55 protein-coding genes (1 of these 55 running past the window's edge) are annotated in these 57,671 nt (G+C 38.6%); 31 read left to right on the forward strand and 24 right to left on the reverse strand.

Annotated elements, in window-relative coordinates; translation table 11 throughout:
- The 3 genes from BLV99_RS13160 to rimI form a co-directional block, all read left to right on the forward strand.
- On the forward strand, positions 1-95 hold a 95-nt coding region (locus tag BLV99_RS13160), incomplete at its 5' end, for an EF-Tu C-terminal domain-related protein (RefSeq protein ID WP_005240168.1).
- Between the two features lie 201 nt (positions 96-296).
- On the forward strand, positions 297-1,172 hold the full coding sequence (locus tag BLV99_RS13165; protein WP_092691473.1) for a metal-dependent hydrolase: 876 nt from the start codon (positions 297-299) through the stop codon (positions 1,170-1,172).
- Positions 1,173-1,281: 109 nt separating this feature from the next.
- Complete coding sequence (gene rimI / locus BLV99_RS13170; protein WP_092691477.1) at positions 1,282-1,740, forward strand: ribosomal protein S18-alanine N-acetyltransferase; 459 nt, start codon at positions 1,282-1,284, stop codon at positions 1,738-1,740.
- Between the two features lie 11 nt (positions 1,741-1,751).
- Here rimI and BLV99_RS13175 read toward each other — a convergent pair whose 3' ends face one another.
- From BLV99_RS13175 to trxB, 3 genes are all read right to left on the reverse strand, one after another.
- Entirely contained in the window at positions 1,752-2,567 is an 816-nt protein-coding gene (locus BLV99_RS13175) for an arginyltransferase (RefSeq protein WP_092691481.1), read from the reverse strand.
- A gap of 21 nt (positions 2,568-2,588) precedes the next feature.
- Positions 2,589-3,320, reverse strand: a complete 732-nt coding sequence (gene aat / locus BLV99_RS13180) for a leucyl/phenylalanyl-tRNA--protein transferase (protein WP_092691484.1) — start codon at positions 3,318-3,320, stop codon at positions 2,589-2,591.
- Positions 3,321-3,434: 114 nt separating this feature from the next.
- Positions 3,435-4,388 carry a thioredoxin-disulfide reductase gene (gene trxB / locus BLV99_RS13185; protein ID WP_092691487.1) on the reverse strand — a complete coding sequence of 318 codons (954 nt, stop codon included), beginning with the start codon at positions 4,386-4,388 and terminating at the stop codon, positions 3,435-3,437.
- A 287-nt stretch (positions 4,389-4,675) separates the two neighbouring features.
- Between trxB and BLV99_RS13190 the strand changes: the two genes are divergently transcribed.
- Positions 4,676-7,747: a DNA translocase FtsK gene (locus BLV99_RS13190; RefSeq protein WP_092691574.1), complete on the forward strand. Its 3,072-nt coding sequence runs from the start codon at positions 4,676-4,678 to the stop codon at positions 7,745-7,747.
- Positions 7,748-7,787: 40 nt separating this feature from the next.
- Here BLV99_RS13190 and BLV99_RS13195 read toward each other — a convergent pair whose 3' ends face one another.
- Together BLV99_RS13195 and BLV99_RS13200 are read right to left on the reverse strand one after the other, a co-directional pair.
- Positions 7,788-8,330 (reverse strand): hypothetical protein, encoded by a 543-nt coding sequence (locus BLV99_RS13195; protein WP_171259183.1) that lies wholly within the window; start codon positions 8,328-8,330, stop codon positions 7,788-7,790.
- A gap of 117 nt (positions 8,331-8,447) precedes the next feature.
- A complete protein-coding gene (locus BLV99_RS13200) occupies positions 8,448-9,335 on the reverse strand; it encodes a LysR family transcriptional regulator (RefSeq protein ID WP_092691493.1) in 888 nt (295 codons plus the stop codon).
- Between the two features lie 90 nt (positions 9,336-9,425).
- Between BLV99_RS13200 and BLV99_RS13205 the strand changes: the two genes are divergently transcribed.
- Entirely contained in the window at positions 9,426-10,340 is a 915-nt protein-coding gene (locus tag BLV99_RS13205; protein WP_092691577.1) for an AEC family transporter, read from the forward strand.
- 97 nt (positions 10,341-10,437) lie between these two features.
- Here the strand turns inward: BLV99_RS13205 and BLV99_RS13210 are convergent, their stop codons facing one another.
- From BLV99_RS13210 to BLV99_RS13240, 7 genes are all read right to left on the reverse strand, one after another.
- Positions 10,438-11,118: a hypothetical protein gene (locus tag BLV99_RS13210; RefSeq protein ID WP_092691496.1), complete on the reverse strand. Its 681-nt coding sequence runs from the start codon at positions 11,116-11,118 to the stop codon at positions 10,438-10,440.
- Between the two features lie 76 nt (positions 11,119-11,194).
- Positions 11,195-11,482: a PA4642 family protein gene (locus BLV99_RS13215; RefSeq protein ID WP_086184866.1), complete on the reverse strand. Its 288-nt coding sequence runs from the start codon at positions 11,480-11,482 to the stop codon at positions 11,195-11,197.
- 182 nt (positions 11,483-11,664) lie between these two features.
- Positions 11,665-11,937, reverse strand: a complete 273-nt coding sequence (minE, locus tag BLV99_RS13220) for a cell division topological specificity factor MinE (protein WP_004648029.1) — start codon at positions 11,935-11,937, stop codon at positions 11,665-11,667.
- Between the two features lie 3 nt (positions 11,938-11,940).
- The gene (gene minD, locus BLV99_RS13225) at positions 11,941-12,753 is read right to left on the reverse strand and encodes a septum site-determining protein MinD (RefSeq protein ID WP_004648030.1); all 813 of its coding nucleotides are present in this window, start codon (positions 12,751-12,753) and stop codon (positions 11,941-11,943) included.
- Positions 12,754-12,819: 66 nt separating this feature from the next.
- Positions 12,820-13,551: a septum site-determining protein MinC gene (gene minC, locus BLV99_RS13230; protein ID WP_092691499.1), complete on the reverse strand. Its 732-nt coding sequence runs from the start codon at positions 13,549-13,551 to the stop codon at positions 12,820-12,822.
- Positions 13,552-13,672: 121 nt separating this feature from the next.
- Complete coding sequence (locus BLV99_RS13235; RefSeq protein WP_413772567.1) at positions 13,673-14,743, reverse strand: preprotein translocase subunit SecA; 1,071 nt, start codon at positions 14,741-14,743, stop codon at positions 13,673-13,675.
- A gap of 19 nt (positions 14,744-14,762) precedes the next feature.
- Complete coding sequence (locus BLV99_RS13240; RefSeq protein WP_086184864.1) at positions 14,763-15,689, reverse strand: acyltransferase; 927 nt, start codon at positions 15,687-15,689, stop codon at positions 14,763-14,765.
- Positions 15,690-15,933: 244 nt separating this feature from the next.
- Here BLV99_RS13240 and BLV99_RS13245 point away from each other — a divergent pair, with 244 nt between their 5' ends.
- The 9 genes from BLV99_RS13245 to BLV99_RS13285 all read left to right on the forward strand — a co-directional run bounded on the left by BLV99_RS13245 (position 15,934) and on the right by BLV99_RS13285 (position 25,658).
- Positions 15,934-16,566: a YiaD family glycine zipper/OmpA-like lipoprotein gene (locus tag BLV99_RS13245; protein ID WP_086184863.1), complete on the forward strand. Its 633-nt coding sequence runs from the start codon at positions 15,934-15,936 to the stop codon at positions 16,564-16,566.
- 124 nt (positions 16,567-16,690) lie between these two features.
- Positions 16,691-18,730 carry a UvrD-helicase domain-containing protein gene (locus BLV99_RS13250; RefSeq protein WP_092691502.1) on the forward strand — a complete coding sequence of 680 codons (2,040 nt, stop codon included), beginning with the start codon at positions 16,691-16,693 and terminating at the stop codon, positions 18,728-18,730.
- A gap of 35 nt (positions 18,731-18,765) precedes the next feature.
- The gene (dut, locus tag BLV99_RS13255; protein ID WP_092691505.1) at positions 18,766-19,218 is read left to right on the forward strand and encodes a dUTP diphosphatase; all 453 of its coding nucleotides are present in this window, start codon (positions 18,766-18,768) and stop codon (positions 19,216-19,218) included.
- A gap of 428 nt (positions 19,219-19,646) precedes the next feature.
- Entirely contained in the window at positions 19,647-21,071 is a 1,425-nt protein-coding gene (locus BLV99_RS13260) for a phosphomannomutase/phosphoglucomutase (protein ID WP_092691507.1), read from the forward strand.
- 10 nt (positions 21,072-21,081) lie between these two features.
- Positions 21,082-21,981, forward strand: coding sequence for an acetylglutamate kinase (gene argB / locus BLV99_RS13265; protein ID WP_092691509.1), 900 nt, complete (start codon positions 21,082-21,084; stop codon positions 21,979-21,981).
- Positions 21,982-22,172: 191 nt separating this feature from the next.
- A complete protein-coding gene (locus tag BLV99_RS13270; RefSeq protein ID WP_086184858.1) occupies positions 22,173-23,021 on the forward strand; it encodes a class II glutamine amidotransferase in 849 nt (282 codons plus the stop codon).
- A gap of 636 nt (positions 23,022-23,657) precedes the next feature.
- On the forward strand, positions 23,658-24,113 hold the full coding sequence (locus tag BLV99_RS13275; protein WP_004648042.1) for a bacteriohemerythrin: 456 nt from the start codon (positions 23,658-23,660) through the stop codon (positions 24,111-24,113).
- 139 nt (positions 24,114-24,252) lie between these two features.
- A complete protein-coding gene (locus tag BLV99_RS13280) occupies positions 24,253-25,335 on the forward strand; it encodes a hypothetical protein (RefSeq protein ID WP_092691512.1) in 1,083 nt (360 codons plus the stop codon).
- Complete coding sequence (locus tag BLV99_RS13285; RefSeq protein WP_092691515.1) at positions 25,335-25,658, forward strand: RnfH family protein; 324 nt, start codon at positions 25,335-25,337, stop codon at positions 25,656-25,658. The genes BLV99_RS13280 and BLV99_RS13285 overlap by 1 nt, the downstream gene beginning before the upstream one ends.
- Before the next feature lie 45 nt (positions 25,659-25,703).
- Here the strand turns inward: BLV99_RS13285 and BLV99_RS13290 are convergent, their stop codons facing one another.
- Positions 25,704-26,102 (reverse strand): outer membrane protein assembly factor BamE, encoded by a 399-nt coding sequence (locus BLV99_RS13290; protein WP_004648045.1) that lies wholly within the window; start codon positions 26,100-26,102, stop codon positions 25,704-25,706.
- A 112-nt stretch (positions 26,103-26,214) separates the two neighbouring features.
- Here BLV99_RS13290 and fur point away from each other — a divergent pair, with 112 nt between their 5' ends.
- Positions 26,215-26,652, forward strand: a complete 438-nt coding sequence (gene fur, locus BLV99_RS13295) for a ferric iron uptake transcriptional regulator (protein WP_004648046.1) — start codon at positions 26,215-26,217, stop codon at positions 26,650-26,652.
- A 57-nt stretch (positions 26,653-26,709) separates the two neighbouring features.
- On the opposite strand, the gene BLV99_RS13300 is transcribed toward fur, so the two are convergent.
- Both BLV99_RS13300 and BLV99_RS13305 read right to left on the reverse strand, forming a co-directional pair.
- Positions 26,710-27,831, reverse strand: a complete 1,122-nt coding sequence (locus BLV99_RS13300) for a PilT/PilU family type 4a pilus ATPase (RefSeq protein ID WP_086184855.1) — start codon at positions 27,829-27,831, stop codon at positions 26,710-26,712.
- Between the two features lie 25 nt (positions 27,832-27,856).
- Positions 27,857-28,894: a type IV pilus twitching motility protein PilT gene (locus tag BLV99_RS13305; protein WP_004648049.1), complete on the reverse strand. Its 1,038-nt coding sequence runs from the start codon at positions 28,892-28,894 to the stop codon at positions 27,857-27,859.
- A gap of 124 nt (positions 28,895-29,018) precedes the next feature.
- Between BLV99_RS13305 and BLV99_RS13310 the strand changes: the two genes are divergently transcribed.
- On the forward strand, positions 29,019-29,711 hold the full coding sequence (locus BLV99_RS13310; protein ID WP_092691518.1) for a YggS family pyridoxal phosphate-dependent enzyme: 693 nt from the start codon (positions 29,019-29,021) through the stop codon (positions 29,709-29,711).
- Positions 29,712-29,759: 48 nt separating this feature from the next.
- On the opposite strand, the gene BLV99_RS13315 is transcribed toward BLV99_RS13310, so the two are convergent.
- Complete coding sequence (locus BLV99_RS13315) at positions 29,760-33,356, reverse strand: AAA family ATPase (protein WP_092691521.1); 3,597 nt, start codon at positions 33,354-33,356, stop codon at positions 29,760-29,762.
- A 9-nt stretch (positions 33,357-33,365) separates the two neighbouring features.
- Positions 33,366-34,616 (reverse strand): exonuclease SbcCD subunit D C-terminal domain-containing protein, encoded by a 1,251-nt coding sequence (locus tag BLV99_RS13320; protein ID WP_092691524.1) that lies wholly within the window; start codon positions 34,614-34,616, stop codon positions 33,366-33,368.
- A 335-nt stretch (positions 34,617-34,951) separates the two neighbouring features.
- Between BLV99_RS13320 and BLV99_RS13325 the strand changes: the two genes are divergently transcribed.
- Both BLV99_RS13325 and BLV99_RS13330 read left to right on the forward strand, forming a co-directional pair.
- Positions 34,952-35,908: a GGDEF domain-containing protein gene (locus tag BLV99_RS13325; RefSeq protein ID WP_092691580.1), complete on the forward strand. Its 957-nt coding sequence runs from the start codon at positions 34,952-34,954 to the stop codon at positions 35,906-35,908.
- Between the two features lie 301 nt (positions 35,909-36,209).
- Positions 36,210-37,802, forward strand: a complete 1,593-nt coding sequence (locus BLV99_RS13330; protein WP_092691527.1) for a DUF6119 family protein — start codon at positions 36,210-36,212, stop codon at positions 37,800-37,802.
- Between the two features lie 52 nt (positions 37,803-37,854).
- On the opposite strand, the gene metG is transcribed toward BLV99_RS13330, so the two are convergent.
- A complete protein-coding gene (gene metG, locus BLV99_RS13335; RefSeq protein ID WP_092691529.1) occupies positions 37,855-39,915 on the reverse strand; it encodes a methionine--tRNA ligase in 2,061 nt (686 codons plus the stop codon).
- A gap of 200 nt (positions 39,916-40,115) precedes the next feature.
- Here metG and BLV99_RS13340 point away from each other — a divergent pair, with 200 nt between their 5' ends.
- The 3 genes from BLV99_RS13340 (at position 40,116) to BLV99_RS13350 (ending at position 42,128) form a co-directional block, all read left to right on the forward strand.
- Positions 40,116-40,748 (forward strand): hypothetical protein, encoded by a 633-nt coding sequence (locus tag BLV99_RS13340; RefSeq protein WP_244516321.1) that lies wholly within the window; start codon positions 40,116-40,118, stop codon positions 40,746-40,748.
- Positions 40,749-40,892: 144 nt separating this feature from the next.
- Positions 40,893-41,690, forward strand: coding sequence for a hypothetical protein (locus BLV99_RS13345; RefSeq protein WP_092691536.1), 798 nt, complete (start codon positions 40,893-40,895; stop codon positions 41,688-41,690).
- Positions 41,691-41,822: 132 nt separating this feature from the next.
- A complete protein-coding gene (locus BLV99_RS13350) occupies positions 41,823-42,128 on the forward strand; it encodes a putative quinol monooxygenase (RefSeq protein WP_092691538.1) in 306 nt (101 codons plus the stop codon).
- Between the two features lie 2 nt (positions 42,129-42,130).
- Here the strand turns inward: BLV99_RS13350 and BLV99_RS13355 are convergent, their stop codons facing one another.
- Together BLV99_RS13355 and BLV99_RS13360 are read right to left on the reverse strand one after the other, a co-directional pair.
- Positions 42,131-42,349, reverse strand: a complete 219-nt coding sequence (locus BLV99_RS13355) for a DUF6500 family protein (protein ID WP_092691541.1) — start codon at positions 42,347-42,349, stop codon at positions 42,131-42,133.
- A 304-nt stretch (positions 42,350-42,653) separates the two neighbouring features.
- A complete protein-coding gene (locus BLV99_RS13360; protein WP_086165614.1) occupies positions 42,654-42,848 on the reverse strand; it encodes a hypothetical protein in 195 nt (64 codons plus the stop codon).
- 661 nt (positions 42,849-43,509) lie between these two features.
- Here BLV99_RS13360 and sbmA point away from each other — a divergent pair.
- The 3 genes from sbmA to BLV99_RS13375 all read left to right on the forward strand — a co-directional run bounded on the left by sbmA (position 43,510) and on the right by BLV99_RS13375 (position 47,272).
- On the forward strand, positions 43,510-44,706 hold the full coding sequence (gene sbmA, locus BLV99_RS13365; RefSeq protein ID WP_092691543.1) for a peptide antibiotic transporter SbmA: 1,197 nt from the start codon (positions 43,510-43,512) through the stop codon (positions 44,704-44,706).
- Positions 44,707-44,903: 197 nt separating this feature from the next.
- Positions 44,904-45,977, forward strand: coding sequence for a DUF1176 domain-containing protein (locus BLV99_RS13370; protein WP_092691546.1), 1,074 nt, complete (start codon positions 44,904-44,906; stop codon positions 45,975-45,977).
- A 326-nt stretch (positions 45,978-46,303) separates the two neighbouring features.
- Complete coding sequence (locus tag BLV99_RS13375) at positions 46,304-47,272, forward strand: hypothetical protein (RefSeq protein ID WP_244516322.1); 969 nt, start codon at positions 46,304-46,306, stop codon at positions 47,270-47,272.
- A 150-nt stretch (positions 47,273-47,422) separates the two neighbouring features.
- Here BLV99_RS13375 and BLV99_RS13380 read toward each other — a convergent pair whose 3' ends face one another.
- Positions 47,423-48,001, reverse strand: a complete 579-nt coding sequence (locus tag BLV99_RS13380; protein WP_092691551.1) for a DJ-1/PfpI family protein — start codon at positions 47,999-48,001, stop codon at positions 47,423-47,425.
- 706 nt (positions 48,002-48,707) lie between these two features.
- Here BLV99_RS13380 and BLV99_RS13385 point away from each other — a divergent pair.
- The 4 genes from BLV99_RS13385 (at position 48,708) to BLV99_RS13400 (ending at position 52,105) form a co-directional block, all read left to right on the forward strand.
- Positions 48,708-49,460 carry a hypothetical protein gene (locus tag BLV99_RS13385; RefSeq protein WP_092691582.1) on the forward strand — a complete coding sequence of 251 codons (753 nt, stop codon included), beginning with the start codon at positions 48,708-48,710 and terminating at the stop codon, positions 49,458-49,460.
- Between the two features lie 140 nt (positions 49,461-49,600).
- Positions 49,601-50,116 carry a hypothetical protein gene (locus BLV99_RS13390; protein ID WP_092691554.1) on the forward strand — a complete coding sequence of 172 codons (516 nt, stop codon included), beginning with the start codon at positions 49,601-49,603 and terminating at the stop codon, positions 50,114-50,116.
- Positions 50,117-50,321: 205 nt separating this feature from the next.
- A complete protein-coding gene (locus tag BLV99_RS13395; RefSeq protein WP_342028102.1) occupies positions 50,322-50,846 on the forward strand; it encodes a hypothetical protein in 525 nt (174 codons plus the stop codon).
- 335 nt (positions 50,847-51,181) lie between these two features.
- Positions 51,182-52,105, forward strand: a complete 924-nt coding sequence (locus BLV99_RS13400) for a hypothetical protein (protein WP_092691559.1) — start codon at positions 51,182-51,184, stop codon at positions 52,103-52,105.
- 46 nt (positions 52,106-52,151) lie between these two features.
- On the opposite strand, the gene gatB is transcribed toward BLV99_RS13400, so the two are convergent.
- The 3 genes from gatB to gatC are packed head-to-tail and all read right to left on the reverse strand — an operon-like array spanning position 52,152 to position 55,486.
- Positions 52,152-53,639: an Asp-tRNA(Asn)/Glu-tRNA(Gln) amidotransferase subunit GatB gene (gene gatB / locus BLV99_RS13405; RefSeq protein WP_092691561.1), complete on the reverse strand. Its 1,488-nt coding sequence runs from the start codon at positions 53,637-53,639 to the stop codon at positions 52,152-52,154.
- Positions 53,640-55,118, reverse strand: coding sequence for an Asp-tRNA(Asn)/Glu-tRNA(Gln) amidotransferase subunit GatA (gene gatA / locus BLV99_RS13410; RefSeq protein WP_092691563.1), 1,479 nt, complete (start codon positions 55,116-55,118; stop codon positions 53,640-53,642).
- Positions 55,119-55,171: 53 nt separating this feature from the next.
- Entirely contained in the window at positions 55,172-55,486 is a 315-nt protein-coding gene (gene gatC / locus BLV99_RS13415) for an Asp-tRNA(Asn)/Glu-tRNA(Gln) amidotransferase subunit GatC (protein WP_092691565.1), read from the reverse strand.
- A 133-nt stretch (positions 55,487-55,619) separates the two neighbouring features.
- Here gatC and BLV99_RS13420 point away from each other — a divergent pair, with 133 nt between their 5' ends.
- The 3 genes in view from BLV99_RS13420 to mreD are tightly spaced (at most 16 nt apart) and all read left to right on the forward strand, a layout consistent with a single transcriptional unit that may run on beyond the window.
- Positions 55,620-56,666, forward strand: a complete 1,047-nt coding sequence (locus BLV99_RS13420; protein ID WP_086184833.1) for a rod shape-determining protein — start codon at positions 55,620-55,622, stop codon at positions 56,664-56,666.
- A 16-nt stretch (positions 56,667-56,682) separates the two neighbouring features.
- Positions 56,683-57,540, forward strand: coding sequence for a rod shape-determining protein MreC (gene mreC, locus BLV99_RS13425; protein ID WP_086184832.1), 858 nt, complete (start codon positions 56,683-56,685; stop codon positions 57,538-57,540).
- A protein-coding gene (gene mreD, locus BLV99_RS13430; protein WP_092691568.1) for a rod shape-determining protein MreD crosses the window boundary here: on the forward strand, positions 57,527-57,671 show its 5' end (the start). Its footprint extends 347 nt past the window's final position; the window shows 145 of its 492 coding nt (coding positions 1-145); its start codon is at positions 57,527-57,529; its stop codon lies beyond the right edge, outside the window. The genes mreC and mreD overlap by 14 nt, the downstream gene beginning before the upstream one ends.

Consider the following 57,671-nt stretch of genomic DNA (forward strand, 5'->3'; position numbering starts at 1 on the left):
TTCACCCAATCGCAATGGACCCAGGTCTACGTTTTGCGATTCGTGAAGGTGGTCGTACAGTTGGTGCTGGTGTTGTTGCGAAAGTAACTGCATAAGTATTGATTGTGTGAAAAAAGCGCTCCTTTGGGGCGCTTTTTTTATTGCCTTAAAATTATAAACGTAATCATTGTCTAACAATTTATTCTAAAGCTGTCCTTAGGTGATATTTCTCTGACCTGATCTGCCCTTATTCTCTTAATTTAAACTCGTATGATGAATCAAGAGTGGTAATAAAAAGAAGATTAGGAGTAATAGGCATGAATGCTAAAGTAAATATTTCAAATCGTGCGGGTGCAAGTTTTCCTGTTCGTCGCATGGATTTTGAGTTTGGTGAAGTGGCACGTTATTGGGCAGGGGATGATGCGGGACTGACCCATTTTATGACTGCATTATCTGCTTTGTTTCCTGAAGGTGAACAGTTTTTTGTTGATAGTACACGTGCAGTACGTAAAAATCCAAAACTCAGTGATCCTGATTTACAAAGGGAAATTAGTGCCTTTATTGGTCAAGAGGCTATGCATTCTAAAGAGCATTTGGCTTTTAACTCTTCTGCCCAAGCATATGGTTATGATGTGAGAACCATGGAAAATCAGACCGCAAAAGTCATTAAAACAGGCACAAAAGTCGTTGCTCAATTACTAAAACCATTTGGCTTTAGCAAGGAAATGATTGATTTAACAGGGACTTGTGCTTTAGAACATTTTACCGCAGTCATTGCCTCCGAATTGTTACAAAATAAACATGTTCAAGCCATCTTTAATAATAAAACGATGTATCAGTTGTGGATGTGGCATGCAATTGAAGAAAATGAACATAAAGCGGTTGTGTTTGATGTTTATACAGCAATGTATGGGCGTGGTCTGAAAGCATATGGAATGCGTGCAACAGCAATGATTCTTGCTATGACGCTCATTTTTATAACGCAATCTTATTTTACCGCTCAATTAATGAAAACTGACCGAAAATTGACATTGAAAGACAGTAAATATATGTTGAAATTTATGTATGGTCGTAAAGGTTTTATTACTCGCCAAATTCCTGAGCTGTTAGATTTCTTCCGCCCTAATTTCCATCCAAATGATAGCAATACAGATCAGTTATTGGCAGACTGGAAGCTAAAATTGGGATTCTGATTCGCGTTCTTATATTTAAAAGGGCAAACAAAATTGCCCTTTTTTGTATTTGTGTTGTGAGCTGATGCTTTATAATATAAATGACTGAATTAAAAAGTTGTTTCTACACATGATACGTTCAATGCACATCTCTGATCTCGCGGCAGTCACCGCAATTGAACAACTGGTTCAAACCCATCCTTGGAAGGAACAACAATTTAAAGAATCGATAGATTCTTATCACAGTACTGTGGTTGAACAGCAAGGGAACGTGGTTGGTTTTTGTATCTTGCAACCCGTGCTAGATGAAGCAAACCTTTTGTTGATGGCTATTCATCCGAGTCAACAAGGCAAAGGATTGGGTTATCAATTACTTGAAGCTTCGATTGCGCAATTGAAAAATGATCCGCTGCAAATTTTTTTAGAAGTGCGAGAAAGTAATCAAGCGGCGATCGCGCTGTATGAGAAATCCGGTTTTCATCAAATCGATTTACGTAAAAATTATTATCCCGCCCCTAATGGTACGCGTGAGCATGCCATTATTATGGTCAAATCATGTAGTGATGATTTTTCACAACTGTTTAAATAATAAAGAAACGGTTATTTAATAATTGGGTTATTCCACCCAGAGGGCAGTGTTGTCATGAGTGAGTTTCCCAATTGTTGAATTTCTTCTGGATTTAGCATGCGATTTAAACGTCGCCATTGCCCATCAATCAATAATTCTAAAGGCACATATTGCGATTTATAATTCATTTTATCGGAATGAGGCACCCAATAGCCTAAATAGACATAAGGTAAGTTTAAAGCTTTGGCATATTCAATTTGTTTAAGTACGGCAAAGACACCTAAAGATCGACGATTTTCATTTGGGTCAAAAAAAGTATAAACCGCAGAAATACCATCATCTAGAGTGTCGCAGCTAGATACACTAATTAATTGATCATCTTTCCAAAATTCTAGAAAAAAACTCTCTGTGCAGCTATGCACTAAAAATTTTTCAAATTGATCTAGACTGGGTGGAAACATATCGCCATCTGCATGGCGTTCATTAATATAGCGTTCATATAAATGGTAATGAATTTCGGAGGCATCGGCAGCACGTGTGATTTTAACCGTGAGGTCTTGGTTACGCTTCCATGCCTTTTTTTGCGAACTATTCATTTGAAATTCAGTTACAGGTACACGACAAGATAAGCATTGTCGGCATAAGTGGCATTCAGGACGATATACAAAATCACCACTGCGACGAAAGCCAGTACGTGATAATTCAGACAGCGTGACCACGTCAATCCGATGTGCAGGATCTAAAAAAACCATCCGTGCAGACTTGTTTTCTAAGTAGCTACAGCTGTGGGGTGGGGTAATATAATACTGTAAATCATTTAATCGGGACTTTGGGTGATACGAATTCATAGCAAGATCCCTCTATTATTGTCATTCAATTAATCGTGCTTGCTGCACTATTGTTTTACTTGAAAATACACCTTCTTGATATCTTTTCCAATCGATAGGGGGTTGTTTAACAACATCTTGTAACGAATTAAGGTACGCTTGGCGAGAAAGTGTACAAGCACCCAAGCTTAAAAGATGGTCATTAACCAATTGGCAGTCAATCCAAGGCAGGTGATTTTCCTGACCAATGCGCATTAACGTATAAAAAGCCATTTTTGAAACATCGGTTTGGGTGCTAAACATCGATTCGCCAAAACAGCCATGTCCAATGGTGACTCCATATAAACCGCCAACGATTCTATTTTCATCCCATACCTCAATACTATAGCCATAACCAGCATCAAAGAGTTGGCAATAACCTTCAATAATATCTTCAGAAATCCAAGTATCTTCAGAATAGCTGCGTGGCAGTGAACAGGAGCGAACCACGTGTTCAAAAGCATGGTTGATCGTAATTTTGTAATCAAACTTTTTCATATTACGTATTAAAGACTTACTTGGGCGATAAGCAGCAGGACGAATAATGCAACGTGGTTCAGGACTCCACCAGCAAATAGGTTCATCTTCAGAAAACCACGGGAACAAACCATGCGTATAGGCTTCAAATAAGGTCGCAGGGGAGAGGTCGGCACCTATGCAAATCAGTCCCTGTCCATCCGGATCAGACTCAATCGGGTCTGGAAAAATAAATTCTGATGGTGCTAAGGTATGCATAAAATTTAGCCTGAGTGAAAAATGAATGTGCGGTAAAAGGTGCTGTGATTTTTATCATATAAAAAAACCGCCCAGAGAGGACGGTTTTTGTTGCATTGAATCAATTTATTTCAATCAGTCAGCCAGAGCATCCAGATATTTTTCTGCATCCAGTGCAGCCATACAACCTGAACCTGCTGAAGTAATGGCTTGACGATAAACGCTGTCCGCGATGTCACCCGCTGCAAATACCCCAGCAACAGACGCTGCGGTTGCATTACCGGATGTACCACTTTGCACTTGAATATAACCATCACGCAAGTTCAATTGACCTTCAAACATGCTGCTATTTGGTTTATGACCAATCGCCACAAATAAGCCTTGAACGTCTACATCTTGAGTTGTGTCATCTGTGGTTGATTTTAAACGTACCGCAGTTACGCCGGTTTTATCACCCAAAACTTCATCGACTTGATTATTCCAAAGAATGCTGATTTTGCCTTCTTTTTCTTTTTCAAATAAATGATCTTGCAAGATTTTTTCTGAACGTAAAGAGTCACGACGGTGAACGAGAGTCACGTGAGCCGCAATATTGGACAAGTAAAGTGCTTCTTCAACCGCAGTATTACCACCACCGACAACCATCACTTTTTGGTTTTTATAGAAGAAACCATCACAGGTTGCACATGCGCTTACACCTTGACCCATGAATTTAGCTTCAGATTCTAGACCCAAGTATTGCGCTGTTGCACCTGTTGCAATAATCAGGGCATCACAGGTGAACTCCTCCATATCGCCCTTTAGAACGAATGGACGAACGCTTAAATCAACTTCGTTGATGTGGTCGTATACAATCTCTGTGCCAAAGCGTTCGGCATGTGCTTGCATACGTTCCATGAGTGCTGGACCTGTTAAACCTTCTGGGTCGCCTGGCCAGTTGTCAACTTCAGTTGTAGTGGTTAATTGTCCACCCAGCTGTATGCCTGCAATCAGCGTTGGCTTTAAGTTGGCACGTGCAGCATAAACTGCTGCGCTATAACCCGCAGGGCCTGAACCTAGAATAATCAAACGTGAGTGACGAGCGCTCATTCGTGGCATCCTTTTTTTATTTAGAAATTTGTGGAATTATACGTGAAACTCGATAGCAGTTGTGGACGTTCAATGTCGATATTATTGATCATTGAAATCGATTTGAGCTATATACAAGAAGAGCGCGGTACTAGATACTTAATTCATAAGATTTGTTAACAACAGCCTCTACATAATATTGCATCTTTTTTCTTGGAACAGGTGCATAATATCGAGTTTAATTGTGAAACTATTTTGTCTTAGTTTCTTACAAAAACATGAATGAAAAATTGGTTACAGGACAGTATATGACTGCGGTGTCGAGTGTTTATGCACAGCGCTTAATAATGACATTATTTTTAGTCTCATTTGGAATTTATTTATTCCTAGCAACAGTGACTTACACGCCTTTTGATCCGGGCTGGATGCATATTTCCAGTGATACTCAACAGGTGTCAAATGCCAGTGGTGTCGCAGGCGCATGGATAGCAGATTTATTGTTTGGTTTCTTGGGCTGGGCAAGCTTACTGATTCCCATCTTTTTATTCGTTGAAGCCATTCAAGTCTGGTGGCCTTACAGTTTTTTAAATAAACCGTTTCGCTATGCCGCGCAATTTTTTATTTTATTGGCAACCTCGAGTTTATTGTATTTGTATTGGCAAGTTCCTGCAGATACTTTGGATAATTCATCGGGCGGGATTATTGGTTATGAACTGGGTGAAAGTCTTTCACAGATTTTAACCATTTATGGTGCAACCATTTTTCTGGTGGTCTTTTGGTTTGTGCTTTTTACTCTCGCATTTGGGGTGAAGTGGAATAAAACATGGGCGACACTTAAGGCAACGCCTGCGTATTTACAAGATTTATTTTATAAAAATGTGCCTGAAACGGAATCTGCATTTGATCGTACAACCCCTGAAGTGAAAAAATCAGTGGCAAGTACTCCAGCAAAAGTTACCGAAAACATCACAGCTGTACCAGAACATGGTGACGTGAAAATCGTATCCGCTATGGTGCGAGATCAGGCTGCGGAGCGCTTGTTTGATGATATGGTTGAAAAAGAACAGCATGCTCAGCAACAGCTTATTATTGATGATGAAGAAGATGAAGAAGAATTCAACCAAGTTTTAGAAAAAGCTCATCGTTTAGAACAAAAGACTCAACGTGTTGTACCGACGGGTGAAGTTTGGCGTGCATTAAATTCAGATGAAAACCAAACACATAAACAAGATATTGATGCGTTGTTAAAAGCAGCAGCAGAAGAATCTGAACTGCATACACCGAATGAACATTTTAAAGCGGTTGTACATGATGAGCCTGCATCAACTGTCGCATCTGATACTAAGCAAAATTTAGATTGGGATGATGATGAAATCTTTGATGAATTGCTTGCAGCAGTGCCAAGTGGAAAAACGGCAACGGATGTTCACACACCTTTTAATTCTGTAGAGGTTGAATCTGCACCATCAATTACCACAGAAAAGATTGTATTGGCATCATCGACAATCGCAGCTTCGCCTTTAGTGCATACAACACCTAAAAATACTGCATTAGACGATGAATTTGACGAACTAGATGATTTGTTGGTTGATGATTTATTAATTGAGGATAAAGAACCAGCAGCTCCAGTACGTACAAGCAGTAGTTACGCCCAGTCATCCGCATTTGTACGTGCAGAAATTAATACTCAACCACCACAACCGATTATTTCAGAAGATGAAAAAGCACTAATTTCCTCCAATAAAGATGTGTTTCGTGAAGTTTGGCAGGAGACAGCGGGTAAACCTGTAGATATTGTAGCGTCGGATGAAGATGATTTTGACTTAGATGCACCTTTGACTGATTCAATGGGACGACCAATGTCGCTTTCCATGCAAGTGGCACAAAGACGTCGTGATTTACCGACCTTGCCAGGTTTAGAATTACTTGATTCGGTTGATCCGAATAAAAAAGTCAATTTTACTGCCGAACAATTGGCTCGTTTATCTGAGCTTTTAGAGATTAAACTGCAAGAGTTTAATGTCAAAGCCAAAGTTATAGAAGCACAACCAGGGCCAGTGGTGACTCGGTTTGAGCTGGATTTAGCGCCAGGTGTTAAAGCATCCAAAGTCACCAATATTTCTCGTGACCTTGCACGTTCAATGTCGATGGCATCTGTACGTGTGGTTGAAGTCATTCCGGGCAAACCGTATATCGGGATTGAAGTGCCGAATAGCACACGTGAAATGGTGCGTCTAATCGAGTTATTGACCATTCCTGCTTTTACCGATCCCAATAGCATTCTTTCGATGGCAATGGGGAAAGATATTTCGGGTAATCCAGTCATTGCTGACTTAGGTAAAGCGCCGCATATGCTGGTCGCAGGTACAACAGGTTCAGGTAAATCAGTGGCAGTGAACTCGATGATTTTATCGATGTTGTTGAAATATACGCCGAATGAGTTGCGTTTAATTTTGATTGACCCGAAACAGTTAGAGCTTGCCAACTATAACGATATTCCACATTTGCTCACCCCTGTGGTTACGGACATGAAAGATGCCGTCAATGCCTTAAATTGGTGTGTCAATGAAATGGAACGTCGCTATAAGCTGATGTCTTATTTGAAAATTCGTAAACTTGCAGATTACAATCGTAAGGTTGAAGAAGCAATTGCCAATGGTGAAGATCTTATTGATCCAACGTGGAAAGCCAGTGACTCGGTTGTAGGAGAGCGTGCGCCACGTTTAACACCTTTACCTTCAATCGTGATTGTGGCCGATGAGTTTGCCGACATGATTATGCAGGTAGGTAAAAAGGCTGAAGAGATGATTACTCGTTTGGCGCAAAAATCTCGTGCTGCGGGGATTCACTTATTGCTTGCCACACAGCGTCCATCGGTGGATGTGATTACCGGTTTGATTAAAGCCAATATTCCAACCCGTGTGGCGTTACGGGTAAATAGTAAAATTGACTCGCGTACCATTTTGGATGCGGGTGGTGCAGAAGACCTGCTCGGTCATGGTGATATGCTGTTTCTTGGGCCGGGTAAAATTGAGCCTGAGCGTGTGCATGGGGCATTTATTTCAGATGATGAAGTGAACAATATCTGTGATGCATGGCGTGAACGTGCTGCTCCAAACTATGTTGATGAAATTTTGACCCCTTACGATGAAGAACCCACTTCACGTGGTTTTGAAGATGGTGATGGCGGTTCGGAACGTGATGCTTTATATGATCAATGCGTATCCTTTGTTTTAGAAACGCGTAAAGCTTCAACTTCATCGTTACAACGTAAGTTTAGTCTCGGCTATAACCGCGCCGCACGTATCATTGACCAAATGGAAGAAAATGGCATCGTCAGCGGCATGGGTGCAAATGGTAAACGTGAAATTTTAGTTTAATAGCACGCCCTATGATTAAGGCGCCACAATAGGCAAAGGTCTATTGTGGCGTTTCTAAAATAAATAAAGCCATTAAAATCAAAATCCAAAAAATAATCCCAAATGCAATCAAGAATTTTTGCGGCAGACTGAATTTTTTCATTTGGACTGTATGAAGCCCTTGCGAGTTCAATTTTGCATAATTCAGCGCCTGAAATGCTGGAATGAGAAAAACAAAATTGAATACTGAAATGAGCCAGTAAGGATCAGGCAGACTTGATAGCAAGGATGACAGGATAAATCCTATGCACATCATGAGCGATGAATTTTTTTGTGAATAGCCTTGCCTTTCAGCATACGTTTGAATTTTATTAAAGAGCGAATAGATAAAGAAATAAGCGAGTATTGTCCGCATGGCAGGCATGATATCTAATTCATCTTTCTGCATAAAAAATCGCCAAGCTTCAAAGATCCACCAAATGGGGTAGAGGCCAAAAGAAATAATAGATAAGAAAATGAACCGTTTTAGGCTCATGATTTTTTGTTCTTCGATGCCAATATTCAGTATTTGGACTTCAGTTTCTGTATTTTTTATATTTTGCATGATCATTATTTTTTTGGTTTATTTTGAAATATAGTAGCCATTTGCTTTTAAATCAATAACTTTTGGTAAATGACGTTACCCTAAAATACAAATTAGTGATCAATGCCCTTATGATATTTATTGCTTAAAATAGAACATCTCTTGCGCTAATTGAATAAATGCTTTCGTTGCGGGGCTGATGGATTTCTCATCTTTAACTGCAAGCCCAATTTGGCGCTGAGTGTTTGGAATAAGGGGACGTTTCACTACATTCGGATGTAACCGTAGTAGTTCGGAGCTCATCGACATATCTGCAACAATGGCAATGCCTTCCTGCAAATTGACCATATTTAAAATGGTCAATAATTGGGACAATTGATATTGAATTTTTGGCTGAACATGATATTGGCGTAACAACTGCTCTACATGGGTTTGACTGCCTGCCTTGGTCATAATAAAAGGATAGTCTTGCAAATCTTGAATATTTAAAGCGATTTTTTCTGAGACAGGATAGCTTTTGGGGATGAGCGCGATAAAAATATCTTGCAGTAAGGGGTAAGTTATTAAATGGGGGCGAGGCAATACTGCAAATCCAACATCAATTTGTCGTTCTTGAATCCACTGGGATACTTCAAGGTCGGTGCCTTCCTCAATAAATATTTCAATATGAGGATAGCGTATTCGATAAGCTTTGAGTAATTCAGGCAGTAAATGAATGGATGCCGATGCACCAAAGGAGCCAATTCGCAAGGTTCCTTGCTGAATACCATGCGAGGCTTTTATTTGTTGTTGCATCATTTGTGCAGTATTTAACACCTCTTTGGCATGTAGCAGTAATTGCTGACCAATTTGAGTGAGTTCTATTTGATTTTGCTCACGAATCATTAAACGAACGGCCCAGTGCTTTTCTAAAGATTTTAAAGCATGTGAAACAGCCGATTGGGTAATGTTCAGATGTTGAGCGGCTAAAGTAAAACTTTGATATTGAGCCACTAAAACAAAAATTTCTAGTTGTGTGAAAGTCATTTTGATATGAGTTTTTACTCATTTTGTTATGAATATAAATGAGTATTATATTGTGCACTTAGACAAAGTGAAAGTGCATATTATGTGCAAATGGATGTATTCGTGAATATTATCATCGCTCTATTTCCCTTGGTGGCCTTAATTGCAATGGGGTATATTTTTAAACGAACTCAGTTTTTAAGCGATGAATTTTGGCGCGGTGCTGAAAAACTCAATTATTTGATTCTGTTTCCCGTATTACTTTTTAATAATCTTGCTTATGTGAAGTTTGAATGGCTAACGCTGACTCAAGTGTTATTGGCACTCGTGATCATTATTCTCAGTAGCAGTTTGATTTTATGGATGGCGAGGGCATTTTTTCATATTCCAGTAGCGCGTTTTGGCGTGTATGTACAAAGCCAGATCCGCTTTAATACTTATATTGGCTTATCCATTATGTCGTTGTTGTTTGGCGCTCAAGGCATGCAAATGTTTGCCATGATGATTGCTTTGGCGATTCCGTTGGTGAATGTAATTTCGGTGTTGGCTTTTTCACAAGGACAGGGGTTAAAACCGAGGCAAATTTTATTTTCTGTGATCAAAAATCCATTAATTTTAGGCTGTGTGGTGGGTATTATTTTTAACTTACTACAACTGTCTTTATTTTCTGGCTTGGAGCAATTGCTTAAATTTTTAGCCAGTATGAGTTTACCTTTGGGTTTGATTTCTGTTGGTGCGGCTTTACAGTTTGCTCAGCTTAAACATGATTATATACGACTATTATTGAATACCTTGGGGCGTTTAATCGTGGTGCCATGTTTGGCTTATTTTATATGTTCTATGCTGAATTTAAATGATTTTGAAACCATTATTTTGGTGGTGTTCTGTTCTTTGCCCACGGCATCTGCGGCTTATATTTTAACGCGCTATTTTAATGGAGATAGTCAACTGATGGCGGGGGTGATTAGTTTGCAAACCTTATGCTTTGCATTTACTTTTCCTGTGTTGATGATCTTGCTGACCTAAAATAAAATCACATTGAATAAAAATGCCTGATGAAATTCATCAGGCATTTGTTTGAAATAAGTGTCAACCTATTTCAGGACTAGACAGAGAAATAAAATTATAGTTCAATTTTACTCAATTGTATCCGCGCATCATTTGCAAATTTTCTAAATATCTTATCGTCAGTATCTGAATTTAGTTTTACTGATTGGATTGCTTTCTCTAATTTTTGACTTTCTAAAATATGTTCTTCAATAAATTTATTATAGTCTTGAATGTATATTTCAAACTTTTTGGCTAGCAGTTCATTAAATATTTTTTTAAATTCGGTACTTGAGTCACCTTGAGATTCATGTCCTGTAAAGGGATCTAAATACTTAGGTATATAAGCAATATTCCAAGGAGAAGTGAATAATAGAGGATTCTTTGTACGACCAAATAAATGTGAAACTTGGTAATTCATAATTCTAAGTTTTGGCCCATTTAAAAGAGTGGTTTTTTTACAATACGGTGTTAAGTCCTTAAGCAATTTTGTTGGGGTTTGATTATTCGTTTTGTCAATATGAATAGAATGATGATTAAAGAGAACCCTATAAAGTTCTTGAAAAAGTTCGGAATTACGTCCGTTACGACCATAGCTACGAATTGTCATCGGATCATTATTTAGTAAATTTTTTTTCAGCATTTCCCATTGAGATTCAATTTTTGAATCTTCAATATAAATAATATTTTCTAGACTTTCTTTAAAGAATGTTTCTTTATCGATAAGCTCAAATAGTTTTTGATAAGCATCTAACATGTTGTGATTCATAAATTTGGATTGAAGTGAGGAAATAAAAAGCCTGACTGATGTCAGGCTTTTTATAGAGATTTGATTAGGCAAACTTAGCCAAAACTTCTAAAAATTCATCCCGTTGACGAGGATATTCCGCAATCACATCATGAATGCGTTGGCCTTCAGGATTGGTAGCATTGACATCACGGCCATCAGCCACGAATTGAGTCAATAAGCGCTCATAGTCATTTGGACGCATATGTTTGAATGCATGGTAGAGCACGTGAAAATCACCATTCACGCTTGCAGGAGGAAGCTGAGTTAAATAGGCAAATACACGCTCGTCTGACCATTCTTCGTTGAACGTTGCTGGCTGAGATAATGCCATCGCAATCTCCTTGGTATGAATAAAATAAAAAGGCAAAATATGCGGCAGATTGAGGAAAGTAGCACTTTCTTCTGCCAACTCGAAGCCTAGCTTCTCATCTTGCGACTGGGCAAAGTAATACTTTGCTAATCCAGCCTCATATTTTGCCTTGATTCAATTTGCTTGACTAATCAGAATTCAGATTATCGCTCTTCAGGCAAATTGATATTCATTTCTAACATTTCGATATTGGCTTCAGAACGAACAGACATTTGAATATGTTGTTCATCTACACCGCGAACATAACGATTGACCACCTGCATGATTTCTTTCTTCATTTGGTCAATTTTATCTTGGCTTAAGCGTTTACCTAAACCTTGTTCAGAGGCAACAATTACTTTTAAGCGATCTTTAGCAGTTTGTGCGCTTGAAGGTTTATCATCGTTGCTGAATAATTTACTCCAGAATCCTGCCATTTTTTACGCTCCAAATAATCGTGCTAACCAACCTTTAGGTTTTACCGTAATATGACGGTAAGGACGTTCTTCTCCCAAAAAGCGCGCCACAAGATCATCATAAGACTGACCCGCTGTTTCTTCAGTGAAAAGAATCACGGGTTTACCTTCATTTGACGCTTGTAATACGCTTTTGCACTCAGGAATGACACCCAAAGTTGGTACGCGTAAAATATCTTTAGAAATATCGTCAATGGTTAACATTTCTTGTTTATCAGCACGTTCTGGATTGAATCGTGTAATACACAAATGCTTACGGATACGCCCTTCGTTTTGTTCCACTTTTTTGGTTTTGCTATCTAGCATACCAATAATTCGGTCAGAGTCACGGACTGAAGAAATTTCAGGGTTCGTCACAATGATGGCTTCATCAGCATGATACATCGCCAGAATTGCACCGCGTTCAATGCCCGCTGGTGAATCACAAATGATGTAGTCAAACTCTTGTGAAAGTTCATCCATCACACGTGCAACACCTTCATCAGTCAAGGCATCTTTATCACGGGTTTGTGATGCAGGCAAGATGTATAAATTTTCAATATCTTTATCGCGAATAAGGGCTTGTTGAAGTCGGGCTTCATTATTTAATACATTCACAAAATCATAAACAACGCGACGTTCACAACCCATAATTAAGTCAAGGTTACGTAAACCCACGTCAAAATCGATCACAACAGTTTTGTGACCACGAAGGGCTAAACCTGTTGCAAAAGATGCACTAGTCGTAGTTTTACCTACACCACCTTTGCCTGATGTTACGACAACAATTTTCGCCACCGAATCCACTCCTGTTATGGTTCAAATCCCCTTTTTGATATGGGGCTTCTGGTGTTTATTTATACATTAAAATTCTAGAACTTCAAATACAAGCTCTTGCTGGTCATTCAGGTAAATATGTACAGATTTTTTTAAGACATGCTGTGGAATGTCGTCTGCTACACAATATGTGCCTGCAATAGAGACCAATTCTGCTTCTAGGGAGTGGCAGAAAATGCGTGCTGCATGGTTCCCGCCTGCGCCGGCAATGACTCTACCACGGACGCTACCATAAATATGTATATTTCCTGAAGCAATTACTTCAGAACCACTATTAATACCTGCATTAAGAATGATATCGCCATGATCTTGTACCAGACATTGACCTGTGCGTAAAATTTCATCGTGATAAGAAGTCACATGGTTAACGACACGAGATGGTTTTGGCTCTTCTTTTGCAGGCGTGGCTGCTTGCTCATCAGAATGTTCAGGTTTGACCTCAGCTACTTGCTCTTTCGTGGCTTTAATACGCTGCAAGGATTTATTGTCTGCGGGTAGAACAGGGAATTGAATCGCATGTGCTTCATTGGTCAGTAGGCCATCAATCACGCCCATAGGTTGTAAATCGAGGCTGATCAACAACTGAATAAGCGCAATCAGTTCTTGTTCTACTGTACTGTCAATAATGACCAGAGTGCCGTGAGAGGCAGTCTCTTGAAGCATTTGAGTCAATTGCTGGCGGATTGCATGGTGATCATTGGTGTCAAAAGTTAATCGGGTAAAATTAACCATTCTGCCTGTAATCCGTATATCAGCCATAATTATTCCTTAAGACTTCTGACTCATTCATTTTATGTCGAAGTAATGTTGTAAATAGAGCAAATCCTAGAACAAATTGAATGTTTTCTCTAGCTGTGTTTTTAATATTTTTATCTCATGATCATTCTTTAACTTGATCTTGTTGTTGCATCTGGATCAGCCACTGTTTGACTTTGACTTGTTTACGGATTGCCGCCAGACTTTCAAAAACTGCGGACTCGACCAGTTTTTCCAAATGTGGATTATCTTCAATTTCCAGTGTGCTAATTTTGTCCGCAATATATTGATAAATATTGGGCTCACTTTTCTGGTCATTTTCTTTTTGAGCAACATTGGGCGTGAAAGGATCAATCAAGCCCTGCGTGATATTTTCCCCCAAACGTTGTCCAATGCTTTGAATTTGCTGTTCAATGCGACTACCGACCAAAGGAATGAGGCGAAGCAGTTGAGTGAGTTCAGGTGTGTCTTCAATCGCTTGGTTGACAATATGACCGACATTTTTAGCAATCACATGACGTTGAGCCTGTAATTCCGTGCTCAGGGCATCCTGCAAAATATCGGCAAGGGCAGTGGCAAATAGCACACGATGATGTTCGACCAAATCATGAATGATGACTTTATGACTTGAGCTGGTTTGTAGTTCGTGTTTAATGCCATCGAGTACATTAATGACAATTCGATCGGAAAGCTCTTCCATAATTACACTGTAATAAAATTGCCCTTTGATTTGCAGTGACTTGGGTATGATTTTATAACCCATTTCATGTAAACGGTAAGCAATAATGCCAGCACGGAATAAACGTAAAAAGCGCAGATACGGAATAATGGCGAGAACTTCATACCAATGAATGAAAGGAAAGAAAAACCAGCGCTGATGATGGCGTTGCACAATGGCAAGGCCCCAACGAATCAGTAATTCGGCAATCAAAAATACGATAAACCAAGCTTCTGTGCTGATCACCCAAGGGTGTAAATGCGTACGATAAAAGTTCAGTACATCAATTAAATGAATGCTTTGGAAAAACCAGATGCCAATATTGCTCATCAAGAACAGATTGGCACATAAGCAGAACAGATTGAAAATAATAATAAACACCATAAAGATGTCGTAAATCAGAAATAGTTTGAAGGACAGACTATTTGGATCTAGATGGTGATATTTAGACTTGGTTTTCATATTGTTCTGCATCATAGATTAAGGCTTTGCCAATTTAGGCTTGAGTGGTTTGATATTGTTGTTTCATACGTTCAATCAGTTGATCTTTTTCAGCCCATAATTCATCGACCCAGTGTTGAAAGCGTTCACGGTATGCAGCATCATCTTCATAATTACCCGCTAATACCCAAGTTGGAATGTTAATTTTACGCAGATTGACTGCAATACGATTGACATCGCCTAACCAAAAATCACCATAACCGGGTGCGCCATCAGGATAAACAATTGTCATATCAACCAAAGCATCAATTTTGTCACCCAAAATATTTAAAGCTAAAGCTAAGCCGCCTGCTTTGGCTTTAAGTAGATGTTTATACGGGGATTGCTGCTTGGCATGTTTTTCTGGGGTAAAGCGCGTACCTTCTAAATAATTCAGTAGGGTAAAAGGTTGACTGAGTAATTGTTCACAGGCTTTGCGTGATTCTTCCAGATCGCGCGTTTTAAGTTCAGGATTGGCTGCAATCTGTTCTTTGGAGTGACGTTTCATCATTGGAAAGCCTAAAATTTTAAAGGCGGGTCCAATGAAAGGGATAAAGATCAGTTCCCACTTCGTAAAGAAACGTGTCAGAGGCATACGCGTTAAGCCAAAATATTGATTGACTGTCGTATCGACCCAACTTTGATGATTACAGGTCATCAGATAACGCCCTTGCATACTCAGCTCTAAATCATCATCAATGCTAATGTCCCATTTCAAATGGGGTAACACATGATCAATTAGCCAATTGTTGACACTTAACCAACTGTTGGTAATTTGAATATTGGTTTCATCAACTTTACGCGATTTTTTGACGAATTTTGTTAAGCCGAGTGCAAGAACAGGTGGGCCATGAAAAAAGGTACTTCCTGTAATGACCGACCCAACAGTTAGTCCTCGAGATATTTTTTTTAATAGAGGTTGTTTCTTAATTTGCGATGACATATAAAACAGTCCTAAAATAAAGTCGCTTAATCTTTTTTCATCTTTTAATATAATTGTAGAATTTGAAATAAAAAAGTCTATTCATGCAACTATGAAGAAATTGTGATTAAGTAACCTGCTACACTCACATAAAATATTACAAAATGTAACTAATGATTGTGTTATTTACAAAAAATCAATGGTATGCCTATTTTTTTTAATTCATGATTCCACCATACAACAAAACACAAGAAGGAGGCATGCGATGCGTGCACTAGTTATTTCAGCTGTAGTTGGGGCCTTGGCACTTTCGGGTTGTCAAAATATGGAATATGACAAAGCTGCCATTGGTACTGGTATTGGTGCCTTATTGGGTGCAGGGCTTGCATATTCTAATGCCGACAAAGATAAAATGGGTCAAGCAGCAGCGATTGGTGCAGTTGTGGGCGGTGGTGCGGGTTTACTTCTTGATAAGAAAGAAAAACGTCTTCGTCAAGAGTTGGCTGGTACTGGTGTTGATGTAGGCCGTAATCCAGATGGTTCAATTAATCTTGTTATGCCAAGCGTAACATTTGCGACCAATTCGTCTACGATTCAAGCACAGTTCCAATCTGCTTTAAATGACGTTGCTAAAGTTCTTCGTGAAGATGGTACTTCAAGCAAACTGGCTTTGGTTATTCATGGTCATACAGACAATACGGGTAGTGATGCAATCAATAATCCATTGTCTCAAAACCGTGCTAACTCTGTGAAAAACTACTTAGCTTCACAAGGTATTTCAAGTTCACGTATGACTGCACGTGGTTATGGTTCATCTTCTCCAATTGCTGATAATTCAACAGCTGCTGGTCGTGAACAAAACCGTCGCGTAGAAATTTCTGTTTACGAAACTAAATAAGTTTCGTTTACTCATAAAAACCACCTTCGGGTGGTTTTTTCATGAATGTCAAATTTGTATTTCAGGTTATGCAAGTGTGATTCAGATGACTATAATCTAGCTCGAATCAAAACGAGGAAATACTATGTCGTCGGCAAGTCAACTCAATGACAAGCAACTTGAAGCCATGAAATATACTCAAGGACCCTTGTTAGTACTTGCGGGGGCAGGTTCAGGTAAAACATCCGTGATTACACGAAAGGTCGCGCATTTGGTTCAGAACTGCGGTATTCCTGCGCACCGTATTACGGCCATGACCTTTACCAATAAAGCGGCACGTGAAATGAAAGAACGTGTCGGGAAGTTATTATCTCGTGAGGAAGCCAAAGGTCTTTCGGTTTCGACTTTCCATACTTTTGGTTTGAATTTACTGCGTTTAGAACTTAAACATACACCATTAAAAAATAATTTCTCCATTTTAGATGCTGATGATTGTAAGCGCATTTTGATGGACTTAATGCACCGCGATAATTTATCTGGGGCAGAAAGCAAAGAGTTGATTGCTAAGGCAATGAAAATGATTTCGGATTGGAAAAATGATTTGATTCCACCCGAACAAGCACATACTACGTGTGAAACAGCAGACGATGTACAATTTGCACATTTGTATCAACTGTATGAGCGTAATTTACGTGCCTATAATGCGGTAGATTTCGATGATTTGATCGTCATGCCAACCCGTTTATTACAAGACAATGCCGAAGTCCGCGACAAATGGCAAAACCGTGTGCGTTATCTACTGGTCGATGAATATCAAGATACCAATACGGCCCAGTATATTTTGGTGAAATTGCTGGTCGGTGTGATGGGACAATTCACTGCCGTAGGCGATGATGACCAATCGATTTATGCGTGGCGTGGTGCTAAGCCTGAAAATATGGCGCTGTTAAAAGACGATTTTCCGAATTTAAAAGTGGTTAAGCTTGAGCAAAATTATCGTTCAACCAGTCGTATTCTTAAAGCGGCCAATACGGTGATTGGTAATAATCCGCATCTTTTTGATAAAAAATTATGGTCAGATAAGGGGCATGGTGATGTGATTCGCGTGATTACCTGTCGTAATGATGATGATGAAGCGGAACGTGTGGTCAAAGATCTGATTACCCATAAACTGATGAATGGTAAAAATTGGAAAGATTATGCGATTTTATATCGGGGTAATTTCCAAGCACGGGTTTTAGAAACCCAGCTACGTCAAATGCAAATTCCGTATAAATTGTCAGGTGGTCAGTCGTTCTTTGGTCGTGCCGAAATTAAAGATATCATGAGTTATTTGCGCATTATCATTAATCCAGAAGATGACAGTGCGTTCTTACGGATTATCAATACACCAAAACGTGCGATTGGCCCTGTGACTTTAGAAAAGTTAGGATTATTTGCACAAGAAAATCATTTGTCATTGTTAACGGCAGCGGGTGATCAGCGTTTGACGATGGTGATGCCTAAAAAGGCGACCACTCAACTTGCTGAATTTGCAGATTTTATTGGTAACTTTACCCGTAACTTAACTGAAGATGATGAACCTGTTCCGATCATCCGTCAGATGATGCATGAAGCAGGCTATATCGATTACATCAAAGAGCAAGCCGCAACACCTGCGCAAGAGAAAACCAAACTGGATAACATTGAAGTGCTCTATAGCAGTATCCAAAGTTTGATTAATCGTGCTGAAGATGTCGATGAAAAAAACATTGAAAGTGTGATTCGTAAGATGGTGTTGCTGGATATGCTGGAGCAACAACAAGAAGAAGAAGATACCGATAAGGTCAATCTATTGACGCTACATGCAGCGAAAGGGCTTGAGTTTCCTTATGTGTATATGATTGGTTTGGAAGAAGAACTGTTACCGCATAAGAATTCGATTGCCGCAGAAACGGTTGAAGAAGAACGCCGTTTAATGTACGTGGGGATTACGCGTGCACGACAAGGCTTGACCATGACGCTGGCAGAGCAGCGTAAAAATGGTGGGCAAATGAAGCAAATGACACCCAGTCGTTTCCTTGATGAGTTACCCCAAGATGATTTGGACTGGCTAGGTCGTAAGAAAAAATTGGCAGGCAATATTGATCCCAAATTGCAAGCACAGCATTATCTCGAAAATTTACGTGCGCTGATCAAGCGTTAATTTACTCTTTAAACCATGCAATTAGGAAAGAACAGATGAAAGTTCAAGTGAAAGTACTCGATACACGTTTAGGTAATGAATGGCCTATGCCAACCTATGCAACTTCGGGTTCGGCAGGTTTAGACTTGCGTGCTTGTGTAGATGAAGCGACTGTCATTGAACCTGGTCAAACAGTATTGGTTAAAACAGGTTTAGCGATTTATATTGAAGATACTGGCTTTGCAGGCTTGATTTTACCGCGCTCAGGTTTAGGTCATAAACATGGGATTGTTTTAGGTAATTTGGTGGGCTTAATTGACTCAGATTACCAAGGTGAGTTGATGGTATCGGTTTGGAATCGCAGTCAAACAGCATTTACTTTAGAACCAGGTGAGCGTTTGGCTCAATATGTTCTTGTTCCTGTGGTCCATGCTGAATTTGAACAAGTACAAGAGTTTGCTGCAACGGAACGTGGTGCAGGTGGTTTTGGTCACACGGGTCAAGGCTAAAAATTAGATTTACTTTAAAAATGAATGACCTGATAAATAAATAACCCGATTATTTTTTTATCAGGTTCGAGGCTTGATGTACTTTGATTTAAAATAAATTTAATAATAAAAATCACTGTAAACAGGGATTTAAAATATTGTCATTCATGGTATTAATTGTGTAGTTTTTTATCTGATTGTAAATCATTATTTTGATTTAAAAGGATATTTATTTTTTGATTTGAAAATAAAAACAAATGATTTATTTTTCAAGTAAATATAATTTTTTAAAGTTTTATAAATATTTTTACCATTGATAAAAAGCATGGAATGCTTTTAAAATGTTGCTCTTCTCATTTTAAATGATTTACTGCTTGTGAACTTTGACCTAAATAAAGCATTCCATATTTTATTTATTTTATGGGCTACGGTAAGTAGAAGAAATAATTATGAATTTTAAAAATAAAAAATTTCCATCACAAATTTTTCGTGCCTATGATATTCGTGGAAATATCTCTCTTTTGACCCCAGAACTTGTGAAAGCGATTGCTTATGGGTTGGTTGCTCAATATCAGCAAGCAGGACAAACTCAACTTGCAATTGGTTATGATGCACGTTTAACCAGTCCTGAGTATGCAGAAATAATCAGACAGGTGTGTGAAGAAAATCAAATTCAGGCAACCATTTTAGGCTGTTGTTCGACACCATTATTATATTTTATTGCCCGTCAATTTGATGGTAATGGAATTATGCTGACTGCAAGTCATAACCCAAAAGGGGACAATGGGATTAAATGGATTATTCAGCATGAACCACCAAGTCCAGACATGATCCAACATGTTGCGATCAGTGCGACTCATGTTTTTGATCCAGCGCAAAAAGTAACCATTAAGCCTGTGCAACATGAAATTGTTGTTCAATATTGTCTCGAGTATCAGCATGCGCTATTGCAAGATATTCAGTTAAAACGTCCGTTTAAAGTGGTGTTGGATGGATTAAATGGTTCGGCTGGGCGCTGTGCGGCTTTGGTGTTAAAGAAAATAGGCTGTGAAGTCATCGAAATCCGTTGTAACGCGGATGGTCATTTTCCAGATCATGCACCAGATCCATCCCAAGAAAAGCATTTGGTTGAATTAAGAAAAACGGTGCTTGAGCAACAGGCAGATATTGGGATTGCACTCGATGGTGATGGCGACCGTTTGGTTTTGATTGATGAATGTGGAACCATTATTTCAGCAGATCGCTTACTGTCTTTATTTGCTGAAATATGTTTAAAAACCCATCCAGGGCACGAGGTTGTCTTTGATGTGAAATGTTCGACTATGGTGAAAAACACGGTTTGTCGCTTGGGCGGACAGGCAAAAATGATTCGTACGGGGAGTTCTTTTTTACGAACTTACATCGCGCAGTCCAAAGGTCGTGCCATTTTTGGAGGAGAATACTCGGGTCATTATGTGTTTAATGACGGACGTGGTTTTGGCTATGATGATGGCTTATATGCAGGTTTACGTGTGCTTGAATATTTGAGTCAACAGCCTGATTTAACCTTATCAAAGGCATTAAAAATTTATCCTGAACGCTATTGTACCGAAGATACTTATATTAGTACCCATAGTGAAGTACCTGCTGCTGTATTGCATGATGTTGAGCTTAAAAGTCATGATTTTGGCGCACAATTAAGTAAAATTGATGGTATACGACTTGATTTTGAAGATGGTTTTGGCATTATTCGAGCATCGAATACTGGTGAATATTTTACAGTACGCTTTGATGCAGACAATCCTGTAAGATTAAACGCGATTCGAGATACATTTGTTTCCATGTTAAGTGACCGATATCCAAAAATCGCACAAGACATTTTAGATGCTCAATAAGGAGAGGCGAATGCCACATCAACACACTGGCATCGGCAAAGCACAAATTTTGACTGAAGCTTTGCCGTACATTCAACGTTTTGCAGGTAAGACGCTAGTAGTGAAATATGGTGGCAACGCAATGACCGATCCAGAGCTTGAAAGCTCTTTTGCCCGTGACATTGTCTTGTTGAAGACTGTGGGTTTAAATCCCATTGTGGTGCATGGTGGTGGCCCACAAGTCGATTCCTTTTTAAAACAATTGGGTCGTGAATCTGATCGTATCGATGGGATGCGCGTAACTGATCCTGCGACCATGGAAGTGGTTGAAATGGTTTTGGGCGGTAGCGTCAATAAATCGATCGTGAACCTGATTAATCAACATGGCGGTCGTGCGATTGGTTTAACCGGTAAAGATGGTAACTTGCTTCGTGCACAAAAACTGTTGATGGAAAAAGTTGCTGAAGATGGCACCATACAACAAATTGATCTTGGTTTAGTCGGTGAAGTGGTGGGTGTTAAAACTGATGTTTTAGAAATGTTTACCAATAGCGATTTTATCCCTGTGATTGCACCATTGGGAGTGGATGACGAGGGGAATACCTACAACATCAATGCAGATTTGGTTGCAGGTAAGGTTGCAGAAGCACTCGGTGCGGAAAAACTGATTCTATTGACCAATATTACGGGTGTGCTGGATGAGAATAAAAATTTGCTCACAGGCTTAACCACGCAAGAAGTTGATCGCTTGATTGAAACAGGTGTGATTTACGGTGGCATGATTCCTAAAGTTGGATGTGCGCTTGATGCGGTGAAAGGTGGTGTGGTGAGCGCGCACATTGTGGATGGTCGTGTTCCTCATGCAACATTGCTTGAGATTTTCACTGATCATGGTGTAGGGACGTTAATTACCAATCGTGCCAAGCAATAAATGATTAAAAAGCCTCTTTATGAGGCTTTTTATTTGTCTATAGTATTCTGTCCTGAAATAAAACTGCATATTTGACGCTGATTATTGAATTAATACATAAAATAGTTATGGGTATTCCAAATTGAGATTTGCAACCCTATCTCGAGTCATGCAAAATAGAAAAATCATATATTTACCGTTTGATGAAGACTATGTGCCAGTTGCTCGGAATGAATTGTGCTACGCCAACAGATGTAACTTTCTCATTTCGTGGTTTTTCTCAACGTGCAGGTATTACCTCAGACCATTGTGATGGTTTTGGTATAGCCTTTTTTGAAGATAAAGCCTGTCGACTTTTTGTTGATAATCAATCGGCAGTTGAATCTCCGATTGCTGAATTGGTTCGTAATTATCCGATTAAGTCGCGTAATGTGATTGCACATATCCGCAAAGCAACGCAAGGCAAAATTAGCCTAGAAAATTCGCATCCATTTAGCCGTGAACTTTGGGGAAGGCAATGGATTTTTGCCCACAATGGCGATTTGCATGGCTTCAATCCCTCTTTATCAGGACGTTTCACGCCCGTTGGAAATACCGACAGTGAACGTGCTTTCTGTTTTTTACTCGATCAATTGGTCAATAAGTTTGGTTATCATGAACCGAAGCTTGATCAAATTTTTGCTTTGTTGGCAGAAGTCTCTCCAAAAATAGCAGAACACGGGACTTTTAATTTTTGTTTGTCCAATGGTCAGGCCTTATTTACTTATGCGATTACAAAATTGCATTGGTTGGTACGAGAGTATCCATTTAAACCTGCGCAATTGATTGATCTTGATGTCGAAGTCGATTTTAGTCAAGTCACTACGCCTGAGGATAGGGTCGCTGTGATTACCACTGAGCCTTTAACCCAAAATGAACTTTGGACAGCCTTTGCACCTGGTGAGATGATTTTATTTCAGTATGGACAGCCAATTTTGAAACAGCAAACCCATGTTGAACGCTTAGAACGTGAAAAATTAAATCCAGCATTAAAACGTATAACCAAAGCAGATCAATATTAGACCTCTTTCATAAATCAACAAATAATCATCAATTAGCAGTGAAATTAATATTGAAAGTTCCTTCTCTTGCGCCATATATGGTTCAGGGAGAAGGTTAGGGTGAGGGGATTTTTTTAATAAAATCCTCACCCTGAGCGGTATTCCGCGCAAGTCTCCTTAAAAAGGAGAGGGAATATTCATTGTGAATTTATTATTGTTTAAAAAATGCATTATGAAAGAAGCCTATTAGAGCATAAAATTAATCGCTGTGGATTTTAGCAATACTGGTTTAATATTTTTATCGCTTTTTTAATGGGTAAAATATTTTAAAATTATTTTTATAAAAATATAAAAGAGTTATAATTTTTTATTTTAAATTACATGGAAATGGATTGTTTTTTTACCCATTCTGTTTAATCATTACTGTGATTTATTCAATAATAACCGCAGTTTTACTGGATTATTCGGGGCGATATTGGTTAAAAAATACTTGATCTTTTTAATTGGTATTAATTATAAAAATAATACATATCATGTGGTTATCTGGTTTTTAGAGCTTGAAGCTTAAAACCAACCATTTTGGTTCATTTTTATTTGTTTAAAATCAATATATTATATATTTATGTGATTAGTCGTATATATTTTATAGGGGTCGTAATGAAAATGAAATGGGTTCCAGAATATAATACTGGTATCGATGTGATTGACGATCAACACAAACGAATTCTTGATTATATCAATGAGATTGATGATTTTTCTCATCATACTAATCGTGAGCGTATTAAACAAATTCTTGATAATATCATTGACTATACTCAATCACATTTTACCTTCGAAGAGTCTTTGCAAGAAGAAGCGGGTTATAAATATCGCGTACCACATAAACGTGTACATGATTTATTTATTAAAAAAATTGAATCTTATCGTGACCGTTTTGAAATGGGACAGGCGATTGAAGGTGAATTACATGAAGTGCTATCAAAATGGTTAATTAACCATATTCAGCACGATGATGCCGATTATGTCGGGGCGGTAAAAGAAAATATGATGGGGATTATTAAAGAAAAAGAACAGAAAAAAGGTAAAAATTGGTTTTCTCGTTTCTTTTCATAAAAAGAGAAAGAGCTAAAAATAATTAAAAGTAAGCATAATTTTGCGCTGAAAATCATTAGCAATAATGGTTTTCTTTTTCTTTTTGATTTTCCCCCATGACAAAGGCAAAATAGCGGAAGACTTTTTTTAGGATCGCATCATGCAGGACAATGCTATGTCACGATGGCTATCGCCGCTGATGGCATTTTGTTTATCTTTTATCATCATTGCCACGTTAGCACCGATTGTTGGAATTCAGGTTGATCGTCAACTGGATTTTTGGTTGTTATGGTTAGGGACGATGCTTATTTTAGCGTTACCTATCTGTTATTTAGAAATTGCCTTAGCCAAGCGTTCAAAAACCACGGCTCTAAATGCATTGTCAAGTTTAACGCGTGATGCGGATGCTTCTCAAAAATGGCGTTTAGTTGGTTGGTTGGCTGTTGTTTTTATCCCTTTTTTAGCAGGGGGGATGCTGTCTAATGCAAGTCAATTATTGGGGCATTTTGCCTTCAATGGGATTGCGCCCAATTTATTATTCGTATGCTTGGCCATTGTTGCTCTTGCACTTTCCTTTGCACCTAGACAAATTATTGTTGGGTTAAGTGTTGTTGCGGTGTTGGCTTCTTTGATACTCGCCAATATTTTGGGAACGGCATTACCTGCTTGGCATGTGACAGCTGTTGTATTTAGCGAATGGGGCAGTGCTACAGTCTTAGCATTGGTTGCCAGTGGACTCGGAATGGGCTTGTACTGGCAAAGTAGTTTGCCTGTGCTTAAACAACAAGAGGTTGCAACTCAAACTGCATTACCTATTTGGATTGCACAATTATTTGCAGTGATTGCATTTGCTTTCTTTGCAGCAAATGCTGAAATTCCAAGTTTTACTTTTGTGCTTGCTGTCGTGAGTGTATCGGCACTGTTACTGAATATGGCACGTGAGCAACTCTTACAGCGTCAATTAAATATCGCGATTCAATGGCTGGTGATATTAGCTGCGGTATTTATTTGGGCCATTCCTGCAATCAGTCCCATTTTTAATACACTATTGATGCTTTGGGGCTTGGTCATTTGTTTAATCTATGCTGTTTTTGCAGGATGGATCATGAAAATTAGTCATCTACGTAAGTCGATGAATTTCAGTAATGAGTTATTTTATAATTTGTGGCGTATTGCGGTGCGTGTGGTGCTGCCTGTATCAATTATCTTGGCGATCATCTCGATTATTGGGCAATTGCTCTAATGAATGAGATACCACAGGTTTGGGTGGCATATGCCGCTCAAGATCAGCAGTTTCTTATCGCTGTTCCTTTTCAACAGGGCATGACTGCCTTCGATGCCATTGAGCAAAGTGGTATTCGGGCGCAGACGGATTTACCTGAACCGCTTGCTTTGGGAGTCTTTGGGGTGCGACTGCAAGATCCAGATCAAAGATTACAGTTCGGCGATCGTGTCGAGATTTATCGAGCACTGACCATTAATCCACAGGATATTCGTCGAAAACGTGCTGCTGAAAATCCAGTCGGACGTTATTGCCGCGGAAATCGCTTTAAACAATTGAAGTGATAAGAAAAACCCCTCATAGAGGGGTTTATTTTTATTTTAAAGCGTCTATAGTGGAGGCGCATTTAGAATCGCTTCTTTTGATCCTGGTAAGCCGGGTTGAGATTCTGGGATCGTTTCCAAGCCTTCAATCTTTTGTACCGTGCCGGTTTGATCGAAGTAAATTCTTAAGTGTTGACCGTGTGCTGCAGGGATTTTGGCTTTTTTAGCATACGTTCCTGGTATATAGTTGTAGATGTAGTCCCAACGTAAAGGATTCATTGGATCTGATACTGTAGGGCTACCGAGCAAAAAGCGAACTTGTTGGTGGCTCATACCGACTTGGATTTTTGAAGCTTGTGCTTGAGTTAAGGGTGTTCCTTGAGGAATATCAACTTTATAAACGCCCAAGGTCGAACAGCCTGCGAGCAGTGAAGTGACGAACAACGTCAACATGATTTTTTGCATTTTGCTACACTATCCCAAATTAATTATGATGCATTTGATCCACGGATAGATCATACTGCATCTAAACTTTGTTGCATATTCCAACTTTAAATTTGTTGAGAGACCTTTTTACATGCCTATTTCAAATCAAGATTTACGCAAAGCTGGACTTAAAGTTACGCTTCCACGAATTAAAATATTGGAATTATTAGAAAATTCAAGACAACACCATTTAAGCGCAGAAGACATTTATAAAACTTTACTCGAACAGGGTGAAGATGTCGGTTTAGCAACTGTGTATCGTGTGTTAACACAATTTGAAGCTGCTGGTATTATCCAACGTCATCATTTTGAAAATAATCATTCAGTTTTTGAAATTATGCAAGAAGATCATCATGATCATATTGTTTGTCAAAACTGTAACAAAGTGGTTGAATTCACCAATGATGTGATTGAACATCAACAGCATGAAGTAGCTGAAAAATATGGTTTTACTTTAACGGGTCACTCGTTAAACCTTTATGGTTACTGTGATTCACAAGAATGCCAAGATGCATACCGTAAAAAATAATACGGTGTAATCTTAGTATAAAAAAACAGGCTTCAAATGAAGCCTGTTTTTTTGCTTTTAAGCTTGACCATCGAAAGTGATATTCGAATTTGCATGCATTAAGCGTTCAGCGCCTTCTTCAGACAATTTAATTTGTAGACGAAGGTCATTGGGTGAATCGGCATGTTTCAATGCATCTTTATAGGTGATTTGTTTGGCTTTATAGAGGTCAAACAAAGCTTGGTCAAAGGTTTGCATGCCAAGCTCACGCGAACGCTTCATCAATTCTTTAATTTCATGTACTTCACCTTTACGGATCAAATCTGAAATTAATGGTGAATTGATTAAAATTTCAATCGCAGCACGACGTGATTTACCATCAACACTTGGAATCAGTTGTTGAGCCACCATTGCTCTTAAATTAAGCGATAAATCCATAAACAACTGGTTATGACGGTCTGCATCAAAGAAGTGAATAATACGGTCAATTGCTTGGTTGGCATTGTTGGCGTGTAGTGTTGCAAACACCAAGTGACCTGTTTCAGCAAAGGCAATCGCATAATCCATGGTTTCACGTGAGCGAATCTCACCAATCAAAATCACATCGGGCGCTTGACGCAAGGTATTCTTTAATGCGATTTCAAATGAGTCGGTATCAATACCAACTTCACGCTGGGTGATGATACAACCTGCATGCTGGTGAATAAATTCAATTGGGTCTTCAATGGTAATGATATGACCTTTAGAATTATGGTTACGATAACCAATAATCGAGGCTAAAGAGGTTGATTTACCTGTACCCGTTGCACCCACGAAAATAATGATGCCACGTTTGGTCATCGCTAATTCTTTTAAAATAGGCGGTAACTTCAGCTCATCCATGGTTGGAATGACAGTTTCGATACGACGTAACACCATACCGGGTTGATCACGTTGTTGAAATGCACTGACACGAAAACGTGCAGTTTTGTCACGATTACTGATGGCAAAGTTACATTCACGCGTTTCAGCAAATTCCTTGCGCTGTTTCTCGCTCATGATGGAGTTTAAAAGTTGCCCAGTAATTTCACCCGTTAGCTTGGTTTTGGCAATGGGTAAAATTTGACCATTAATTTTCATTGATGGTTCAACATCAGCCGTAATAAACAAGTCTGATGCTTTTTGTTGGATCATCAAATTCAGTAAGTCGTTAAAATCCATAATAAGATCCTAAATCCATTTAAACTTATAAGAATGCTTCTGGTTGTTTCGCCATAGTACGCGCAGTTTGCGGGCTGATAATGCCTTTAGAAACTAAAGTTTTTAGGCTTTGATCCAGCGTGGTCATGCCGTAGTTGGCACCCGTTTGAATGGCAGAATACATTTGAGCGACTTTGTTTTCACGAATGAGGTTTCGAATGGCTGGAATACCAATCATGATTTCATGCGCTGCGACACGACCACCGCCATTTTTCTTAAGTAGTGTTTGAGAAATAACAGCCTGTAATGATTCAGAAAGCATGGCACGAACCATGTCTTTTTCTTCAGCAGGGAATACGTCAATTACACGGTCAATGGTTTTTGCCGCAGAAGTGGTATGTAGTGTACCAAAGACCAAGTGACCTGTTTCCGCGGCAGTCAGCGCCAAACGAATGGTTTCAAGGTCACGCATCTCACCGACCAGAATAATGTCAGGGTCTTCACGAAGGGCCGAGCGTAGTGCTTCGTTAAAGCCATGTGTGTCACGATGGACTTCACGTTGGTTGACCAGACATTTTTTCGATTCGTGGACAAATTCGATTGGGTCTTCGACGGTTAAAATATGGTCATAACGCTGGTCGTTAATATAATCGACCATTGCGGCAAGGGTGGTTGATTTACCCGAACCCGTTGGCCCTGTAACCAAAACGATACCGCGTGGAAAATTACAAATATCTTTGAAGATTTGCCCCATGCCAAGGTCTTCAATGGTTAAAACTTTTGATGGAATGGTACGGAATACCGCACCTGCACCGCGGTTTTGATTGAATGCGTTGACACGGAAACGAGCCACACCCGGTACTTCAAAAGAAAAGTCAGTTTCAAGTTTTTCTTCAAAATCGCGGCGCTGTTTATCATTCATAATGTCGTACACCAATTTGTGTACTTCTTTATGTTCTAAAGCTGGTAAATTGATACGACGAACTTCACCATCGACACGGATAAGTGGTGGCATACCCGCTGATAAGTGTAAGTCTGATGCCCCATTTTTAGCAGAAAAGGCCAGCAGTTCAGTAATGTCCATAATTTCCCCGAGATCATTTAAATGTTATTTATTTTGTTAGAATAATAAGGCTTTCCCAGAGCTTAACCAACAGTTAGTTTTAAGGGAGAGTGAAAAAAAGCTGAATGAAATGAGAACCTCGTCAATGAATAGTCTTCAAGCATCACGAAATCAAGTTTTACAGCACATTGCCGATGCCTGTAAACAAGCCCAGCGCGCGCCAGAAACCGTACAGTTATTGGCTGTATCAAAAACTCACCCGAGTGAGTGCTTACGTGAAATGTACCAAACAGGGCAACGCGCATTTGGTGAAAATTATTTACAAGAGGCTTTGGATAAGATTGAAAATCTCAATGATTTAGCCATTGAGTGGCATTTTATCGGCCATGTTCAGCGCAATAAAACCAAACATTTGGCTGCAAGTTTTGCATGGGTACATGGCGTGGATCGTTTAATTATTGCTGAGCGTTTATCCAAGCAGCGCGAAGCCAATCAAGCGCCACTGAATATTTGTTTACAAGTCAATATTGATGCCCAAGAAAGCAAAGATGGATGTCAGCCCAATGAAGTGGCGGAGTTGGTAAAAAATATTAGCCAATTGCCGCATTTAAAACTGCGTGGTTTGATGGTGATTCCTGCACCTAACAACACCCATGCTTTTCTAGATGCCAAGCAACTTTTTGATGCGGTTAAACAGGAACATGCACAGCCTGAAGACTGGGATACCTTAAGTATGGGCATGTCTGGAGATATGGTTGAGGCCATTGCCGCAGGTTCAACCATGGTACGTGTTGGCACGGCACTTTTCGGTGCGCGAGATTATTCCAATAAAGTATAAAATTCAGATAAAACAAGGCTGAGACGTTACAGCCTTGTTTGTTTTTGCTTAACCGACCACTTGAATGGTACTTGCACCTGCACCCAATGGTTTGACCTGAATTTGTACAGGAATGCGTTCATGCATGTCTTGAATATGCGAGATGAGCACAACTTTACGCCCTTGGTTTTGCAGTTGATCTAACGCGTTCATGACCATGTATAACGATGAGGCATCTAAAGTCCCAAAACCTTCATCAATAAACAGCGATTCAATTTTCATTGAACCCGATGCCATATTGGCAATCGCGAGCGATAAGGCAAGCGCAGTCAAAAATGATTCGCCGCCTGAAAGGGAAGAGACGGAACGGGTTTCACCATCCATGTCATGATCGACAATGGCTAAACTCAATGAGTTTTCCAAGCGTTTTAAGGTATAGCGTTGAGAAAGCATAGCCAATTGTTGGTTGGCATGTTCAAGCAGAATATCTAAATGATATTGCTGAGCATAATCTCGGAAGTCTTTACCTTTAGCATCACCAATTAAGCCAGAAATTTTGCCCCAACGATGTTCTTCTTGTTGAATCGCTTGAATTTGATTAGCGAATTGTTTTTGTTTATTGATATTACGTTGATGAACTTCCAATTTGAGTTTGCAACCATCTCGCATGTCTAAGGTACTTTGCAGATTTTCGACCAAGCGTGTCATTTGAGTTTGTAGTTGTTCAAATTCAATATTGGGCTGTTGCATGGCATGCTGTTGCAGTTGTTCCTGAATGGTTTTTAACGCAGATTGAACATCATTTAGACTACGTTCGGCAGTTTGAATATTTAAACGGATCTGTTGTTGCTGTTCATTGGGAATTTGACGCAGTTGTTCAATCAAGATGGCATCAAAATCAGCATGCAGATTGAGCCATTGTTGGATTTCCAGTGCAGAAGCCGTTTGTTGGATTTCAAGTTGTGTCAGTTGCATTTTGAGCTGATCACGTTGGCGTTTCTGTTCTTCAAACTGTTGACGCGATTGATCGATGTTTTGACGCGCTTGGTTGAATTGTAAGTGTAGATTTTTGCGCTGTTCGTCATATTGCATTAACCATTCATGTGGTTTTTCAACCTGAGTCTGTGACATCTCAAAAATAAGTGTCATGGCCAATTCTTTATTATTTTGTCCTTGGCGTTCAAAGTCTAATTTTTCTGTTGCAGTGGCTTGAATCTGCTCATTTTTAAAGGCAATGTTTTGTTCAAGTTGCTTGAGCTCTTGAGTTTTTTCATCCAGTTGTTTGTTTAGAGTATCCGCAGTTTGCAGAAGTTGTAAGCGTTGCATCAGTTGCTGTTCAATGTTTTTAGCTGTGATGGAGGTCTGCGTTTTCCAAGCGTGTTTTTGCTCGGCTGAGAGCAGATCAATCAGGTGTTGAATATTTTGTTCAGCGTGTTGGATGGTCGATAAATGTTGCTGAATGTGTTGAATGCTTTGTAATTGCTCACGTTGATTTTTTTGTGCTTGATTGAGTTGCTCTAAAGTGTGATCAAGCTGTTGAATGTCTTGCTGACATTTTTCTGATAACTGAAGTAATTGTTGCTCAGTATTTTTATGCATTGGATTGAAATCGAGTGGGATGTTCATCGTATCCAAAGCGGATTTTAACTGTTGTTCGAGTTGCGCGCTTTGCTGTTGTAACTCATTTAAACGCATTGTATTTTGCGTTAAAGCTGTATGTTGCTGGGTGAAAAGCTGTTGTGCTTTTTGCCAAATATTAAAAGATTGATTTTCAAGCTGAATCGCCTGTTGCTCTTGCTGTTCTTGTAAGTTTAAAAGTTCTTGTGAGAGGGCAGAATGATCTTGTTTAAATGGATGTTGTGTACTGCCACAGACCAAACAAGCCTGACCTTCGAGCAATTGTTCACGAAGCTTTTCGATATTCTCGGTATGTAACAATTGTTGTTGCTGTAATACACGTTGTAAGCTTTCACGCTCTTGTTTCTGTGCTAAATATTTTTGTTCAGTCTGTTGTTGCTGTTGTGTCGCTTGCTCAAGTTTTTGGGTCAACTCACTGTTCGAGCTTTTAACTTTTTCCCGCTCTGCACAGACTTGGCTAAATTGTTTGAATTGAGTTTGAATTAAACCAATATGGTGTACTTGCTGTAATGTTTGCTCACGCTTTTGACGCTGATCGGCAAGTTTGATACTGATTTGATCCTCATGACCAAATTGCTGTTGTAGTGCTTTTAGTTGTTGCTGTTTTTCATTTAAAGCAGTTGTCGCAGCGGCAATATTTCCAAACTGCTGTTCAACGTTTTGGTATTGCTGAATAAAGCGTTGTAGCTGGGTCAAATGTGCCGATAGACCCGTATCCAAACTGACGAAATGTGTAGATTGATGGAGTTGTTCGGTTTGTACTTGTTGTTGGTCTTTAAGTTTTTTTATATCTGTATGGAGTTGAATTTGTTGTTGTAATAAAGGGTGTTGCTCTTGATTGAGCTGTTGCAAGTTTGCTTGTGTCTTTTTAAATTGCTGACCAATAAATTCACGTTCTTGAATACATGTTCTGACTTGTTCAATGGCTTGATGATGGATTTGTTCAAAAGCTTGTTGTATTTTGAGTTGCTCATCAATCTGTTTAAACTGTTTTTCTTCAGCCTGAAAAGCTTGTTCAATGACAATGAATTGTTGTTCACTGCTTTGAAGTTGTGGTTGAAGCGCATGTAATTCAGCGCGAACTTTATGTTGTTGAATCACACTTGGTCGAATAAAGGCAAAGGCTTCAAGCTGTTTCAGTTGTATGCGCTGCGGTGCAAGTTGTTCAAACTGCTGTTGTTGCACTAACAGTTGTTGCTGACGAATGTGTATATCCGTGTCTAATTTTTGCTTGTGTTCAAACCATTGTTGTTGCTGTTCTAAAAGCTTTTTTTCAGTTTCTAATGTCTTGTATTCGGTATTGATGTTTATAAATTGCTGATTCAGTTCCGCAATTGCTTCATCAGATAAAATTTCAATATGACCGAGAACGTCTTCAAGTTTTTTACGTTCTTTTTCAATGTCAGCGGTTTTCCGAAAGGCGATTTCACCAATTTTGGCAAAGATGTTGGAGTTGGTTAAATATTCAAGTAAAGCACCGCGTTCATTGTCACGTGCTTTTAAAAATGCAGTCACTTCAGACTGAGCCAACAGGACTGCACGGGTAAATTGCTCAAAACTGAGCTGGGTAATCTGTTGAATATGGGTTTCGACAGCTTTGGTTTTGTCTGCAACCACGACGCCATCCGTCAGACAGGTTAAAGAGCGTTGTACATTTTGTAATTTACCCGCGGCATTTTCACGCGCACGTTTAATTTCCCAACGTGCTAGATAATGTTTTTGATCTTGCGCGACAAAACAAAGTTCTGCAAAGCCATGTCCTGTACCCCGACGCAATACGGTTAAAGGAGAATTGCTAGCCAGTTCAGAACCATCGACATCAAGCAATTTACCGTCACTGCCTTTTAGCCGGGGCACTTGATTAAATAGCGCAAGACACATGGCATCTAAAATGGTCGATTTGCCTGCACCTGTTTTTCCAATAATGGCAATTAAGCCTGCACTGGCTAAAGGTTCACTTTCAAAATCAATAAAATGTTCACCAGCAAGTGATGCCAGATTTTTTATACGTATTGATAAAATTTTCATGACAGATCCTTAAATGCTGTTTTTATCTTCAAGTGAATGACGCGCTTCTTGAACCAAAGTCTGAAAATCTTTGGCTACCGCAGCATCTTGTGCATAGCCTTTGTTTTGCCAGATTTGCTCAAATAATTGTTCTGGCGTTGGCGGCTCGAGCTGAATTTTTGCAGCATGATTTTGCTGGTCATTATTTTTATACTGGCGTGAAATTTTAACCAGACGATAGCGCTCTTGAGGCAACACATCTTCAAATTGTTGTCTTAAATTAGGCCGTGGCGGGGTATCGGTATGATATTCAATATCGATATATTCACGTTGATCAATACTGTCTATTTTGCCACTTGCTAAGGCTTTGAGCTGGGCAAAAACCTCATTGAGTTCACCACGAATGCGGTGTAATTGAATACTGCGAGGGATGTGTAGCGCTTCAAATTGAAGCTTTGATTCATCTGGTTTTGCAGGGTCAATGATGACTTCAACTACTTGGTGTTTATAATTAATTTCACTAAAAGACAACGGAATGGGCGAGCCACTATAACGGATATGCGAGTGCTGAACTTTTTGCGGTTTATGTAAATGTCCTAGCGCCACGTAATCAATCACCTCATCAAACAGTGCGGTTGAAAGTGCTTCTTCATTGCCAATAATAATCGGGCGCTCAGAGTCAGATGTTTCACCGCCTTGCATATGGGCATGTGACATTAAAATGAGGGCTTGATCATCTGTTTTACGTTTTTTCGCTTCGCTAATTAATTGTTGATGTAGGTAGCTAATGGCATTTTGACTATTGCTGGTGTGTTCATTAAAACCAGTAATTTCTGCACTACGTAAAAAAGGCAGGCTTAAGCACCAAGCGACAATCTTTTGATCTACATCATAAATTGGTTGCAGTAACCGCTCTATATCTAAGGTTTTGTCTTCATTCCAACGAATAACGCCTACGGTTTTGGCATTATATTTTTCCAGTAACGGTTCAACTTGTTCAATGCGATAACCAGAATCATGATTTCCGGCAATCATCAGGGTTTGCATATGGGGTGCAAGCGCGTGAGCATCGGCTAAAAATTGGTACAGTTGTTTTTGGGCAGCAGATGCAGGATTGATGACATCAAAAATATCACCTGCAATGAGTAAGGCATTGGGTTGTTTTTGTTTAATTTGCTCAAGTAACCAAGTTAAAAACTGTTCATGTTCATACTGACGTGAGTGATTATAGAAAAACTGACCTAAATGCCAGTCTGATGTATGAAAAAAATGAACAGCCATGTTTTTTGAAACCCATGAAAAATTGCCTCTATACTATAGGTAAATAAATGGCTGTAAAGCTAGCTCAATTGTGATTTATAACCTACATTATCAGTTGGAATTTAAAATTTTAGATGATAAATCAAGCTTCACTTTTAATTTTTTTGATTGAAAAATATACTTGGGTGTGAGCTATAAAATTAACTGTGCTTTAGGGAGTAATAAGTACGGATTGAGGTAAGGATGCCTTATGCTGATTAGGCTGAGGTGTATATTCGAAATGTAAAATCAGTGTTGTGTATACTGTAAAAGTGACTTATGCAACTGTGCTGATTGAAATCAAAGTGAGTCAGTTTATGTCAAATAGTCCATTTAAAAATAATCAATTATACAATGAAGTCGTTTATAAAACGTTAATTGAGTCGACTCTTGCTATTCCGTGGAGTATCGACTGGGAAAGTAAACAGTTCAGTTATATTGGTCCGCAAATTGAAAAATTGTTGGGTTGGCAACAAGCATCTTGGAAAACGGTGCAAGATTGGGTCGATCGTATGCATGAGTTGGACCGTGAAAAAACCTTTAATTTTTGTGTTGCACAATCACTTGCTGGTATTGACCATGAAGCAGATTATCGTGCTTTAAAAGCAGATGGATCCTATATTTGGATTCGAGATGTGGTTCATGTGATCCGTACAGAAAATGGCGAAGTGGATTCTTTAGTGGGATTTATGTTTGATATTTCTGAACGTAAAAAACAAGAAGAACGGTTAGAAATATTACAGCGCCAGTTGGAAGAGTTTTCTTATAAAGATGGTCTGACTGGCATTGCGAATCGCCGTTTATTTGATGAATTCTTTGCACGTGAATGGCAAAGCGCCATACGGTTGCAAAAGCCGCTGTCAGTCCTCTTAATTGATCTTGATTATTTTAAACAATATAACGATGGACATGGTCATATTAACGGTGATCAGTGTTTGCGAGAAATTGCTCAATTATGGTCGAATTGCTGTAGTCGTCCACGTGATTTGGTTTCACGTTTTGGTGGTGAAGAGTTTGCGGTTGTGTTACCAGAAACCAATGTCGAAGCAGCTATTCAAGTTGCTGAAAACTTAATGCAGGCTTTAAAAAATGCTCAATTACCGCATTGTACATCCACAGTTTCAGAATTTGTCACCTGTAGTATGGGTGTGAAAACCATTGTTCCAACGGAACAGTGCGATCAAATGAGCTTCTTAGAGCAGGTCGATCAGAATTTATATCAGGCTAAACAACAAGGGCGCAATTGTTATCAAGCGGACTATGTTGATGCTTGAGAGGATTTAAAAGAGTAATTACTTTTTCCACCCCTCATATGCAGGCTAGTATTTATGAGGGGTATTTTTGGTAGTAAAATCTTGCTGTACCTATTTGAAAAGGTATTTGATCGTATTGCGGGTGCAGTGATGACTGCGCTTGGGGTGAAGTTAGTTTTGGGGATGAGGTGATAAAAATCTTTCTTAAGTAATTATTTTATAATGAATTGATATTATTTTTATTTTTCTATAAGTTATTCAAATACCTTGAAAATTGAATTAAAAACTCTAAATTTGAAATAACTTTATAGATGAGATATTTATGAGTAATACATACAACATTTACAGAATAAAATTTGAAGAGATGGATGGTTTACTTGAAAAAATAAAATCAGTTGGTCTAGTTGAGCAAAAAACTCAAATTTATGAAAATTATGAGATGACATTTTATTTTTCAGAGAATGTTGAAGGTAATGATATTTGGTGGCATGAAACCTATAAAGATTTTTTAAACACACAGGAAAAATTTCCAAAAAACATTTTCCATTTTGGTTTGCTAATTTGTAAAAATGAAGATGATCCGAAAGAAATATATGCTATTAGTCTAGGAAAATCACATTTCTACTTAGCAAAATTTATTGAGCCAAATTTTGGAATCACTTTGGCTGTAAGAATGGGTGATGAAAAAACAACTATTCTTAAAAAAAGTAGATATTTCACAGGTACAAAAAGACACGAAGTATCATCATACGAAAACTTTAATATAAATAGCTATGAATCAGGTGAATCAGTTGAACATCTAAAAATTAAAGCTTCAAATCACGAAGTATGGGGAGACAAAAATATTATTTTTGCTGATTCTATTCAGCTAAACATTAATAAATCTCCAAGTGAATTGGCGCAAATACTTAATGATATTTCTGATACTTTAAGGAATGAAGAAATAATTAAATTACCAAAACTTGAGCCAGTTAACGATCTAAATTTAATAACAAAACTAGATTCTGAAATAATAGATTCTTTGCATCAGAATGTATCTATTGGTATTGAAGAAATACACGTTTTTGGAATTAATATCTCTTTTAGATTTCATGAATATAACTATGAGTTAATTTACAGAAAAGAGCGTAAGCAATTCGCAAAACTTGATCTAGGTAATTACTTTGATATGTCTATAATATCTGATTTTATTAAAGATAATGATATTAATAGTATTAATGATTTATATGTGAAATTTAAGATAGAAGAGAGCGGTCGTTTTACACAACCTTTGAAAGAGATTCTAGATTTTTATACAAATTATGAAAATGCACAATATTTTCTCAAATGTGGAAAATGGTTTAAATTCAATGAAACATTCACTGCATATTTAAAAAAATCTTTAGAACAAATACCCATAATATTTGGACAGGATTTAATTGAAGATGACTTTTTAGCTTGGAAGGTAATTAAAGAAAATCAAATTCAAAACGATGAAAATTTAACTAATAAATTAACATATCGAGAATATTATTTTAATGAGAATCTTAGTCTTAATAATGGTTATAAATTGCTAGATCGCCAATTGACGGCAATACAATCATTAGATATTAAAGGAAATAAGTATAAGGTTGAAGTAGCTGACTTATATAAAGATAATGAGATAATATCAGTTAAAATTTCAGGAAAGCCTCAAGATTTAATCTATAACATCGAACAGTCTAAAGGTTCAGTTGAACTTATCAAACAAGGAATAATTCCATTTGATGATATTCTTGAATCAGCTGCACTTTGGCTTGTTTTAGAGAAGCCTGTCTCATCTTTGATCGAAATAAACTCTATACAGTTTTTGTTAGCTGTTGATTCGTGGAAAAAAAGAGTAGAGTTTTTTGGTTTAAAGCCACAAATATATATTTCAAAACACGTTAAAAATTGATTCATAAAAAAAGCCCCTACAACGTAGAGGCTTTTCTTTTAAGAATTAAATCTTAAGACACTTTATCACCAGCTTTAGCACCAGACTCAGCTGAAATCACCCAAACACCTTCGCCATTACCGGCTGCAAGTACCATACCGTTAGAAATACCAAAACGCATTTTACGCGGTGCAAGGTTAGCCACCATGACCACCAATTTGCCTTTAAGGTCTTCAGGTGCATAGAACTCACGAATACCACTGAATACATTGCGTGGTTCAGCTTCACCGACATTTAAAGTCAATTGAAGCAATTTATCAGAACCTTCAACGTGAGCTGCATCTAAAACTTCAGCAACACGCAGGTCAACCTTCATAAAGTCTTCAATACCGATAACTTCCGCTTCACCGATTTTCGGTTCAACTTTCGCAGGGGCAGCTTTCTTCTCTTTTTTCTTCTCAACTTTTACAGGTTCAGCCGCAGCCGCTAAAGAGTCTTTAGATGCATCGACCATTGCAGCAACTGCTTTCGGGTCTACACGCTGCATTAACGGTTGGAACAATGCAATTTCATGATTCACTAGAACCGTTTTACCTGAAGCAAAATCAAAGTTTTCAAGTTTTAAGAAGTCTTGAACTTGAGCCGCTAAGGTTGGAAGTACTGGTGCTAAGTAAACAGCCAATTGACGGAATAAGTTAATCCCGACTGAGCAAACATCATGAACTTGTTGTTCTTGACCTTCTTGCTTTGCAAGTGCCCAAGGTTTTTTCTCATCAATATATTGATTGGCTTTGTCCGCAAGTGCCATAATTTCACGAATTGCAGCAGAGAATTCACGTGCTTCATAGGCTTGTGCAATTGAATCACCTGCATCAATAAAGCTTTGCACCAATTCTGGTTCTGCACAGGTTGCACTTAACTTATTATCAAAACTTGTATTAATGAACTTCGCACAACGGCTGGCAATATTGACCACTTTACCGACTAAGTCTGAATTCACTTTTTGCACGAAATCATCTAAGTTTAGGTCAGAATCTTCGACTTTATCAGACAGTTTAGAGGCAAAGTAATAACGTAAATATTCAGGATTTAAATGCTCTAAATAAGTTTCTGCCTTAATAAATGTGCCACGTGATTTCGACATTTTTTGACCGTTTACAGTCAAGAAACCATTGACGAATAAGCCTGATGGCGTGCGATAGTTTGCACCTTCAAGCATTGCAGGCCAGAACAGCGCGTGGAAATAAACGATATCTTTACCAATGAAGTGATAGACCTCATTTTGAGAATCTTTTTTCCAATAGTCGTTAAAGTCTAAATCTGGACGTTTAGTTTTAATGTAGTTTTCAAAACTTGACATATACCCAATTGGTGCATCGACCCAAACGTAGAAATATTTGTTTGGTGCATCTGGAATTTCAAAACCAAAATATGGTGCATCACGGGAAATATCCCAATCGTTCAAGCCATTTTCAAACCACTCATCTAGTTTGTTGGCAATTGAAACAGGCAAACGACCTTCATCACGGGTCCATTTTTGTAGATATTCAGCAAAATTTGGCAATTTAAAGAAGTAATGATCTGACGATTTTTCAACAGGTGTCGCACCACTTAAAGTTGAACGTGGATTTAACAATTCTGTTGCATTATAGGTCGTACCGCAAACTTCACAGGCATCACCGTATTGATCTTCTGCTTTACATTTCGGGCAGGTGCCTTTAATGAAACGATCTGATAGGAACATGCCTTTTTCAGAATCGAACAATTGCGTGACAGGGCGAACGGCAATGTTGCCTGCTTCACGGTTTTTAATATAAATTTCTTCCGAGCGATTTTTATTTTCATCGCTATTGGTCGAATCGTAATGGTCGAAATGCACGCTAAAACCATCAAAATCACGGATATGTTCTTTTTGAACATTGGCAATTTGCGCTTCAGGTGTAATACCGTTCGCTTCGGCACGTAGCATGATTGCAGTGCCGTGAGCATCATCCGCACATACATAAGTCACGTTATGTCCCATTGCACGCATGGCACGAACCCAAATATCAGCTTGGATATAACCGAGTAAGTGACCCATATGGATGGGACCATTGGCGTAAGGAAGGGCATTGGTGACTAAAATATTTCGCACGGATATAACTCTCTCGTTCGTCGTTATGCAAAGTGTTGCAAGGTCAATGATTTTACCTGAGTTAATAGCAAGATGCACAAAGGAATAGGTGAAATGTTTTCAAAAAGGTGTTTGAGCCAGTATGAATGGATCGGTCTTACCTGAGTATTTATAACCAATTTGAGTAAGATACTGAAAAAGAAAAATCAATAAGAAATACCTTGTCTAAAAAAAGCATAAAACAGTTCACTGATCTTTCTAATAAAATTTTAGCTGGAGTTTTAAAGCTGGTCGGTTATACGTTTATATTGATGTTGGTTGTGATCATTAGCTTATATCTCGCATTTTCGATTTGGCTTGGAAATATGAGAGATGAGAAAAATGCAGAAAGAATTGTCACGAGCCAAAATCATGACCATCAAGCTTTTCCACATTTAGCCGAATCCATATTTTTTTATCAGCGGATGTATGTAGGCGATAGTGGCAATTGGGTTGTGGTTTATCCTTTAGACGAACTGACTAAAAAAGAATTTTTACTTCAATATCGAAATCACGAAAATAAACAACAAAGCAATCAGATTGAATGTATTCAACCGACCATTAAAAAACGCTGGAAAAGTTGGCATTCGAATATGCATTATGTACAGCCAGCTGAATGGCTAAAAGATCATAATGATTACAAAGCCCATGATTCTTTTATTGTTTATGGTTCAGAAAAGCATATTAAGATTGTAGAGCAGGCATGTTCACAACAGAACTTTTTCAGGTTGAGCGCTAAAAAAGAAAATGCTCATGATTATTGGGCGATTGCTGAAAAGGAAAAACTCCTGTTTAGTGTGTATCAAATCGATTGAATTCTCTGTTGAAAATAAGCTGAGTGTATTGTTGAGGTTTAAATCTTCAAGAGTAGAAGTCGTTAAACCCTATTTTTTTATATATTGCAGGCTCAATAACAGGGATAATGTTGAGCTAAAGTGATGCTACAGAGTTAGATATAAATGATTGATGACGATTTTGAAGATTTTGAACAACAAGAAGTGACCCGAATTCCGCAACATGAAAAGGGTAAACAACTCGGACAAAGCATTTTAAAAGATGCCGATCAATATCTACAGTCAATGTCTGCCGCTGAACATAAACACCTCATTCAAATGCTAAAAGTACTTGCAGCCAATGAACCTTATTTTAATGTTTTGGCGGATCAGTTAGATCAACCTGTTGACAGTAAAGTTGCCAATGATGCGTTGAATTTAATGCATATTTGGACGTTGATTAATCAACATGAAAACGATGTTGATTTTAATCTTCTTGATGTCATTCACACGGACTATTTCCAAGCTGAATTGCTTGAAGCTTTTGATGCACTTGAAATTGGTGAAAATAAAGCTCAACGTCGTTTGGTGATTCAAGAAGCCTTTAAACTGTATAAGATGCAATGCTTTGCAGGTTGTATTCCAGTTTTATATGCACAATTGGAAGGGTTGTTGACCGATGTCCTGATTGCCAAAGGTTATTTAAAACAGAACCATACCAAGTTTATAGATGTTTATAAAATTGTTCCCGGTTTAAAGGGACATGAAATAAAGAGTTTATGGCATAAGTCGAAAATTGCCTGTGAGTTGAATGTTTATTTTGCTGAATTAGACGCTTATAAAATGGATAGTAGTTCAACCGTGACCATGACCCGTCATAATATTGTACATGGGACAGATGTTGCCCATTTTACCAAGGAACGTAGTTTTGTGCTGTTTATTTGGTTGTTCTCGGTGGTGAGTTTTATGGGTACAGTGAGATAATAAAGTGGTCAGAAAAGAGTGAACTTGATTTGTACTTCACTTAATTTGAGTTTTCTAAGCACGGGCTTTTAATATTTATGTTTTGTGCTATTTGTGGTGTGATGAATAGCATTATAAAGTCGGATCAGTAATATGCTTAAACTTCTCGCAGAAGATTTTATTCAAATTGATAAAATTGATTTAGTTTTGCCTTTGTACCAAGAGTTGGTGGCAAAGACCAAATTGGAACAAGGTTGTATCGCTTACGACCTTTATCATGATCTGCGAGATCAAGGACATTTTATCTTTGTTGAGGAGTGGGCTGACCGTGTTGCTTTAGATGTACATGTCCAATCTGAACACTTTCAGCGCCTTGTTCCGCAAATTGATCAATATCAACGAAAACAGGCTATTTTTACTCATATGCAAAGTTTTGAACAGCTGCTTAAAAAAGCATAAGCTTACTTTTCTGTTTCAATCAGTTGCTTGATCTTGATTGCTTTTTCAAAATGATCGAGTTGATGCGTTTTAATCCACCATTCAGCCGCTTGCATTAGAAGTTCAGGATTGTCATTTTTGTTGGCGAAAAAAGCATAAAAAGACAGTCCGACATTACTGCCTTTTTTTGCAATTTTTTCATTGCAGACTTGAATGATTTTTTCACGTAGCTGCTTTTGCATTAGAATGGGCTCACCGACTGAATGCTTAATTCATTTTTTGATTTTGCATTTTTAAGACGCAAGAAAGCATAATCCAAGTGATGTTCAGTTAAAAACTGGGTTATTTAAAGGCCTAATGCTAAAAATTTAACACTTAAACAATCATATTCAATTTTTAGCACCGTTGAAATCATCATTTTGGAAAAGTGTTTAAATTATGGTCATAAATTGCATCATTGTATGACTTCAACTTAAAGTTGGGGGGGAATTGCACTCAAATTGAAATCATACAATATCGCTTTAACTTGATACAATTTAATTAAATTTATAGCTCACGCCATATTTTATTTTTGTCATTTAAAGAAACAGTAAAATTAAAATTTGAATCATCACAGACCAATAAACCTTTAGGTGTGTGCATCAGTACTTTTAAAATAGTACCTTCTTCAAAAATTAAAGGATGACAATTTTCTTTTTTTAGCGTGATTGGTTTTAATAATTCAATAATGATTTTTTCCATATTGCTTCCCCAGCAGTGGCCAGAATGTATTGCAATAATAACATGATTTGCTGTTTGTTTAACCAATTTTACCAAGATTGAGATATACATCAAAAAAATTAGCATAAGTTTTGGCAATCAATATGCAGCTTATAGCATGATGTTATTGCATGGCGTGACCTTAAATAATTTTGATTTTGAGCCTTTTTAAGATGCTTAAATTTGAATATTATTCGATTATTTTTTTAAGATCTTTTTAATTAAAGGCGAATAGTATAGTAACAAACGACTAGAGATCGTCTATTTGGATTTGAAATGTAAATTAAATTTCAGAAAAAGGATAGTCAAATTTATGTTTTTTAAGTTTGTGATGATTTTTTGCTGTGCCGCATCAGTATATTTTTTGGATGCGATCAATCACATTTTTTATTGCAGAAGATATTGATATGCTAAGTGCTAGAGGCAGCCAACAATCTGTGAGTTAAAAGATAGCTTTTGTTGCTTGATGTGGCGCTAGATTAAAAATGTTACACGTGAAAAAACATTTCACAAACAGTGAATAAGTTGCTACAAAGATGAAAAGACTAGAATAATAGCCGATATCGCCATTTGTCTTAAAGCCTGTTAGGTTTTGAGTGATGGACGAAGTTGCCAATGAAAAATAAAGGAATCCCCAAACCGAATGTTTAAATCTTTTTTTCCGAATCCGAAATGGTTCTTTTTGTCGTTGCTGCTGTGGTTTGTCGTTAATATCAGTTTATGGTATTCCGGTGGCAGTGCTTGGGGCACATTTTTAGGCTTTGCATCAGGCTATAACGATGCTGAATTACCGATTGGTGTAAGTCGTTTTTGGGCACCTTCATTTTTATGGTTTTATCTGTGGTTCTTTGTCTCTACTGTAATTTTTGCTTTGTTCTGGCGGTTTAAATCGAGCAATCCATGGCAAGGGTGGTCTGTTTGGGGATCGGCCTTTATTTTGTTTAATATTTGGTTTTCAGTACAAGTCAATGTTGTGGTTAATGCTTGGTATAGCCCATTTTATGACTTAATTCAGAAGATGCTGGGTAGTGGCGGCGGTGATGTCAATTTACTTTATAGTGAAACAATGACGTTTCTATATGTGGCAATGGTTTATGTCACCATTGCCGTATTTAACCTATTCTTTGTCAGTCATTATATCTTTCGTTGGCGTACAGCCATGAATGACTATTACACCGCACATTGGGAGCAATTACGGCATATTGAAGGGGCATCGCAGCGTATTCAGGAAGATACCATGCGCTTTGCTAAAACCACTGAAAGTTTAGGGGTCAGTTTGATCCAAGCCGTAATGACTTTAATGGCCTTTTTACCGGTGCTATTACAGTTGTCTTCACATGTGAAGCAATTGCCTGTGATTGGTGAGATTCCGTATGCTTTGGTTTGGGCAGCCATTAGTTGGGCTGTACTGGGTACGGTTATATTGATGTTGGTCGGTTATAAATTACCCGGCTTAGAGTTTAATAACCAAAAAGTGGAAGCTGCATATCGTAAAGAGTTAGTGTATGGGGAAGATTATGCTGATCGAGCTGATCCACTGACTTTAAAAGAGCTGTTTAGTAAAGTTCGTTTTAATTATTTCCGTTTATATTTCCATTATGCCTATTTTAATATGGTGCGTATTTGGTATATGCAATTGGACAATCTGTACGGTTTATTTGTGCTCTTTCCCAGTATTGCCGCAGGAGCGATTACACTCGGTCTAATGATGCAAATTCTAAATGTATTTGGCAATGTACGTCAGTCATTCCAATATTTAATTGAGTCATGGCCAACGATTATTGAATTGCTTTCAATTTATAAGCGTTTAAGAGCATTTGAATCGACTTTAGATCATTAAGTTTCAAGTATAAAAAGCCCTGAAAAAATGAATGCCAGTCAGTTTGGAAGTTGATTGGCATTTTTTAATTCTAAAAGATAAGTGCATAAAATAGTGCAGGAAGTTGTAGTATTTAGGCCTTATTTTAAGTCATTAAATGACATTTAAAAGGGTGGTATTCTCGCTATAATGAATTAAAAAATGAGGATAAGAACAATATGAAAGCTTTTCAGCATCTCTTTGTTTTAGTTTGTTTTACTGTAACCAGTTCTGTGGGTTATGCCAAAGCCATTCAAGGCATGTCTTTTGCTCATCAAGATTGGGAAATCTATTGTAGTAATACAGGGACTTGTCGGGCAGCGGGGTATCAGGATGAGCGTATAGAAAATATGCCAGCATCGTTATTAATCATCCGTAAAACGGGCGAAAAACAGGCTGTTCAGATGAGATTTGCATTATCGGAATATGATCAGGCCCTAGATAAAAAAAACCTTAAAAATATTCACTTTTATGTCAATGCAAAAGACTTTGGTGCTGTCACCGTCGATGGTTCAGAAGCACCGTTATTGGGCGTACTGAATACAGCACAAGTCAATGGACTATTACAACAAACACAGAAAAGTGTGAATATTGTATTTAAGAATGTTCATTACTCATGGAAAATCTCAGATGCAGGAATGACCGCTACTTTATTAAAAATGGATGATTTTCAAAAACGTGTTGGTACTGTTGGGGCTTTAGTCAAAAAGGGCACAGCCGATGAATCGAAGGTTTTGGTTGCACAGCCAAAGCTGATGCTGAAGAAAATTAAAACCACATCTAAGCCTTATTTAGTCCTTAAACCAGATACCAAACCCTACAAAGCCTTATATACAACTTTGATGGCAGCACAACCTAAATTGCAAGATGGTCATGGCTTTTGTGAAGGTATTTATACGGAAAATGGTGTGCAATCGCAAAAAATAGAGCTCTATAAACTCAGCAATCAAAAAGTTTTAGCAACCACGTTATGTTGGCGCGGTGCATATAACGAAGGTTTTGGCGCGTGGGTCATAGATGGTTCTTTAAAGGGTAAAGCGACCTTTGTGACTGAGTCTGCCTCAGATTTTGCCGAGGGTGAGATCAGTAGCTCACAAAAAGGTCGTGGCATTGGTGATTGTTGGTCGATGAGTGAATGGATTTGGGATGGAAAAACTTTCGTTCAGAGCATAGATCGTTGGTCGGGCATGTGTAAAGGAGTGGCAGCTGGTGGGGTTTGGAATTTAGATTTGATTGAAAGTGTGGTGAGGTAATGGGTTAAACACTTATTTTTGAATCATGTCGAGATCCATTCATCATAAAGAGAATAGAGCTGAATCTGCTCATAATAGAAAATGACAAATGGCGTGAGGGATTATTTACCCTTAACCAATGATGAAAGATTAAAAAGGGGAAATGAAGTGTTATCTGGTTATTATTTTAACTTTAAAACCTTTGGAAGTTGGCAATTTATAGTCTGTTTTGAGTGAAAAGTAAAAACCAGATTAAGTTAAATTGATAATAAAATCAAAGTTTTGTGTTTGTTATTTTTTGTCTTTTCCTATATTTTCTTTTATACAGCATAATTGGGCATTGATACGTGAATTTCAGAACATTAATCTTGATGGGGGGAGTTGGCATCGCTTTACATGGCTGTACCAGCATGGACAGTTTAAGCTCAGATTCAGTTAAAAATTTTACTTCACCTCAGGAATTAATTGCTCAAAAAAATATTAATCATGCAAATGGTCAAGCAAAGGAATATGTTTATGATTGGGGGGCGAAGCAAAGCAATAATGAAGCACAATCCTTATATCCAAGAAAATATTTAACCCATTATTGCTCCGCAAAAGGGGGCAAGTTTGCACTTTTGTACAAAAGCAGCATGTCTTTAGTCAAGGATGCACCAGCGAAAAAACGTTTATCTGGCAATAGTCATGTCAAGCAAGGAATTGGTGCATATAAGTGTGTGCAAAGTAATGGGCAAAGCTGGATCGTTTCAATTGAACCCACGGCTGAACGTAAGTTCACGGATGGCAGCGAAACGCGGGTGGTTAGCTTACAAAGTAAGGTAATGACGGTTCAAGAAAGTCAGAAATTTTATAAAAATATATCAACCGATGCTGTGGTTAAAAAGAGCGCTGTAAATAATCAGACCGTGAAAACCACAACCAGCAAAGCAGCTATTGCGAAAGAAAGCGAAATTAAAAAAGAAGACAAGCCTGTGGTTGAATCACCTGTTAAGCCAGTCGAGAAAGCGGTTGATACACCTCAACAGCAGCAGCTTAAAGCTTTTGTTGCTGCGCGTCGTGATTTGAACAAAGGGCAAAACCAATTGAATGCCTGTAATAATGCGCAGCGTGCGTATAATTTTGGCAAATTACCCAATGCCAATGGTACAAATGTTTATGCAGAGTCGGGGATGTTGGTTGCACGTTGTTTTACCAGTGTGCCGAGTTATAGTAGTCGTTTTTCCAACTCAAAGGCTCAAGCTAAAAATATTTTGCAGAACTTAGCGAATAATCATAATCATGCTGGTGCGAAGCACATGTTGAAACAATTGAAATAACTTTATCTGTGGGGTAATTCTTGAATAGTGGGCTTATTGATACGATTTAATCTAGCTGCTATTTGGGTCTCATTTAGTTAAGGCTCATTCCACTGCATTGTAGTGGAATGAGCAAAATAGATCTGCATTTGAAGATTATTTTGACCTGTATTAAAGGGTAATGGTCGCACCTAATGCTTTAACAAACTGTGCTAACCAAGCAGGATGAGCCGGCCAAGCAGGGGCAGTGATCAGATGCCCATCCGTTACCGCTTCAGTCACTGCGATGTCTGCATACTGACCACCTGCAAGTTTAACTTCCGCAGCACAGGCAGGGTAAGCCGAGCATAAACGACCTTTCAGTACATCAGCAGCCGCAAGAAGTTGCGCACCATGACATACAGAAGCAATGGGTTTTTGTACGGCATCAAATTCACGCACAATTTCAATGACGCGTGCATTCATGCGTAAGTATTCTGGGGCACGGCCACCCGGAATGACCAGTCCGACATAGTCCTGAGTATGGACGGCACTGAAGTCATAATTAATGGCGAAATTATGCCCACGTTTTTCACTATAGGTTTGTTCACCTTCAAAGTCGTGAATGGCAGTCGCAATACTGTCACCTGCTTTTTTGTCTGGGCAAACGGCATGTACGGTATAACCTAAACCTGTGAGGAACTGAAAAGGCACCATGGTTTCGTAGTCTTCGGCATAGTCACCAACGAGCATTAAGATTTGTTTTGACATATTTCCCTCTTTCTTTTCTTAGATCTGATTTATATAAGGTTTTGTTTCACCATAGCAGAATAAGATGGCTGTTTTAAGTAGGGTATTGTTTTCTTTAGTCGTAGGATTGATGAGGGGCAAAGTATTTCTTTGAAAAGGCCATACTCTTTGGATATGTAACTTCACAACAGAGCCCTCCCGATAGTAATTCAATGTTAGGAGTTCGTTTGTTACTTTGGGAAAATCCAAAGTAACCAAAGATTTTTTGTCATCCGCAGAACTCGTCAAATACCATCTCTTATTAAGTTGTTCGCAGAAACTTTATTAAATAATGAAGTCCGGCCTCGAACAACTGCGAATGACGTTGTCATGTGATTTAATAAAGTATTTTATTAGAATATTTTGAATTATGCAGGATTCGCTTTACTCTTAGATTTTCATTATTTGACCTAAAGAGTTGTTAATTCTGTTTTTTCTATCCTATTACTAGTCGTTTCATTCATAGATTGTGAATTTTCAATAAGCTTAATAAATTTAATACTTTCCGATATATCATCCACTTTTTTTAAGACTTAGATTAGCATTTGAAGTGCAACACCATATTCTTTGATCCAAACGCATATAACGAAATGCGCTTAAAACCTTTAAATGGTTTTATCACTTGAAAATAAATAGATGAAATAGAGAAATGAAACCAATGAAAAATATACTTTTTGCTTGCTGTTTTATGGCATTCAGTTCTGCTGCATTTGCTCAAGAAATAAAAGGAATTTCGACCACTTTGGCTGCACCTCTAGATATTTTGGCGTTTAAAAAAGCACAGTTCAGTCAACAGGAGCAGAACCAATTATGCGCACAAGTGAAAGAGCTTTGTCAGCATCGTGATCAATGGCGTAGCCTAAAAACCCCAGATCAGCGTTTATGGCTGTTATCTGGTGCAGATATTGCTCAGTTTAGCTCATCTACAACGGGGCTTAAATTGTTGAAGCAATGGCATATCGATATTTCCAGTCAAGAGGATGGTACATCGACTGGGCAATTTTTATTTCCCAAGCTGTTTCCGATGGCGCAAAACCGTTATGCCATTGCAGTGATTGATACTTTTTCTGAAATGTATTCGGGTGGTGGAGCAGGCATCGAGCGCGCCAGTTTTTATGAATTAAAGGACTCAGGCAATACGCATGCATTTATTAAAAACTATCCGTTTAGTTTGAATCGAATGATTCGTGCTTGTTTTTCCGAACAAGACTATGAAAGCTCAAAAGGCAATTGCCATGATGAAGATGCTTTAAGTTTAGATATCCGTCCCATTAAGCCGATGCTGTGGCAATTCCGCTATCGTTATCATTTGAGTGTATCCCCAGCATCGGATTCAGGCGAGAAATCGTATCAAGGCAGTCGAAACCTGAATATTGATTTAAATAAAGCACCTCAGCAGCCGAATATTCCTGAAACATGGAATTATGCGGGCATGGAATAAAGAGCAGAAAAACGGATTTAAGCGATGCACATTTTACTAAAGCTTGAATCATTTTGATGTGCACAATTTACACAGTCATAATTGGGGATAACATTGGCGCTGTGGTACAAAGAAATAGATGATTATTTGGAAATCAGTTTATGTCACGTCTTTATACTTCTGCCCGCCGTAAATTTTCTTCTTTAAGCCGTTCTGTGTTGATGGTAATGGCTGTATTGGGCACGACACAAGTGGCAATAGCAGGAGCTACAGTTGATCAACTCAGTGCTTGTTTGGTCAAGTCCACGACTACGACGGATAAAACAGCGGTACTGCAATGGACATTTGCGGCTTTGGCGGCACACCCTGACCTGAAAGTATATAGCAATGTCACGGAAGAACAGCGCATACAGTTGGATAAAAACGTGGCGCAGGTATTACAACGGATTTTAGTCGAGCAATGTTCAGCACAGACCAAAGCAGTAATTCAGGCGGAAGGTTTGCAAGCAGTGGGTGACAGTTTTCAGGAGTTAGGCAGCATTACGGGGGAAGAAATTATTAAGAACCCTGAAGTAAAGCAGCAGTTAAAAGGTGTAATTCGTTATGTGGATTTAAATAAATTGGTGATGACTTTTTTAACGCCTGATGTTTGGAGTAAGTTGGGGATTACGAGATAAAGATAAAAGTATCTCTTTGAAAAAAGAGATACTGCTTAAAGTTCTTATTTTTAATGGTAAAAAGAATTGAGTTAAGCATTAAATTTGTTAATATTTGCGTAAAATTTTAAAGTAAGTTATTCAATACATGAAAAAAATAGTCATAAGTTTATTGGTGTTAGGGTTAACGGGTTGTAGTGCAGGGATGGTGAATCAGTCAAAAAAGATGTTAGGTTTAAAACTGTATCAAGATTCTAATGCTGCACACATTGCGAATATTCGTATTGAGCATAAAGATAATTTTGGTGTGAGATTGTATCCAAATGGTTGTATGACATCTATGCAACCTAAATTTCAAATGCTGCCAGAAGTGGCAAGTGTTGGAACATTTAAAGAACAAATGCAGAGTAAACAAATAAATTATAAACAAAAACTGCTTGGTATACCTTTCCCTCCAAGTGAGATTGGCTTTGCAGAGTTTAAATTGCCTGCTGAACGGTTTTTAGCGATAAGTGCTTATAAGAGCTATCATAATGGTGTGGAACTACGTGGTTGCGGTGTAGATGCGATTTATAAATTTGCTGCCAATAAAAATTATGAGCTATTAGATAATGCATCAAGTATGCAATGCTCATTAGAAATTAATGAGATTATGCCAGATGGTAAGCGTGTTGAATTACAACCTTTAAAATATCTAAATAATATTAATGAATGGGCTGGTTGTGATGCTCAGCTTGAGGGTTTAAATTAAATAGAATGTTAATTTAAAAGAGTCTCCCTCTTGCGTGTAATAAGACTCATCCTTAAAAAGGAGAGGGAATATCACGTATCAAACTAATCACGTGACAAAGTCTCCATTTTAAAAGGTGAGAAGCGAAGCTTAGCAAGGAGAGGGATTCCAAAGAATTCCTCATAAAAAATGACTTAGAAAGTTGAATACATCCTAAGTCTTTGAATTTTAAAATAAATGGTACTTTTTTCTAGTCATTTTCTTAAGTGGTGTATGTTTAAATCGATTGAGTATTTGTATTAAAATTTAATTAATTTAATTAATTAATTTAAATATTTAATAAAAAGGAAATTTTTATGACTTCAGTTGTAGTGTGGTTAAATGAAGAAGATAACTCGTCAAATTTATGGGCAACAGCAGATAGTAGGATTACCCACCAAAATGCACAGGGCAGCATAGCAAGAAGCTTAGAGATCTTTCCAAAAATTTATGAACTTGAATTAAAGATTGCGTTAGACCCAATTCGTATCCAATACAAGACTGCTCATAGCCTAGGTATGGCAATAGCAGGTAACGTTTTATTAAGTATGGCTGTTAAAAATACTGCTGAATACTTGTTTAAACACTTAAGTTTGGTTGACTCATCTACTCCCATTGTGGAGTCAATTAATCTGAAACAAAAACTACCCCCAATCCGTCATGTTATTTATTTGATAAATAATATTGCTAAACAGGTAATGTATTCCCATGTAAAAAATACGGGGAATAGAAAAGAAAAATTTGAAGTTTGTATTTTTGGATATTGTCCAATAGAGCAAAATTATCAAGCTCATAATATCGTTTGCCAGACATTACCTAATGATCTATATAATGAAAAAGAAGAAGAGTTTGAGTGTTTTGAAAATTTTATTGAAGAAAAAATATTTGATTTAGATTCAGCTGAATTACAATATATTTTACTTGGTGATAAAAAAGATAATATTGTGAAATTAATAGAGGAGGAAGTAGAAGCTAAAAAAATAAGTAATCAATCTATTTATCGTGCTCCAATGAGAATTATGCAAAAAATTGTAGATGAAGAGGAATATATGTCTACTATTGGTAGTTATGCTCAGCATGCTATAGCTGATCAAAGTTTTGTTAGAGTCGGTGGTGGAGTGACTCCTACAACAGGACTCTCATTTTTTGGTTATCGTTTGGGAGAAATTGATGAAAATGGTAATGTGACTACTCCCTTAATGGGGCAATGTTTTATCGCACCTTTTGCTATGTGTTTTTAAAAAAACCCGTCTTAAGACGGGTTTTTTATTCTAAAATTAATCAGTCTCAACCAATCAATTTCTTCATCAATTCATTTACTTGTGCAGGGTTGGCTTTACCCTTAGACGCTTTCATCACTTGACCGACAAGACCGTTGAAAGCCTTCTCTTTACCCGCTTTGAATTCTTCAACCATTTTTTCATTGGCTGCAAGTACATCTTTAATAATCGCTTCAATTGCACCTGTGTCGGTTTCTTGCTTCAAGCCTTTTTCGCTAATAATGGCATCGGCAGATTTGCCTTCATCCCACATAAAGCCAAAGACTTGTTTCGCAATTTTACCGCTAATGGTGTTGTCAACAATACGCGCAATCATGCCGCCTAACTGTTCAGCCGAAACAGGGGATTCAGCAAGGTCTAGGCTCGCTTTGTTTAAAGCAGCAGAGAATTCGCCCATCACCCAGTTTGCAGCCACTTTACCTTGAGCCGCACCGCCAGAAGCCGCCACAACAGCTTCATAGAAGTCAGCCATTTCGCGTGAAAGCGTCAATACATGAGCATCGTATTCAGTCACAGCAAAGTCAGCCACAAAACGCTCACGACGTGGCGCAGGCAATTCAGGCAAAGTCGCACGTGCTGCTTCAATCTGAGCATCAGAAATAATCACAGGCAACAAGTCAGGATCAGGGAAATAACGGTAATCGTTCGCTTCCTCTTTCGAGCGCATTGAACGGGTTTCCATTTTCACAGGATCAAAAAGACGCGTTTCTTGGTCAATTTTGCCATCCCATTCCAAAATTTCCATTTGACGTTCAATTTCAACATTGATCGCTTGTTCAATGAAACGGAATGAGTTGAGGTTTTTCAGCTCACAACGTGTACCAAATTCATTGCCCGGGCGACGCAACGACACGTTACAGTCACAACGGAACGAACCTTCGGCCATGTTGCCGTCAGAAATACCCAACCAACGTACTAAAGTGTGAATCGCTTTAATATAGGCAACCGCTTCTTCAACCGAACGCATATCGGGTTCAGACACGATTTCAAGTAAAGGTGTACCAGCACGGTTTAAGTCAATGCCTGACATACCTTCAAATTGGTCGTGAATTGATTTACCTGCATCTTCTTCAAGATGGGCACGGGTCACGCCAATGCGTTTAACTGTGCCATCTTCAAGTTGAATGTCGATGTGACCTAAGCCAACAATGGGATTGTCCATTTGGCTAATTTGGTAGCCTTTAGGCGAGTCGGGGTAGAAATAGTTTTTACGTGCAAATACCGATGCTTTGTCGATATAAGCATCAATTCCCAAACCAAAGCGAATGGCAAGATCAACCACTGCTTTGTTCAAAACTGGCAACACACCCGGCATCGCCAAATCAACAAGGCTAGCCTGTGTATTTGGGTCTTGTCCAAAAGTGGTTGAAGAACCCGAGAAGATTTTAGAGTTTGTTGCGAGTTGAGTATGAATCTCAATCCCGATCACCACTTCCCAACCATCAATCAACAGTGATTTAGCTTTCTTTTGAGCTGTTTTTGAGATATTGGTCATTTATGCATTCTCCTCAGCAATTGCCGCACGTTGAGTATGCCAATCGGTCGCTTGTTGATACTGATGCACCACAGACAACAATTGCGATTCAGACCAATAGTTACCAATCAGCTGTAAGCCAACAGGCAATTGATCTTTATCAAAACCAACAGGCGCATTGATTGCAGGAAGACCCGCCAAGTTCACCGCGATGGTGTAGATGTCGCCCAAATACATTTCAACTGGATCTAAAGAAGCACCAATCTTATATGCTGTGGTTGGCGCAGAAGGAGCGGCAATCACATCAACAGATTCAAACGCTTTTAAGAAATCTTGTTGGATCAGACGACGTACTTTTTGTGCTTTGACATAGTAAGCATCGTAATAACCAGCAGACAACGCATAAGTACCAATCAAGATACGACGTTGCACTTCAGCACCAAAACCTTCAGAGCGTGAGCGTTTGTATAAATCCATCAAATCAACTGGATTTTCACAACGGTAGCCATAACGCACGCCATCATAGCGCTGTAAGTTTGACGATGCTTCGGCAGGCGCAATCAAGTAATACGTCGGAACATAAGCTTCAGTCATGTTGAGATCAATCTCAACCAAGGTTGCGCCCATTTCTTCTAACTTTTTCAATGATTCTTCAACACGCGCTTTAACGTCCGCATCTAAGCCAGCAACATTAAAGTATTGTTTAGGAATACCAATGCGTAAACCTTTTAGCGCTGTGTTATTTAGGTTTGAAACATAATCATCAACGTCTTTTTCAATCGAGGTTGAATCTTTTGCATCATGACCTGCCATCACGTTCATCAGGTAAGCACAGTCTTCAGCCGAGCGCGCCATTGGGCCGCCTTGGTCTAAGGAAGATGCATACGCGATCATACCGAAACGTGATACACGACCATAAGTCGGTTTAAGCCCTGTAAGGCCACAGAAGGATGCAGGCTGACGAATTGAGCCACCTGTATCTGTACCTGTAGCAAACGGTGCAAGGTCAGCCGCAACAGCCGCAGCAGAACCACCCGATGAACCACCTGGAACATGATCCAGTGCCCACGGATTTTTGGTTGCGCCAAAGTAAGATGACTCCGAGGTTGAACCCATGGCGAATTCGTCCATGTTCACTTTACCCAAAGTCACCAGACCCGCAAATTTACCTTTCGCTACAACAGTTGCGTCGTAAGGCGAGATAAAGTTATCCAACATTTTAGAACCCGCAGTGGTCTTAATCCCTTGGGTACAAAAAATATCTTTGTGGGCAATCGGTACACCAGTCAGTACAGTTGCAGTACCTGCTTTGATTGCAGTATCCGCAGCATCCGCTTGAGCCAATGCTTGTTCTGGGGTCACGGTTACAAAACTTTGCACTTGAGCATCAATTTTATCAATGCGTTTTAAATAATGTTCAGTCAGTTCGCGAGATGAGAATTTAGCTTGGCTTAAACCCTCAGTGATTTCACGAATCGATAAGCGATGTAAATCAGTCATGAGAAAAAATTCTTTACCTTAAATTTGATTTAATGGGTTTAACTGAATAAAAATTATTCAATCACGCGAGGAACTAAGTACAAGCCATCCTGTGTTGCAGGTGCAACAGCTTGATATTCTTCACGATGATTATCTTCAGAAACCACGTCTTCGCGTAAAGGTTGTGGATGATCAAATGGGCTTTTAAGTGGTTCAACACCATCAGTGTCAATCCCTTTTAAGGTGTCCATCATGCCTAAAATTTTATTTAGACTTTGAGCATATTCAGTAGATTGCGTGTCATCTAGCGACAATCGAGCAAGATTGGCGATTGCCGAAACTGTTTGTGCATTTAAATCCGCAGAATGCTGTGCATCCGATGTAGACATAACATCACCTGAGTCAGTATTAAAAAAATTCAAAATATCGTGCGTTATAATAAGCGATTGACTTGTTCAAATCATCACATTTAGTTAAAGTTGCCACCTTGCGTCCACATAAAGTTTAATCGAGAACGTCTCCGTGATTCTAAAAAGACTAATTGGCTTGTTTTCGCCCGATCTAGCCATTGATTTAGGTACAGCAAATACACTTATTTATGCACCAGGACGAGGCATTATATTAAATGAACCGACTGTTGTGGCAATTCGTCATAGTGGTTCACAAAAAATTGTTGCCGCGGTTGGTCTGGATGCAAAGCAAATGCTGGGTCGTACGCCTGCGAATATTTCTGCAATTCGTCCAATGAAAGATGGTGTGATTGCCGATTTTGAAGTCACAGAAACCATGCTGCATCAATTTATCAGTAAAGTGCATGAGAAACGTCTATTTCCACCTGCACCGCGTGTTGTTGTATGTGTGCCATGCAAATCGACCTTGGTAGAACGCCGTGCCATCCGTGAAGCCGTTTTTAATGCTGGTGCACGTGATGTTCGTTTAATTGAAGAACCAATGGCTGCGGCAATTGGTGCAGGTATGCCAGTTGAGCAAGCATGTGGTTCAATGGTGGTCGATGTTGGTGGTGGTACGACTGAAATCGCAATTATTTCATTACAAGGTTGTGTCTACGCTGATTCATTACGTATCGGTGGTGATGTCTTTGATGAGCAAATCATTAACTACGTACGTAAAGCACACGGTTGTGTGATTGGTGAAACGACCGCTGAAGTGATTAAAAAAGAAGTCGGCATGGCTTTGCTTGATCCTGACTCAAAAATACTTGAAATTGAAGTACGTGGTCGTAACTTGGCAGAAGGTGTGCCTCGTGCAATTACCGTAACTTCTGTTGAAATTGCCCAAGCGATTTCTGATCCATTACAAAATATTGTTTCTGCGGTGAAGTCGGCACTTGAACAAACCCCGCCTGAATTGTCTTCTGACATTGCAGAGCGTGGCATTGTATTGACGGGTGGCGGTGCATTATTACGTAATCTAGACAAACTCCTTGCACAAGAAACGGGCTTACCTGTGGTTGTTGCTGAAGATCCATTGACGTGTGTGACTCGTGGTGGTGGTAAAGTCTTAGAATTCTTTGATAATCCAAATCATGACATGCTATTTGTAGGCTAAGTTAAGGACGAGGCGGGTGCAAACAAATCTGTTTTCTAGACAACCGCCATCTTTTCGCTCATTTATCATTGCGGTCATCACATGTTGGGTTGTGCTATTTTTTAATTGGCGTATGCCGCATGTGATTCAACCCGCACGTGATGTCTTGTATGCGGCATATAATCCCATTTATGCCTTAGCAAGTTATCCAGTGTTATCGCGAGAATGGCTCAATCAACAAACCAAGTCCGAGGCGCAGTTACGTCGTGAAAATACCGCGATGCATGCCGAACTTTTACAGGCGCAAGTTCGTCTGCAAAAACTATCTGAACTTTCTGCTGAAAATACGCGTCTAAGAGGCTTACTCGATACTCCACTGATTATTGATGGTCGTATGGAAATTGCAGAAGTGATTGGTACAGATGCAGATCCACTTCGTCATATTATTGTGATTAACCGCGGTGCCAGTAGCCAACTGAAAGTGGGTCAAACGGTACTGGATGACAAAGGCATTATGGGGCAGATCATTAATGTCTATCCACATAGTAGTCGCGTGATGTTATTGTCGGATAAAGAGCATTCTTTATCTGTACGTTTAGAACATACTGGAATGCGTGCCATTGTTTCGGGTACTGGTGATTTAGGTCATTTGAAAATGGAATATGTTCCAACCAGTGCCAATATTAAAGTGGGTGAAAAAGTCTATAGTTCTGGACTGGGTGCACATTTCCCTGCGGGTTATTTGGTCGGAACGGTGTCTAAGGTGAATCGACATAATTCAGGTGAGTTTTCCAAAATTGATGTGATTCCAGCAGCACAGTTGGCCGGTGGGCATCATGTGGCGGTTCTATTTTCCGATTCTTTAGCGATGGAGCAACCTTATGCTAATCGCTAAACTGCGTTCTGAAAAAAATCGTGATCCGTTAATTGCCATTGTGCTTTCCGTCATTATTTGTTCAGTACTCATCGTTTATCCGTTGTCTTATGCTGTTTCAGGTGCGCGTCCATTATTCATGTTGTTGGTGG

Source organism: Acinetobacter kyonggiensis, from assembly GCF_900107285.1.
In the GTDB taxonomy this organism is placed as follows: domain Bacteria; phylum Pseudomonadota; class Gammaproteobacteria; order Pseudomonadales; family Moraxellaceae; genus Acinetobacter; species Acinetobacter kyonggiensis.

Bases quoted from the DNA above. Each gene is read 5' to 3' on its own strand.
- BLV99_RS13190 (WP_092691574.1), top strand. From the start codon at position 4,676: ATGACTGCGGTGTCGAGTGTTTATGCACAGCGCTTAATAATGACATTA.
- argB (WP_092691509.1), top strand. From the start codon at position 21,082: ATGCCACATCAACACACTGGCATCGGCAAAGCACAAATTTTGACTGAA.
- BLV99_RS13395 (WP_342028102.1), top strand. From the start codon at position 50,322: ATGTTAGGTTTAAAACTGTATCAAGATTCTAATGCTGCACACATTGCG.
- BLV99_RS13270 (WP_086184858.1), top strand. From the start codon at position 22,173: ATGTGCCAGTTGCTCGGAATGAATTGTGCTACGCCAACAGATGTAACT.
- BLV99_RS13245 (WP_086184863.1), top strand. From the start codon at position 15,934: ATGCGTGCACTAGTTATTTCAGCTGTAGTTGGGGCCTTGGCACTTTCG.
- BLV99_RS13290 (WP_004648045.1), bottom strand. From the start codon at position 26,102: ATGCAAAAAATCATGTTGACGTTGTTCGTCACTTCACTGCTCGCAGGC.
- BLV99_RS13205 (WP_092691577.1), top strand. From the start codon at position 9,426: ATGGATGTATTCGTGAATATTATCATCGCTCTATTTCCCTTGGTGGCC.
- BLV99_RS13300 (WP_086184855.1), bottom strand. From the start codon at position 27,831: ATGGATTTTAACGACTTACTGAATTTGATGATCCAACAAAAAGCATCA.
- BLV99_RS13250 (WP_092691502.1), top strand. From the start codon at position 16,691: ATGTCGTCGGCAAGTCAACTCAATGACAAGCAACTTGAAGCCATGAAA.
- gatC (WP_092691565.1), bottom strand. From the start codon at position 55,486: ATGTCTACATCGGATGCACAGCATTCTGCGGATTTAAATGCACAAACA.
- gatB (WP_092691561.1), bottom strand. From the start codon at position 53,639: ATGACCAATATCTCAAAAACAGCTCAAAAGAAAGCTAAATCACTGTTG.
- BLV99_RS13195 (WP_171259183.1), bottom strand. From the start codon at position 8,330: ATGCAAAATATAAAAAATACAGAAACTGAAGTCCAAATACTGAATATT.
- BLV99_RS13210 (WP_092691496.1), bottom strand. From the start codon at position 11,118: ATGTTAGATGCTTATCAAAAACTATTTGAGCTTATCGATAAAGAAACA.
- minE (WP_004648029.1), bottom strand. From the start codon at position 11,937: ATGGCAGGATTCTGGAGTAAATTATTCAGCAACGATGATAAACCTTCA.
- BLV99_RS13285 (WP_092691515.1), top strand. From the start codon at position 25,335: ATGAATGAGATACCACAGGTTTGGGTGGCATATGCCGCTCAAGATCAG.
- aat (WP_092691484.1), bottom strand. From the start codon at position 3,320: ATGCATACCTTAGCACCATCAGAATTTATTTTTCCAGACCCGATTGAG.
- gatA (WP_092691563.1), bottom strand. From the start codon at position 55,118: ATGACTGATTTACATCGCTTATCGATTCGTGAAATCACTGAGGGTTTA.
- BLV99_RS13350 (WP_092691538.1), top strand. From the start codon at position 41,823: ATGCTTAAACTTCTCGCAGAAGATTTTATTCAAATTGATAAAATTGAT.
- sbmA (WP_092691543.1), top strand. From the start codon at position 43,510: ATGTTTAAATCTTTTTTTCCGAATCCGAAATGGTTCTTTTTGTCGTTG.
- BLV99_RS13330 (WP_092691527.1), top strand. From the start codon at position 36,210: ATGAGTAATACATACAACATTTACAGAATAAAATTTGAAGAGATGGAT.
- minC (WP_092691499.1), bottom strand. From the start codon at position 13,551: ATGGCTGATATACGGATTACAGGCAGAATGGTTAATTTTACCCGATTA.
- BLV99_RS13380 (WP_092691551.1), bottom strand. From the start codon at position 48,001: ATGTCAAAACAAATCTTAATGCTCGTTGGTGACTATGCCGAAGACTAC.
- BLV99_RS13345 (WP_092691536.1), top strand. From the start codon at position 40,893: ATGATTGATGACGATTTTGAAGATTTTGAACAACAAGAAGTGACCCGA.
- rimI (WP_092691477.1), top strand. From the start codon at position 1,282: ATGATACGTTCAATGCACATCTCTGATCTCGCGGCAGTCACCGCAATT.
- dut (WP_092691505.1), top strand. From the start codon at position 18,766: ATGAAAGTTCAAGTGAAAGTACTCGATACACGTTTAGGTAATGAATGG.
- BLV99_RS13235 (WP_413772567.1), bottom strand. From the start codon at position 14,743: ATGATGCAGAACAATATGAAAACCAAGTCTAAATATCACCATCTAGAT.
- BLV99_RS13280 (WP_092691512.1), top strand. From the start codon at position 24,253: ATGCAGGACAATGCTATGTCACGATGGCTATCGCCGCTGATGGCATTT.
- BLV99_RS13370 (WP_092691546.1), top strand. From the start codon at position 44,904: ATGAAAGCTTTTCAGCATCTCTTTGTTTTAGTTTGTTTTACTGTAACC.
- BLV99_RS13240 (WP_086184864.1), bottom strand. From the start codon at position 15,689: ATGTCATCGCAAATTAAGAAACAACCTCTATTAAAAAAAATATCTCGA.
- BLV99_RS13305 (WP_004648049.1), bottom strand. From the start codon at position 28,894: ATGGACATTACTGAACTGCTGGCCTTTTCTGCTAAAAATGGGGCATCA.
- BLV99_RS13260 (WP_092691507.1), top strand. From the start codon at position 19,647: ATGAATTTTAAAAATAAAAAATTTCCATCACAAATTTTTCGTGCCTAT.
- BLV99_RS13390 (WP_092691554.1), top strand. From the start codon at position 49,601: ATGTCACGTCTTTATACTTCTGCCCGCCGTAAATTTTCTTCTTTAAGC.
- BLV99_RS13315 (WP_092691521.1), bottom strand. From the start codon at position 33,356: ATGAAAATTTTATCAATACGTATAAAAAATCTGGCATCACTTGCTGGT.
- BLV99_RS13355 (WP_092691541.1), bottom strand. From the start codon at position 42,349: ATGCAAAAGCAGCTACGTGAAAAAATCATTCAAGTCTGCAATGAAAAA.
- BLV99_RS13360 (WP_086165614.1), bottom strand. From the start codon at position 42,848: ATGGAAAAAATCATTATTGAATTATTAAAACCAATCACGCTAAAAAAA.
- BLV99_RS13325 (WP_092691580.1), top strand. From the start codon at position 34,952: ATGTCAAATAGTCCATTTAAAAATAATCAATTATACAATGAAGTCGTT.
- BLV99_RS13175 (WP_092691481.1), bottom strand. From the start codon at position 2,567: ATGAATTCGTATCACCCAAAGTCCCGATTAAATGATTTACAGTATTAT.
- BLV99_RS13200 (WP_092691493.1), bottom strand. From the start codon at position 9,335: ATGACTTTCACACAACTAGAAATTTTTGTTTTAGTGGCTCAATATCAA.
- BLV99_RS13275 (WP_004648042.1), top strand. From the start codon at position 23,658: ATGAAAATGAAATGGGTTCCAGAATATAATACTGGTATCGATGTGATT.
- fur (WP_004648046.1), top strand. From the start codon at position 26,215: ATGCCTATTTCAAATCAAGATTTACGCAAAGCTGGACTTAAAGTTACG.
- trxB (WP_092691487.1), bottom strand. From the start codon at position 4,388: ATGAGCGCTCGTCACTCACGTTTGATTATTCTAGGTTCAGGCCCTGCG.
- BLV99_RS13165 (WP_092691473.1), top strand. From the start codon at position 297: ATGAATGCTAAAGTAAATATTTCAAATCGTGCGGGTGCAAGTTTTCCT.
- BLV99_RS13385 (WP_092691582.1), top strand. From the start codon at position 48,708: ATGGCATTCAGTTCTGCTGCATTTGCTCAAGAAATAAAAGGAATTTCG.
- BLV99_RS13320 (WP_092691524.1), bottom strand. From the start codon at position 34,616: ATGGCTGTTCATTTTTTTCATACATCAGACTGGCATTTAGGTCAGTTT.
- BLV99_RS13310 (WP_092691518.1), top strand. From the start codon at position 29,019: ATGAATAGTCTTCAAGCATCACGAAATCAAGTTTTACAGCACATTGCC.
- BLV99_RS13215 (WP_086184866.1), bottom strand. From the start codon at position 11,482: ATGGCATTATCTCAGCCAGCAACGTTCAACGAAGAATGGTCAGACGAG.
- BLV99_RS13400 (WP_092691559.1), top strand. From the start codon at position 51,182: ATGACTTCAGTTGTAGTGTGGTTAAATGAAGAAGATAACTCGTCAAAT.